Raw genomic sequence first — 57,671 nt, forward strand, 5'->3', positions numbered from 1 at the left:
AGGGTCTCCCAAGTTGCCGAGTGATTATTGGTATGCATGCCTGGCTCTTCGACCCCGGGGAAGCTCCGTCTAAACTCACCTTTTTTTCGCTTAGCGGAGTATTGCCTTCCAGCTTTTTGACACTGTCGGCCTTCCCGATTTCTGCATTTCGTGGCTCAATCACTTTCAGGCCTACATCCTATCTGTCTACGCTTAAACGAACCTGTTACCATGTTCGCTCCAAGACTCGTTATTGGTGGCGTGGTTAGTGCCTTTCCAAGCAGGGTTCACACCTGCTACCTCACTCGACCTATGCTTGGTCGCTCCAAAAGTGCAGCATTTTTCACTCAACCGCGGCGCACAATGAGATTCCTGCAAAAGTGCAGCATTTTTCCCCATTAATGCGCTTATTTGGTTTATACGCCCTGAATTGATGTATTTTTGCAGGAATTCTAACGAAATACCCTATTGGGGCGGATAAATAATGTAATTTTGCAGGATTCACTCCTCAGCACAAGAACAAGAAGCCGGCTCGCATCGCGGCCATTGCATCGTTCACCTTACACGCCTCCCACCTCCAGCGCAGCTTTCTGTGAAACTTTCGGTGCACCTTCATGCGCAGCTTAGTGTGCAGCTTCATGTTCAAGCTTCCCATACACCTTCATGCGCAGCTTCCCGTGCACCTTCATGCCAAGCTTCGTGCGCAGCTTCATGTTCAAACTTCCCATACAGCTTCATGTGCAACTTTCCGTACAGCTTCATGCGTAACTTCCCGTACACCTTCCTGTGAAACTTTCGGTGCACTTTCATGCTCTGCGCAGCTTTATGTGTGCAGCTTCATATGCAACTTCCCATGCACCTTCATGCGCAGCTTCGTGCGCAGCTTCATGTTCGAACCCCGTCCATCGTCCGGATATCGTCCATCACTTAACGCGGCCAACCCAAACCATGCTCTCCTTCCACCAATTGAACGGCTTACATCGACCATGCTCCCCCGGCTTCCTTTTACACAATCAACACAAAAAAAGGCCGTCCTCCTTACAGAGAACATCCCTTCTTCCTTGCGATGCGTCTTAATCTTCCTGCTCTACCTTCAGCACCTTGCCGGTCCGAGCATCGACTTCTACTTCATACACTTTGTTCTGATCCGTCATAATGATCACTTCGTATTTGATCTTCCCGTTGTCGGTGTCGAGATCAACATGAAGAACTCTTCCTTTCACCTGTTGAAGAGCAATCGACTTCGCCTCTTGCTCGCTAATGACTTGCTGCGTCGGCTGGTTTGCCTTATAGACGGCATGCGCTTCAGATGCCGCAGGAAATAGGGCGAGGGACGCCATGCCTGCATTGACTAAGGCGAGAACGCCAAGCACCGCTTTTTTCAACCTAAACACGCTCCTATGTACGGTTATCGTTGCGTCTATGTTTTGTACAAGAAGCTGAAATTATACGTCCGGAAATATAGTTCCGAAAAAACAAAAAAAGCCTTATCTGCAAGGCTTCTTCATTCGCTCTGTTATGGTGCGGTAGAGAGGACTCGAACCTCCACGGGCGTACGCCCACTACCCCCTCAAGATAGCGTGTCTGCCATTCCACCACTACCGCACATTGAATTCCTCAACAAAGAGGACAACAACAGTTACTATACCACCATTTGAGACGGATGTAAAGCGGAAGTATTATCCACTCCTCGTCCTTTATTTAAACCACCCCTTCTCCTTGAAGCGCGTAATCGCTTCAATTCGGTTGCTCACATCGAGTTTATCCAGAATAACGGAGATATAATTGCGGACAGTCCCCGTCGTAATAAATAGCTGTTCGGCGATTTCCTTCGTATTTTTACCGTCTGCGATAAGCACCAGCACTTCCTTTTCCCGCTCGGTCAGCGGATTCTCTTCGCCATACGCCTCGTCCACCAGCTCCGAAGCATAGATGCGACGCCCGGCCATAATGATGCGAATCGAGTCCGCCAGCTCTTCGCTGGGACTGTCCTTCAACAAGTAGCCGTGCGCCCCCGCCTTCACCGCACGTTCGAAATATCCGGCTCTGGCGAATGTGGTCAAGATGATGACCTTGCATCCCCAGCCCTTTATCTCTTCGGCTGCGTCCAAACCGCTCTTCCCCGGCATCTCAATATCCATGATGCAGATATCCGGTTGATGCTGACGAACCAATTGCACGGCTTCTTCTCCATTGGAGGCCCGGCCGACGACACTCATATCCTCTTCAAGATCAAGCAGGGACGCCAGTGCGCCCAACAGCATCCGCTGATCCTCTGCGATTACGATTCGAATCATGGCCCCGCCTCCTATTCTGACGCCTTGCACACGTTCGGCACTGTAATGATGACCGTTGTTCCCTTATCAGGAACGATGTCCATACTTCCATTCACGAACTCAAGCCGCTCCTTCATGCCCCGCAGTCCGTTGCCCCGTAAAACGGCTGAATCCGCCGCGATGCCGATTCCATTATCCTTCACCTTCACGCGCAGCTCGGTATCCATGGGCTCCAGGATGATCGAACAGGCGGAAGCATGGCTGTGCTTAACGATGTTGGTCACCGCTTCCTTCAGGCACATGCCAAGCACATTTTCGTTCAGCAGAGAGGTATTGGTCAGCTTCGGATCGGCTTCCAGGGTGAACTCGATCTCAGCAGCCTTCAAAATCTGCTTGATGCGAAACAGCTCATCCTCTAACCTCGTCCCGCGCATTTGAGTAACCATTTCCCGCACTTCCTTCAGGGCGCTTCTGGCCGTTTGCCGGACATCCTTGAGTTCGATTTGGGCTTGAGCGGGGTTATTGTTAATCAATTTATTGGCCAGATCGCTCTTCAAGCCGATCAGCGATAGCTTCTGTCCAAGCGTGTCGTGGAGATCGCGCGCAATTCGTTGCCGTTCTTCCAGCTTGACCAGCTCGGAGATCCGCTTATTCGCATCTTCCAATTGCCCCTCAAGCTTCTCCCGTTTATTGCGGTTATAAGTGGTGACGGGAAGGAGAATTACACCGATGAGACTGATAAGCACGAACGGAAGCTGGGAGATCAACACCGGATTTTTCGTGACAAAGCCGAAGTTGAGCGTTGCGATCGTACTGATGAGATGAATCGAGTACAGCGTAATAAATCCGATCCGATGTTGAATATTTCCAATAAAGAACGCTAAGAACAGGGCGAAATAGACATAGCCGAACAGCAAAGTCATCGTAATGGAAATCAATATTTGCAGGGAGGTCCAAAAGTACACTTGCCAACCTCTCATAACAAAAGAAAGAACGTAACAGACGAAAAACATCAAAATCATGACAATGCCGAAGACGACTTGGTACGTCGAAGACGAACGAAAGATGAAATAAAACGGGAGGATGTAAAAGACGACCCATACATAAGGACTAAGACCCGTGCTTTTGTAAAAAATCTGATACCACTTCTGCATGGCCGTCCTCCCTGAAAATCAATGTAATTGTATAGTAACACAAACGCCGCTCAAAGCGGTTATTTTCCCTGCATGCCTGGGGCGCTCCTTGGAATGCGGGCGGCCTCGCGGTTGGCCTTGGCAAGCAGATGCTTCACATCCTTGAACCCAACGAATGTTTTATTCTGTTCGTCCCACAGCCGGAAACGCAGCGACTTCAGGCTGGTCCCGAGCGTAATCGTCGTCGCTCTTTGAAGCGGCGGGGTTGCCTCATGCGCCTTCTCCAGATAATAGTTAGGCACCTTGGGACTCAAATGGTGAACGTGATGGAAGCCGATATTTCCGGTTATCCACTGCAATGCTTTGGGCAATTTATAATAAGAGCTTCCCTCTACAGCAGCCTTCACATAGCTCCACTCGTCCTCGTTCTCGAAGTAAGAATCCTCGAATTGATGCTGAACATAGAACAACCAGATGCCGAGCATGCCGGATACGTAAAAAACGGGAGCCTGAATGAGCACAAACGCCTGCCAGCCAATGGCCCAGCACAGAAGCCCATACAGAGCGGCGATGGACACATTGATTACGTAAGTGTTGATTCGCTCCTTCCGTCTCGCGCCTCTCCGGTTAAAGCGGTATGCAATCAGGAATATAAAAATCGGCCCCAGCCCCAGCATAACGATTGGATTGCGGTATATGCGGTAGGCAATTCGCTTCGTTAAGGGAGCCGCGGCATATTCATCCACGGTGAGCACCCACATATCTCCGGTTCCTCGCTTGTCGAGATTGCTGCTCGTCGCATGATGGATGGAATGGCTGTGCTTCCACTGCTGGTAGGGCACAAGCGTCAGGATCCCCGTAATGGTGCCTAGCGTATCGTTGGCCCTGCGGCTCTTGAAGAACGATTGATGACAGCAGTCGTGAAAAATAATAAACGTTCGGATAACGAATCCCGAAGTGATTATCGAGAAGAGAAGCGTAAGCCAGTACGAGACCGAAAGGCTTGCGTAAGCGGCATACCAAAGCAGCAGTAAAGGCCCCAAGGTGTTAATTATCTGCCGAATGCTGGACTTCGTATCGTTTTTTTCATATGGAGCGACGCTTTTCTTTAGATGGGACAGCTTGGAATGACTCATACTCATCTTATGTTTTCCTCCTAGGTATGACGCTTGGGAACATACCCTTATCAACGGCAGATTCCTGTCTTCAGTATAGAGATGACAACCCGCCCGTTGTAGTCATAAACGTCAAGTCGAGAGTATGATAAACGTCATATAAGCAGGATAAATATGTCATTTTCCTTCTTTTTAGCGCCTAAAAGAGCCATAGGCCCCGCCTATGACTCCTATGTCTCCTATGACTCTCTCCTTCTTTCATTTATCCGGCGGTTCTTTCCTCCGCCGCATGACCCGGAATAAGGCATAGCCGTTCCCAGCCGCGCTTGCTCCATCTTCGCAGCATGACGAGCGCCCTCACCCATTCATCCACGGCGAAGGCGAGCCAGATTCCCGCCAGCCCCAAGCCAAGTACGATCCCGAGCAGATAGGCCAAGGGCACGCTGATTCCCCACATCGAGACAAGACCGACAAGCACCGGGAACTTGACGTCCCCCGCCGCGTTCAACGAGCTGATAAGCACCATGTTACAGGCCCGGGCCGGCTCCAGCAGCACGGACAAGAGCATCAATTGCCGGCCAAGCTGGATAATCTGCGGGTCGGAGGTGAAGAGTCCGATCAGCGGCCCGGACAAGGCGTACAAGATCAGGGAGACGGCCAGCGTCACCCCGGCCCCAAGCTTCAAATGGCGAATGCCGGAACGATAGGCTTCCTCCTTGCGCATCGCCCCGATGTAATGGCCCGCTATGATTTGCGTGCCTTGGCCAATCGCCATCGAGAAGACGAAGACGAAGGACGTAATGTTCTGCGTATAAATTTTGGTCGTCAATGCCGCCGCCCCGAGCATGGCGACCAAATACGTAATGACAACCTGGGACAAATTATAGGAAACATGCTCCCCGGCCGACGGAATGCCCAGCTTGAAAATAAGGCGAAGATCAGCTCGTCGCATGCGCAGCGGATGCATCAGGCGGACAGGCTGGTCCAGCCGCCGGCTGCATACAATCCAGTACGCGATCATCGCGGCAGCCCGGCTGATCCAGGTCGATGCGGCCACGCCCTCCACTCCAAGCGAAGGCAGGCCGAACGGCTCCATCAGCACGATATAGTTGCCGACGATATGCAGCACGTTCACGCCGAACGAGATGACCATCATCTCCTTCACCAGGCCGCGGCACCGCAGCATCGTTCCGAGCGTCATGCTGAGAGCGATCAGGAAGACCGAGCTGCCGGTGATGGATAAATAAGCCCCGCCTTCCGCGAGCAGCCCCGGAGGCAGCTTGAACAGAAGCAGGAAGGCGTCGGCGCAGGCGCATAAAACGGCGCTGAGCAGGAGGCCGATCATCAGGTTCAACGTGAGCGCCGTTCTCCCCAGGTCCCCCGCCTCCTTCAGCTTCCCCGCGCCAAGCCATTGATTCAGGATAACGCTTGTCCCGACCGTGACGAAGCCGAACATAAGGCCGGCCACCGTCAAAATTTGATTGGCGACGCCCACGGCCGCCACGGCGCCGTCGGAATGGCTGCTCAGCATCATCGTATCGGCCATGCCGAGCAGCATCCCGAACAACGACTCCATGAAGATGGGCCAGGTCAAGGAAAGAATGCCGGTGCGGCGATTATTCGCGAGACTCATGGCTTACCTTGCTCCCGTCATCCAGCCGGATCCACGTCCGGAACAGTCGCTGCCCTTCCAGCAGGCGGATAACCCGTGCCCCCCGCTGCAGACCGCCGTAACCGCCGTATCCGGTCACTCGCCCGTACCCGAGCCGGATGCCATGCAAGCTGCCTGCATAATCATTGTCATGATCATGGCCGGCGAAGGCGCCGATCATAGCGCCGCTTTCCACCATCGCGGCGAACAGCCCGCTGTTCAGGCGGGGGCAGCATACGTCTTCCTGTCGAATGCCCGCGGCCTGGCCGGATTCCCAGGCCTCCTTGAACTCCGGCAGCGGAATATGGAAGAAGGCCAGACTCGGCAGAGCGCCGTGGCGCCGCCGCTGCTCGAGCGACTCCCGGCGGTACCAGTCCACTTGATCCGGATGAATCCAGGCATATCCGCCTACTGAAGCCGGAGCCATATCGCCGGAGTCAAATAGATACAGAAGGGCGGCCGGCCCCGCCTGAGCAGACGCTTTCACCGCGATAACATAATTGCCAACCCCATGGATGTCCGCGGGACCCGCTTCCGCCAGCGACATCCGGCAGGACGCCATTCCCTCCAGCAGCTCCTCGCGGGCAGCCCCGCCCTCCGCGTCATGATTGCCGAAAATAACGGCGAACGGCACCTCCCTCCGTTCCGCAACCTCGACAATGCGGCGAAGCGCGGCGACGGGCTCAACCGTTTCCTTCCCGTACAGCATATCCCCGGAGTAGATGACCAGATCGGGCCGCTCCGTCTCGATGATGCGTTCGGTTAAGGCGAAAGTGCGGGCATCCAGCTCCGACTTCCCTCCTCTAACATGCAGATCGGTGAATTGAACGATCGTAAACGTTCCGTCCGGACGGAACTGCAGCGGTATGCTCATCCCGCTCATTCCCCCTTGCTCAGGAACAGCGGCTGCGAGAACGCGCCGAAACCCCCTTCCAAATAAACGGCCAAACGCACATACTGCTCGTCCCCTTTGCATTCGTATACGAGCTGCTTGAACCGGCCCGTCTGCTCGTGAAGCACGCGGCCGTCCTTGCCGATGACCGTCGCGTATTTGTACATGCCGTCCAGATGAACGTCGGACAATAAGTCGGCGACGATGGCCGTCCCCTCGACGCGGATCGACTCGAAGCCGTAACCGGTGGAGACGTAGAAGCTGCCCTGACGGATGGCGCTGAGCACCGCCTTGCGGCTGTTCTCGCGGGCGTACACCATATTCCACGCCCGCCGCTCCTGGCCGTACGCGTGGAAATCGTCATTGCCGAAGCCCCACACTTGACGTCCGGAGGACAGCAGCGCGTCCCATTTGTCGAAGGCGATGTCATACTGCGGATGACCGTCGCCATTGATGATCTCGATGCCGGTATAAGCGGGCAGCCGCAGCATATCGCCGAATTTCCAATATTGGGAAAAATACCGGTTCGGATGAACGAGCACCGAGATGCCGCCGTTCTCCAGGCAGAGGGACGAGAGACGCCCGTAATTTTCGATCGTAAAAGCATTGGAATACTGTTCCATCAGCGTCTCCGGCGGCTGCACCAGCAGCATATGCGCCTGCGGGCTGCTCACCTCGATCGCCTCGAACAGCGTCGGGATGGGGCTGTCGGCCGCATGCGGCGTAATCTGATCATGATCGGAGATGCCCAGGAAGTCATAATCATGATACATCCGGTATACCGTCGCCAACGGGTGATGCCCGTCGCTGTTCGTCGTATGGTTGTGGAAGCTTCCCCGCAGCCATACCCCTTCTTGTGCATATGGATTTCGAATCTTCATCCAGCCGGCCTCCTGTCTGTTCGTAAGCATTGAAGCGGGTAAGACGTTGTATCGCTACTCTTTCATGGATCCAATCATGACGCCCTTGGCGAAATATTTTTGCAGAAACGGATAGACAATGACTATCGGCGTGATGACGATAATAATCGTAGCCATTTTCAGAGACGTGCCGGTCACCTGCATTTTGTCCAGCATATCCATCTGCAGCGATCCCGCCGTAGTCATCAGCGTCTCCGTCAACGCCTGCTGCTTCGTCAGCATCTCCTGCAGCACCGTCGACAACGGCTTCAAATTCGGATCGCGCACATAGAAGGTGCCCGTGAACCAGTCATTCCAGTGCCCGACCGCATTGAACAGCGAGATGGCGGCGATGACCGGCTTGCTCGTCGGCAAAATAATCCGGAAGAAGATGCCGAGATCGCCGCAGCCGTCAATCCGCGCCGCCTCCTCCAGCCCTTCCGGAACCTGCTGGAAGAAGGAGCGCATAATCATCATGTTCCAGACGCTGTACAGCGCAGGCACGATATACACCCAGATGCTGTTCGTCAGATGAAGCTCCTTCAGCACGATATAGTAAGGAATAAGCCCGCCGCTGAACAGCATCGTGAAGAACACGAAGAAGGTGATCTGCTTCTGCCCGGGCAGCGACTTGCTCTTGAGCGCATAGGCGGCCATCGCCGTCAGCAGCACGCTGAGGAAGGTGCCGACGATCGTGCGGAATACCGAGATGACGAAACTGTTCACAATGTTGGATTGGCTGAACACTTCCTTGAAATTATCGAGCGTGAATTGGCGCGGCCAAAAATAGATGCCGCCCTTCGCCGCATCCGTCCCCACGTTCAACGCCAGCGCCAGCACGTTCAAGGTCGGCAAAATAATGGACAGGCACAGCAATCCGAGCAGGGCGTAATTCACCCCGGTCAGAAGCCGCCCGAACGCAGCCGTCTTTCTCATCCTCGTTCCTCCCTCTATTTCCATGGATGGAGAGCCCCTCCGCTCCGGCGGAAAGGCCCTCTCCTCCCCTCTGCCGTTCGCTAGAACAGCAGCTTCGTCTTCGGATCCTGGTCCTTCTCTTCCAGCAGCTTGATGTACTCTTCCAATCCCGCCGTCTTGAGCAGCGCTGCCGCGCTGTCCAGAATCGCCTGCGCTTCGGTCATGTCTTTGGCATAGTAGGCGCGGATCAGACTCTCTTTGTATTTATCGAGCGCCATCGTGAGCTGCGTGCCTTTGCTGAACTCGCCGATGAATGCCAGCGCCGCATAGCCGTCCTTGATGTTCGCCTGCTGCTTTTTCTCGTCATAGTGCCAGTAGTCCGCAATCTCCAGCGGGCCCTTATTCATGTCCGGCTTGGCGGATTCGCCATAGCTCGCCTCGCCGAAGTCGGCCAAGTCGTTCAAATCCGTGCCGCCGAGATACCAGCCCCAGTCATTGCCCACGCCGGCAAAGCCAAGCTCCTTCGCCTTGACCGGATCCTTGTCCAGCAGATCGAGCACCTCCTGCTTCGGCACCGGGTTGCCCTTCGCGTCAAGCTCGTAGTCCCGGCCTTCCAAACCGTATTTCCACAGCAGCTTGCCTTCGCGGCTCGCCAGGAAATCGGCCAGCTTCACGATATCCTCCGGATTTTTCGTCGTTTTCGGGATCGACCAGGCGCCGTAACCGCCCTTAAAAGTCAAGTTCATCTGATAAGGGCCATTGACGGAATTCAACGGTCCGAGCGGAATGTAGCGGTTGTCCTTGTTCTCGATGACATAATTATGCATATCTCCGATGATGGCGAATGAATCGTTGAGCACGCCTTCTTTGGCGCGATTCTCTTCCATCGAATAATATTCGGGATGCATCAGCTTCTCGCGGAGGAGCTTCTGGACGAATTCGACGCGCTTCGTTCCATATTCGGTCTGGCTCTCATGCAAAATCTTGCCGTCCTTGTCCCGATTGAACCCTTCGCCGTTGAAGCCGGTCCACACCAGATCGTTGTACAGCGCATCGCGATCGATTCCTCCCCAGACCGTTGGCCCGATCGGGTACACCTCTTTGCCGTTCTTGTCCTTGAAGTGCCCTTCCTTAATCTTCTGGGCCAACTCATAGAGCTGCTCCGAGGTCGCAATCGTGCGCGGATCGACGCCGAGGGCATCGGCAATATCTTTGCGGATGTAAGGGCCCGGCACATATTTGCGCACCTCATAACCGCCCTCGCGCGGAATGTTCAAATGCATCGTATAAGCGGCGCCGTTGAATTCCGGCCGGAACACCACGCCATACCGCGTATCGAGCGGCAAATACCCTTCTTCCGTATACTTTTTATAGATCTTCGTATTTTGCAAAAACGGGGTCAAATCGTGGAACATCTCCTCGCGCGCGGCCTTATTGATCATCTCCATCTCCGGCCGTCCGCTATGATTCAAATAATAGCCGATGAAGTCCGGCAGATCGCCCGCGGCCAGACCGGCGGCCAAGGCCTTCTGCGATCCGTCATGCCCCACGGCCTGCAGCTCCAGCTCAATCCCGGTCAGTTCCTTGAGCTTCTTCGCAATCTCCGGGTTCATCCCTTCGGTGACGTCGCTGCCCATGAAGATGAGCCCTTTGATTTTGCGATCGGCAATCCAGGTCGCTGGCTTGCCGGCGGCAGCGTTATTCGCATCCGTTCCAGCCTCCTGGCCGGACTTCGTATCGCTTCCCCCGCCGCATGCGGTCAACAGGATGGAAAATACAAGCGTCAATGCCGTCAATTTGGACCAGAGCTGCATTCGATTCACTGTCATGTCTACTTCCTCTCCTCTGTATTGAATATGTGAACGGCTGCGGGCAGGATCTCCATCCCTCCGGCCTACCACAACGATGACTGGAACCATTTCTTGGCTACCCGGTTCACGGTCAGAACGAGTATCAAGCCGACAAGGCCCTGCATCATGCCGATGGCCGTGCCAAAGCCGAATTGGCCGCTCTCGAGCCCCATGTAGATGATGTACGTGTCCAAGATTTCCGAGACATTCATATTGCCCGGCGTCTTGAGCAGATAAATCTGGTCGAACCCGGCGGACAAAATATTGCCCAGCGACAAAATGAAGAGCACGATAATCGTCGGCCGGATGCCAGGGAGCGTAATATGCCAAATCTGGCGCCATTTGTTCGCCCCGTCCATCTTCGCCGCTTCATACAGCGAAGGGCTGATGCCTACGATAGCGGCATAATAGATAATCGAGCTCCAGCCGACATCCTTCCATATATAGCTCCAGAACATCGTCGGATAGAAGGCCTTTTCCTCCATCAGGAAAAAGGTGCTGCCATCGCCGCCGAACCAGGAAATAATCTGATTGACCAGCCCGGTATCCGGCGCGAGAATACGCTGCAGCATGCCGATAACGATGACCCAGGAGAAGAAATGGGGCAAGTACGCGATTCCTTGAAACAGATTGCGCAGCCTCGAATTCTTCACTTCATTGAACATCAGCGCGAGCACAATCGGGAACGGCATTGCCAGGAACACCTTCATCGCGCTAATGATGAGCGTATTCCGGATTAACTGGAGACTCTGCGGATCCTGAAAGAACATTTCGAAATAAGTGAAGCCAATCCAGGGACTGCCGAAAATTCCTTTGTTGAATTGATACTCCTTGAACGCGAGCACCAGCCCGGCCATCGGGATATAGGAAAAAATAATGAAGAACGCGATGCAGGGCAGCAGCAGCAAATATAACTGGTAATGGCGCCCCACCCGCTTCCATAACCGCGAGCGTTCGCCGGTTCCGGACCGGTGCCGCCGGCTCCATCCCGCCGCCTTCATCGCGGACGCTTCCTGTGACATCCGTCTCGCCCTCCCTTCGCATCGATGCGTTTATCCTTCATGGCGCTCATCCACCTTTCTCAGCCGGAGCAGCCGTTCCGGCCGCTTCGTCGTCATGCTGTCCACCTTCATCTCCATCAAGCTCCGCATCGCATCGGCCTCATCGACCGTGTAAACCGAGACGATTAGCCCGAGCGCATGCGCGCAAGCGACGAGGCCGGGACTGCACCGTTCAAAGGGGACATTGACGCCCCGATAGCCTTCCCGCTTGGCCCGCTCGCAGAAGGAACGGATGAATGCCTCTTCGGCAGCCGCATTCGCAGCCCCAGATGCAGCACCAGTCGCATTCGCAGCCCCAGGCGCAGCACCCGTCGCATTCGCAGCCGCATCGGCGCTCTCCGGCACATTCAGCAGCAGCGACATCCCCTCCGTATCGATCTCGATCCCTTCCGTACAGCCCGTAACGAAAACGAGCTGTTCCGCATGGAGCTCCTTAACGAGCCGCAAGGTCGGATTGACGCTCTCCGCGTTTTTGATATCGAGGTTCAGCATCAGGCCGCGGCGCTTCGCCTCTTCGAGCACATCGGCCAGCAGCACCAGCCCGTGCTCGCGGTGGGGCGGCCCGAGTCTCGCTCTGGCCGGCATCCGGTTCAACTCTCTCGCGTCATACAACTCCAGCAGGCGCGAATGATCATGGAGCAGCACGGGCTCATCCTTGCAGGTGACTCGGATATCCACCTCGGCGACATCCGCTCCCGTGGCCGCCGCTTCCATGAATGACGCCCACGTATTGGCAGGCGCTTCGCCACAGCCGGTATGGGCGGTGACGAGCAGGCGTTTTCCTCTCATCGGCATATGACTCCTCTCTCATCTGCGGCGCGAACCGGCGGGCGGCCGATTCGCGCCGGATGCGGTGACGACTTCAACGCTTGCTGCAGGTTCCTTTTGATTCCTTCTGATGTTGTGATATGTACACTATAAGGAGTGAATGTTTTCGTGAGATGAACGGGATATTAACGTTTTTTGAAGCCCGATCTTCTCCGGTACCCAGGAAGCCAGGACGATGAAGGCGAGGTTGGGTACGCGAAACGGGAGGTGCGTGTGGTTTGTTGTGGTATTTTTCCAGCGCCAGCGCAAAAAAGAACCGGACTCACGTCCGGTTCTTCAACACAAATACATCTCTATATATTCTTCCATCGTTTCCCGGCCAAAACGTCCGCAGCTCCGGTCATCCACTCCACTAAAGCTGCAGTATCTCCCGCCACTCTAGTCATCTGCTCCGCCAATACTGCAAGAATGCAGCAATTTCATGGAGACGAGGATGCGAAAATAGGATTGCTGCAAAAATACACTAATTACCCTACGGCAAGGCATAAATAGCATTCAAAATGGCCAAATAATGTAATTTTACAGGATTTTATCTAAATTTAACCTTTTGAGGGTAAAAATACTGCGCCTGTGCAGCATTTTCATGCAGGGACCAGCTTGCTTCATGCGCGGACCAACTTGCCCTAACCTAACCTGTTCTGCCTTCCCCGGCCCCGCCCATCCTAAGAAAATAACTATCGACGGGACTTGTCGACAGTCGGAAAGAACCGGACTCACGTCCGGTTCTTCGTCTCCCTGCCGCCATTCGCCACGATCCACGTAATGGCTTTGATCTCCAGCTCCTGCGTCCATGATGCCGGATGCTCCTGATCGCAGACAATCACATCGATTTGCTCGAGCGGCGCGATATGGCAGAAGGCCTGAATGCCGATCTTGCTGTAGTCGGCCAGCACGATGACCTCCTTCGCGTTCGCGGTCACCGTCCGGGAGATGACGGAATCATTCATGTCATAGTCGCTGATTCCGGTCATCACCGACATCCCGCCTACGGAGATGAAGGCTTTGTCGACATAGAAATTGCGCAGCATCTCTTGGCATAGATGCCCGCTCACCGACTGCTGCTCGGGCGAGATCTCCCCGCCGAGAATGATGACCCTGCCGCTGAACAAGCCCTGCGTCAGCGACTCGCGGAGCAGACTCGCCACCGCCAATGAATTGGTGATGACCGTCACCCGCTTCTTGCCCTTCACGGCCCGGGCCAGCTCGTGAATCGTCGTGCCCGTATCCATATAGACGGTATTCCCGTCCTGAATCAGCTCGGCGGCGCGGCGGCCAATCGCCTGCTTCGCTTCATGGTTGAGGACCTGCCGCTGCTTGTACGGAGGCTCGCCCTCCTCATACTGCACCTTGACCGCCCCGCCGTACACGCGGCGCAGCCGTCCCTCCTCCTCCAGCACCGCCAGATCGCGGCGGATCGTCTCGTTCGAGACATGCAGCCGTTCGGCGAGCGAGACGACGCGCACCTTCCCGACCGCATCAAGCTGCTCGATAATATACCCTTTGCGTTCTTCCGCCAAAAGCGACATCGGCATCGCCCCTCCCCTTTTTCCTGTAAAATCGCCTTACTCATTCCATCCCCTAGTCCCGCGGCGCGAAGCGCTCTTCGAATGACAGCGGAATGCAGAAGCATTCATGCGGCCCCGTCAGCAAGCGGTAATCCGGATAAGCCAGGTTATCCGCTCCGTTCAGGCTGGCCAAGCTATCCACCCATGGAGAAAAGGTACGAAACGTGATCCGGCCCGCCTCCTCATCGAATTCCGCCAGCCTAAGCCAGCCATTGCCGCCGCGGTAGCTGTCCTGATAGTTGATCAGCAGTTGGATGACTTCCTGCCCCTTCGCATTATGCCGAATCCGATGCGCCGTACCGTCATAATGCCCGTTCACCGTCATAAAGACTTGGGGACACGGCCAGACCAGCTCCTTCCAGATGAGCGTTCCGTTCTCCGAATCCCGGGCCATTCGGCGCCCGCCTTCATCCCGTTCCGCATACAGGATATCATGCGAGACGAGAACGGTCGGCAGCGTCCGATGCAGCTCCAGCATCTCCTTGCACCAAGCCATATCCTGCCGCAGTTGCTTCATATCCGCCATCAGCCAACCGTAATGGTAGCTCCCCGCTGCGATGACGGCGTACGAGCTGTACCCGGAAGGCGAGCAGCCCCGGACATAAGGCTTCGGGAGGAAGCGCTCCGGCCCGAAATGCCGCAAATAGGTCCCGGCCGCATCATAATCATGATTGCCCGCGGTCATCATGTACGGAACATTCGCGTTATCGAGAATGGCGACCGCCCGCGACGCCCGCTCCCATTCCTCCTCCGCTTCGCTATGGTCGACGACATCCCCCAGCAGAGCCGTCATGGCGATCCGGTCCCGGGCCTGGTGCTTGGCCAGCCACTCGGTCTGCGCCTCGAACATCTCGGGATTCAGATAGACCAGCTTCTGCGGATCGGGGACGAAAGCGAACTGATAGTTCTCCGCCCGTTCAAGTAAAGGAAAGGGAGCATTGGTGCCTTCCAACACCCGCTTCGGCTCGATCTCCATTAACCAAGCCGCCCGGTCCAGCGGCTCGCCCGCAATGCGGATCTCCCGTATCGTTCCGGAGAACAGCTTGTCGAGACGCCCTCCCCATTCGGATGCGCCGACATTCCAGCCCTTACCCTCGATGGCGGCGATGCCGGTAATGTTCCGCGCCGGACTGTTAAAGTCGCAAATGCCGTTCACGTACAGCAGCGTCCGATCCGAATCGTTGACGATAACGACATGATGCCACTCCTCTTCCTTCAAATAACGCGACCAGCATGTCGCCGGCATATCCCGGCTCCAAGAATGGCTGACCCATTGATACTCCATGCAGTTCGAGACGGATAGAGTGGCGAGCAGTTCATTTTCCCCTTGTCTGCCGAGATCGGCTTCGCGCCCCTGCCGGGTGAGCACTCCCATCCAGCTATGCTTCTCTTCCCGGAACGGATGAGGAAGATGGACAATGGCCTCGATCGTATAGCCCTGCTCGAAGCGTTCCCGGTTAATCGGCGCGTCCGCCGCCGTCCGGAAATAACAGCCGGAGAGGGCATCATCGTTCCGGAAGACGAGGCCGCCGTCCGCCCACGACAGCGGCAGGCTTGGCTGTGCCTCCGGCTCCTGCGGCGCGGCGTCCGGCCCCGGCTTCACCGCGACGGACTCCAGCCGGTTCCCGCGGCCGCTCAGGTCAGCCAGCACAAGCGCGCCCGCTTCAATCGAGCCGGATACGACCTGTCCGGGCTCGAATCGCCAATGCGCCAGCACGGGGACGGGCCGGCGCTGTTCCGCCAACGGCGTCACGCGTTCGCGCTGCATCGCAAGCCTCCCGCTGCAGCCGCTTCCTCGTTGCCCTGCAGCTTTTCCAGGAACCACGCCCCGGCTTCCAGCCATGAATCCACCCGCACGAACCCCTGCTCCCCCGCATTGTGCGAAGCGGAAAAAAGAATCCCTTGCCCCTGGAAGCGCCGGAGCTGATTCGCATTATCGTCGATCATATAATCGGCGCGAACGATGCTCTTGTCCCCGCAGAAGACGAAGTTCATATCGGACAAAAAGCCAAAATGCTCCTGCAGCCACTCGTACTTGCCCCGGAACGAGGCCGGAACCTCCATCGCCGCGGTGGTGATGAAAATCTCATAATGGCGGCTGAGCTCGCGGATCACCTCCTGGCTATGTTCCATCACCTTCAACTGACGAAAGAAATCCTCGCGCCCGAAGTAGCTGTCAATCTCCCGCTTTCGCTCGGGCCTGACCTGCGCCAATGTCCTTCCCTGCAGCTCGGCGGCCGTAACCGCGTCGCCATAATCCCGGTTGTACCATTCCCGGTGCGTGCCGGCCGTATCGGCCATCACCTCATCCATATCGATTGCAATGCGCTCCATCGCGATTCCTCCTCTGTAAAGACTTACCGTATGCAACCAAGCAACAATACAGGCAAAACGCAATCAAACAAACCGGATACCACAATCATAGACGGGTAATGTTTTCCTCAGTTCAATCCATTGTAAAGGTATTGTAAAAAGTATCATTTTTCCAACAACTTGTTCATTCATATTGATGCACCGCGATTCAAATCCATTCATCGGGTATGCAGATCATGCATCCGCTGCCCCTCTTTTAAATGAAAAGCGAACCGGCTTTATGCATTTATGCATAAAAAATCTGCATAAAAGCAACCCACCCCCGTGGCGAAATGCTTAATTTTTAAGCTTTTTCCATGAAAAACGCCGGATCCCGCCCGCAACTTCCTTCCGAAGCTCCCGTAATATATAGAGCTTAAGCCTGATTGTTCCATTACATCCTGAATCCTCCTTCATAAAATTGTGAACGCTTACATTCCCAAGAGAGGAGTCTGCTTATGGACCGTAATCTGATTGCATTGCTGCGCGTTCCCTACGGCAATGGAGGCGCGCGGCCGGGAGCGGATCAAGGACCGGATGCGCTGCTGGAGGCCGGGCTTGTCCGGCATTTGTCGCAGTTGGGCTTGCAGACGGCCGATGAGGGCGCCGTCCTGCCTCCCGCCGCGGCTGCCGGAAGCACGCAAGCGTCCGGTACGAAGCTGAAGCATCTGGAGGAAATCGCCGCTCTCAATAGCGAGCTGGCCGACCGCGTTGCCGATATCGCCTCCGGCGGCCGGTTTCCGCTCATACTCGGCGGCGATCACAGCATCGCCATCGGCACGATCGCAGGACTAACGAGGCATTACCGCAATCTTGGCGTCCTCTGGTTCGACGCCCACGGCGATCTGAATACCGAGGACACGAGCCCGAGCGGCAATATTCACGGCATGTCGCTGGCCGTCAATCTTGGACAGGGCCACCCGCTGCTGATGCAGATCAGGCGGCAGTCGTCCCGCATCGATCCGGCGAAGGTCGTCATTATCGGGGCGAGATCGCTGGATGAGGGCGAGCGGGCGTACATCCGCCAAGCCGGCATTACCTGCTTCACGATGCATGATATCGACCGCAAGGGCATGCCTTATGTGATGGAGCAGGCCTTGCGCATCCTCGGCGACGGAACCGACGGCGTCCATCTCAGCTTCGACATCGACAGCCTCGATCCCGCCGAGGCTCCGGGCACAGGGACGCCGATTCCGGGCGGAGTCAGTTACCGCGAAGCGCATCTTGCGCTCGAAATGATGTATGAATCCGGCCTGATCACGTCCGCCGAATTCGTGGAGGTCAGCCCGCCGCTGGACAGCCAAAAGCGCACGGTCCGCTTGGCCATCGGCCTGATCGGCTCGCTGCTGGGCGAACGGATTTTGTAATGACCGCACTTTGAAAAAAGGAGGAGACAAGAGTGAATCAATCGATGCGAATTATCGACCAGACGGAGCAATACGGGGCACGGAACTATCATCCGCTGCCGATCGTCATCTCGAAGGCCGAGGGCGTCTGGGTCGAGGATCCGGAGGGGCGCCGCTATATGGATATGCTGAGCGCCTACTCCGCCCTGAACCATGGCCACCGTCACCCGGCCATTATCCAGGCGCTCAAGGACCAGGCCGAAAAAGTGACGCTCACCTCAAGAGCGTTCCATAACGATCAGCTCGGCCCCTTCTACGAGCGCCTCTCCAACCTGACGCGCAAGGCGATGATTTTGCCGATGAATACGGGAGCCGAGGCGGTGGAGACGGCCATCAAGGCGGTGCGCCGCTGGGGCTACGAGCGAAAGGGCATCCCGGACAATCAGGCCGAGATCATCGTCTGCGACGGCAACTTCCACGGCCGGACGGTCACGATCACGTCCTTCTCGTCGGAAGAGGAATACAAGGCAGGCTTCGGCCCGTTCACGCCCGGGTTCAAGCTCATCCCGTACGGCGATATCGGCGCGCTCGAGCGGGCGATCACCCCGCATACGGCCGCCTTTCTGGTGGAGCCGATTCAGGGCGAAGCCGGCATCATCGTACCGGAGCCGGGCTTCCTGAAGGCGGCCCGCGCGTTGTGCAGCCGGCACAACGTCCTGTTCGTCGCCGACGAGATCCAGACCGGGCTCGGCCGCACCGGCAAAATGTTCGCCTGCGACTGGGAAGAGGTCGTGCCCGATATGTACATCCTCGGCAAGGCGCTGGGCGGCGGCGTCATTCCGGTATCCGCCGTCGCGGCCGATGCCGAGGTACTCGGCACGTTCACGCCCGGGTCGCACGGCTCCACCTTCGGCGGCAACCCGCTCGGCTGCGCCGTCGCCAACGCCGCGCTGGAGACGCTCGTCCGCGAGCGGCTGGCCGACCGGGCGCGGGAGCTTGGCGAATACTTCATGGCCGGACTCGCCAAGCTCCAATCGCCGCGCATCAAGGAACTGCGCGGCCGCGGCCTGCTGATCGGGCTCGAGCTGACGGAGCCCGCCCGCCCTTACTGCGAGCAGCTCCAGAAGGTCGGCCTGCTTGCCAAGGAAACCCACGACCATACGATCCGCTTCGCCCCGCCGCTCGTCATAACGAAGGAAGAGCTGGACTGGGCGCTGGATCGGATTCGGGAAGTGCTGCCGGCGTAAATCCGGTTCAAGCCAGGCAGCGGGCCGCTGGGCCGCTCGAACGATCATCGCCCGAGACCGGGCACAAAAGAAAAGGCACAGGATGCATGTTCTTGCACCTGTGCCTCTTTATTAGCACTTTAGTCCTGCTTCGTTAAAATAAGCGGGCCGTCGGCCGTAATCGCGAGCGTATGCTCATACTGCGCGGACAAGCCGCCATCCTTCGTTCTTGCCGTCCAGCCGTCCGGATCGCGCTTGCTCTGCCAGACCCCGGTATTCAGCATCGGCTCGATCGTGATCACCATGCCTTCCTTCAGGCGCATGCCCTTGCCGGCAGGCCCGTAATGGAGCACCTGCGGCTCCTCGTGCATATCCTGCCCGATCCCGTGGCCGACGAATTCACGCACGACCGAGAAGCCTTCGGCCTCGGCCAGCGTCTGAATCGCATGCGCGATATCGCCGAGGCGGTTGCCGATGACCGCTTGCTCGATGCCCTTGTACAGCGACTCTTCCGTCGTCTTCAGCAGATGGGCGGCCTCGTCCGAGATATTGCCCACCGCGTAGGACCAGGCGGAATCGGCCAGCCAGCCGTTCAGATTCACGACCATATCAATGGTGACGATATCCCCGTCCTTCAGCTCGGTCTCGCTCGGAAAGCCGTGGCAGATGACATCGTTGACGGAAGCGCATGTCGCGTAAGGATAGCCCATATAGCCTTTTTGCTCCGGTGTCGCGTGATGCTCCTTCAAAAAGCGCTCGACAAAGCGATCGATCTCCATCGTCGTGATGCCCGGACGGATCATTTTCGCGATCTCCTTGTGGCAGGCCGCCAATATTTTGCCCGCTTCGTGCATTTTGGCAATTTGTTCTTTCGTCTTGATAATAATCATAGTCCACACCTCTTGGTTAACCGCCGGGTCAGATTCGGAACGTTCCTTCGCTCCGTCCGGCGCTTGGAAATGGTTGCGAGGTTCAAGTTCAATGCGATATCCCGGTAAAAACAAAAAAAGCCTTGTATGCCAAGACTTCGCTCATTCGTCATGAATATTATGGTGCGGTAGAGAGGACTCGAACCTCCACGGGCGTACGCCCACTACCCCCTCAAGATAGCGTGTCTGCCATTCCACCACTACCGCACGTATGTTGGGAACGATGCTTCCGCATTGCAACCGCAAAAAGAAAACTGGTGAGCCATGAAGGACTCGAACCTTCGACACCCTGATTAAAAGTCAGGTGCTCTACCAACTGAGCTAATGGCTCGTGCTGACTGAACATTGCTGTCCGCCATATCATCCATAAGAAAAGATGGTGACCCGTACGGGATTCGAACCCGTGTTACCGCCGTGAAAGGGCGGTGTCTTAACCGCTTGACCAACGGGCCATGACTTCAAAAACTTCATCACCTCGCGGCGACAATTAAGAGTATAACAAACGACATGGCCGTTGACAAGCTTTTTTTTCGGTATTTTTTCAATGTGCTTTTCAGGGCCCTTTTCCGGGCGGATTCATGCAGGACGGTCCATCCGCAGCGCCAGTCTCCATTAATCCGAAAAAATCCAAAAATTCGGAATTGCCCCGGACAAAGAGCAGACTCATCAGGCTGACGATAGTCGAAGTCGCAGGTGTGTCCTCATTTTGTGGAAAATATACAGAAATGTCTTTCAAATAGTGAACACTTTTCTGTGAAGGAGATAGGTTCTTTTTCGACATTCACCCCGCTAGATATAGAACAAACAACCCAATGTACACCCTATATATAGATTTTCCTCCTTAAGCGAAGCATATCCCTTCTTGTCCGCCTTCGTATGGACATTTTCGAAATTTGTCCGCCGAAAGAGTACAATCTTCGCGACAGTTCCCACCAACCGCATCATGAATCTCATCTCCTGCCCAGCTCCTCCGGCGCGGGATTCCGCAACGCAGTTTAACTCGACGCAGCTTAACACAACTCAACCTGACGCACCCAACTTAACACAACGCAACTCAATTTGCTGCAACTCACCTACCGCACTGAAAACTTAACCCAACTCAATTTAATGCAACTCAACCTAATGCACTGAAAACTTAACACAACTCAATTTGCTGCAACTCACCTAACGCACTGATAACTTAACATCGCTCAACTTTAATGCAACGCAGCTTAAACACAAGGTCACCTTTTGGAAACAAATACCGCAGTCAGCAGCACGATTCTCAGAGGATATAGGACAAGAATAGTGTCGCCGTTCCGAAATAAACCGTAAGCGAGAAGATATCGTTCAGCGTCGTAATGAGCGGGCCGGACGCCACCGCCGGGTCGGCATTCAAGCGGTACAGAATAAGCGGGATGACGGTCCCTGCCATCGTGCCGATAATGACGGTCAGGAACAGGGAGCTGCCGACGACCAGCCCGAGCGGAAGGCTGGACTGCCAGAAGCCCGCGACGAGGGCGACCGCGAGGCCGCAGACGGTGCCGATGATGAGCCCGACGACCAGTTCGCGTCCGAGCAGCCGGCTGACGGAGCCCTTGTCCAGCTTCTCCGACGCCAGGCCGCGGATGACGACCGCCAGCGATTGCGTGCCCGTGTTCCCCGTCATGCCGGCGATCATCGGCATGAAGAAGGTCAAGGCGACGACCTGCTGCAGCGTCTCTTCGAAGCGGCTGATGATGCTGCCCGACACCAGGCCGAGGAACAGCAGCATAATCAGCCAGGGCAGACGCCGCCGCGCCGCCGTGAACGGATTCGTGCGGAAATCGATCGTCTTGTCCGTAGCCGAGTATTTATTGAAATCCTCATGCGCCTCTTCCCGCAGGACGTCGATGACGTCATCGACCGTCACGATCCCGATCAGCCGGTTATTGTCGTCCACGACCGGCATCGAGAGGAAGTCATACTGCTCGAACAAACGGGCGACTTCTTCTTGATCCGTGTCGGCCGTAACCGAGATGACCTTCTCGTTCATCAAAGCTTGAATCGTCTCCGTCTCCTGGGCCAGGACCAACTCGCGGTACGAGAGCGTGCCAACCAGACGCTTTTCTTCATTTACGACATAAAAATAATGCACATGCTTCGTCAATTCGGCGAAAGCTTTCACCTTCTCGACGGCTTCACGCACCGTATAACGCTCATAGAACCAGACATAGCGGTTCGTCATCAGACCGCCGGCCGTCTCCGGCTCGTAGGTCAAGAGCTGACGTACCGTATCACTCTCTTCCCGCTTCATCAGGGATAGCAGGAATTCCTTCGCTTCCACGCTGACGGCCGCCATCGTGTCGGCCAAGTCGTCGTTATCCATGCGGTTCAATACTTCCGCAGCCCGCTCGCGCCCGAGCATCTGAAATGACTCCAGTTGCAGCGCCGGATCCAGCTCGCGCATGATGCCCGTAAGCTGATCGACGTCGAGCACCTCCAGCAAGCGGGTGCGGTGCGTCATCTTCGCGTCCCGGTAGACGAGAGCGAGGTCATACGGATGCCAGTACCGGAAGGCATGCCGAATCGATTCGTTGTCTCCCTCCAGAATCTGAACCGCCTCCGCCACGATATCTTCCGGCTCTCTGCCTCCGCTGCCCGCATCGTTCGAGTCATTGGTTTGTTGTCTGCCCACTCCGCCACCTCCTTCATGATGTTCCGCAGGACTTCTCCCTATGCTGTCCATGCGCCGCGATAAGGCCAATCGCTTCATCATATGATTAACACATTCCATCGGTACCGACACTTCGTGCGGCTTGCGAACTTTACCTATTAAATCTTTCATATTATATGAAAAAAAGCAAGGATTAACCGCATTCCATCGCTGCGGCCGATCCTTGCCCTTCTTGCTTCCTATTCCAACCCGCTTATGCCTTATTCCCCGGCCGCATAGGCGGCCAAGCTCCGAATATGCGGGACTGCCGCTTCCTCCGTCACGCGGATCCGGATGCGGGCCGTCCGCGTCGGCTCGATGCGGTCGATCTTTTTGTGGCCGATGGCGCTGCCCGCTGCGACCGGCTTCCACTCGCCGCCGACCTCTGCCTCGATCGTGTAGGCGCGCACCCGTTCCCCGTAGGCGATATCCTCCATCGTCACGATATGATCGATGAGGGCTTCTCCATCCAGCGCCAGTTCAAGCCCGTACCCTGTGCCGGAAGGGGAGCCCAGCGGCTGTCCGAACCGGCGGCGGATCTCCGCTCCGAATTCGAGCACGCGCTTGGCGTCGGGTTCCGGCAGCAGGCCGCGGTTGTCCGGAGAGACATTCAACAGCAGCGTCGTGCCATGTCCGACCGATCGGTAGTACAAGTCCATTAAATGATCGAGGGAGTGCAGGCTGTGCTCATCGTTCGGATGCCAGAACCAATGCCGCTTCCGGATCGGCACGTCGCATTCCGCGGGCACCCATCCCGGCGTCTCTTCCATCCATGTATTCATATCGCTCGTGAACATGCTGACCCGGGCGCTTTCGGCTGTATTCCAGCACGGATACGGGGCGACGCCGTCCTCATTCCCGACCCAGCGGATCGTCGGAGCGCCCATATTGAAGATCATCGCGTCCGGCTGATGCCGCTTCACGAGGCCGATAATGCGCTTCCAATCGTATTCGCGCCCTTCGGAGCCCGCCCCGTCGAACCAGACCTCGACGAGAGGCCCGTATCCGGTCAGCAGCTCGGTCAGCTGCCCCGCATAGAAATCGTCATAGGCCGCCGGATCGGCATAGCATGGCGCGTTCCGATCCCACGGCGACACGTATAGGCCGAACTTCATCCCTTCCTCCCGGCAGGCGTCCGCGACCTCGCGCACGACATCGCCCTGCCCGTTCCTCCACGGGCTTGACCGGACCGAGTAATCCGTCGTCTTGGTCGGCCACAGACAGAATCCGTCATGATGCTTCGCCGTCAGAATGACATACTTGAAGCCGGCTTCCTTCGCGGTCCGGATCCACTGCCGCGCATCCAGCTCCGCCGGGTTGAACAATTCCGGGGAGTCCGTCCCGTCTCCCCATTCCTGATCGCAATACGTATTGATGCCGAAGTGAAAAAACATGCCCAGTTCCAAGTCCTGCCACGCCATTTGCTGCGGCGTGGGCACCGCCAGCCTTTGACTCATCCGGCAGCCGCTCCTCTCTAACGTTAGATTGGTCGTTCGCCGCTCTCCAGGCGACGAGAAGGCTGCCGTCCGGAATCCGCTCCCTAGCGCTTCGGACGGCAGCCTGCCCCTTATTTTTTCAACGCCTTGCTATAAATTTCAAGATACTTCGATAAATGCAGCCCGTCAAACCCTTTTACATAAGCGTCCCAATCCTTGTCTACATCTTTGCTGCCGGTAATGAATTGCGCCATGTTCGATTCGACGTAATCATTGATCGACGTCTGGAGCTGCGCGGCCAGGGAAGCATCCTCCGCCGCAATGAAGATATCGGACGGGAAGGCGATCTCCGGCTTCGCGAACGGCTCGTATTTCTTGGATTCGGTGCGCAGCCGCAGCCCGTAGCCGTCTTCCGAATACATATCCTCCGGCACGGCGAAGGAATCCCGCAGCTCATTCGTCATTTTCATGATGCCGAGCTCCTGCCATGTTCCGTTCTGCACCTGGGCCACGTTCGGCTTCGGCGTCTGCTTGAAGCGCGCCGGCGTTCCGTCCGCTGTCTTCTCGCCCTCCTTGGCCTTACGGTATCCATCTCCTTCTCTGCCCATGCTGCTGAACAGGGTCGCTTCCTCCGAGTAGAGATAGTCCGCGAACCGGATCGCCGCAATCTGCTGTTCGGCCGTCGCCTTGTTCGTAATCGCGAACTGGCCGTTGCCGGCGCCGACGAAATAGCCTGCAAGCCGCACGCCTTCCGGCCCCTTGAGCGGCGGAACCGTGACATAATCCTTGTGGCGCGGGGTCAGCTCATTCGGCGAATACACATAGCTGATCAGCGCGATGGCGACCGCTCCCATCACATTGTCCGGCCGGTTCCCGACCTGCTTCACGGCGTCCGCGTTCTGGGTGAAGGACGATTTGTCGATCAGCCCTTCCGCATACAGCTTGTGGATATAGCGCAGCCCTTCCCGCCATGCCTCCTGATTCGGCGAGAACTTCAATTCCCCGTTGTCCAGATACATATAGGTCGTGGCATCATTATAGATGAACGCATTCATCAAAAACGCGTCCAGACCTCCGCCCCACATTTCCTTTTTCCCGGCGGTCGTGAGCGGAATCTCGTCCGGCTTGCCGTTGCCGTTCGGGTCTTTCTCCTTGAACGCCTTCAAGGTCTCATAAAACTCATCCGTCGTCGCCGGCATCTTCAGGCCGAGCTTATCCAGCCACGTTTGGTTGATCCACATTTTCGAGGCGTAGGTGCAGTGGTAGCACTCGTTCACCTTCGGGATCGCGTAAATATTGCCGTCCGGCGTCGTCATCGCGTCCTTCAAGTACGGGATCTCCGCCATCGCCTGCTTTATGTTCGGCGCATACTTCTCAATCAGATCATTCAGCGGGATGAAAACGCCCTGTTGGCCGTACTTCATTTGATCCGCCTTGCTGAAGGAGCCTGCCAGAATCACTTCCGGGTAGTCGCCGCTGGCCATCATAAGCTGCTTCTTCTCCTCCAGCGCGCCTTCCGGCACGACATCCCATTTGATCTGGATATTGGTTTTCTCCTCCAGGAACTTCGTGAACTCGTTCGTCTCCAGATTCTCGATCGCCGCAGATTGGGGAGCGAACATTTTCAGCGTCATCGGCTCCTTCGCGATCGGGAAGTCCCCAACCGGGTTGAAAAGCTCCTCCGCCTTGGCCTCATCGGCCGGATCGGTTGCTGCCGCTCCCTGCTTCGCGCTCCCTCCTCCGGAGCATGCCGCCAGCAGCAGCGAGATGCTCAACAGCATGGCGAGCAAGACAGATCCTTTTTGTCTCATGGTTAGACCCTCCTTGAAAATGTCATCTCATAGCGAAATGCATAAGGCATGCCGTGTCACCCTTTTAATGACCCGATCAAGACGCCCTTCACAAAATGCTTCTGGACGAACGGATAAATCATCAGCACGGGCGCGCTGGCCACCACGATGAGCGAATACTTCAGCAGCTCGGCGATGCCTTGAAGCTGCAGCATGTCATCCACATTGGCCATCATGGTCGGGTCCACGGAATTGAGAATCAAAATGTTGCGCAGCACGATTTGCAGCGGGAACATATCAGGCGATTTCAAATAAATGAGCGCCCCGAAATACGAATTCCAATGCCCGACCGCATACATCAGCGTCATGACGGCCAGAATCGGCTTGGACAGCGGCAGCACGACGCTCGTCATGAAGCGGACATCGCTGCAGCCGTCCATCTCCGCCGCCTCCGACAGTTCCTCCGGGATGGAAGATTGGAAGAAGGTGCGGGCGATAATGACCTGGAATACGGCCAAGGCGCCCGGAATAATCATCGCCCAGCGCGTATCAATCAGACCGAGCGACTTCACGACCATATAGTTCGGAATGAGGCCGCCGTCGAACAGCATCGTGAAGACGAGCAGCATCATGAGCAGATGCCGTCCGTAGAACGTCTTGCGCGACAGCGGGTAGGCGATAAGCACCGTCATGACGACATTGACCAACGTGCCGAAGACGGCGTAGAAGATTGAGTTCGCGTAGCCCGTCAATATATTGGAGTTGGCGAAGACGGCCTTGTAGCCGGCAAGCGTCAACTCGACGGGAAAGATCCAGACCCGCCCCGAATTGACCGCCTGCGGCGAGCTGAACGAAGCGCTCAAAACATGAAGCAGCGGAAATAAAATAATGACCAGAATCAACGTTAAAAACATGTACACGCCCGCGAGGAACAAACGGTCGGGCAGCGATTCCCGAATCGTCGTTGTGCGCATGGAACAAGGCCCCCTTTACCACAGACTCGACTCGGACAGCCGGCGCGCAATCGCGTTAACCGTCACGATCAAGATCAGATTGATGACGGAGTTGAAGAGTCCGATCGCCGTGGAGAAGCTGAAGTTCGCATTCAACAGCCCCACCTTGTACACATAGGTCGAGATAATTTCCGACGACTCCAGATTGAGCGGGTTCTGCATCAGATACATTTTCTCGAAGCCGACGCTCATCATGCTCCCGACATTCAGAATAAGCAGAATCACCATTACCGGAAAAATGCTCGGCAAATCGATGTTCCATATTTTCTGAAAGCGCGTCGCGCCGTCGACCTTGGCCGCTTCATACAGCTCCGGATTGACGCCGGCCAGCGCGGCAATATAAATAATCGCGCCGTACCCCGTATATTGCCATACATCGGACCAGACATAAATCGATTTGAACAGCTCCGGCCGCCCCATGAAGTCGATGCCTTCCAGCCCGAAGAGCCGCAGCACATTGTTCACCATGCCGACGTTCGGGGACAGGGCGACGATAACGATAGACACCATAATGACGGTCGAAATGAAATAGGGCGCATACGTCACCATTTGCACGGTCTTTTTGAACCAGCCGTTCCGAATCTCATTCAGCAGCAAGGCCAACAGGATGGGAGCCGGGAACCCGACCGCTAGGCCGTACAGGCTGACGACGATCGTATTGCGGATGTAATTCCAGAAGTAGGGGGATTCGAGGAACTGCTCGAAATATTTCAGTCCGACCCACGGGCTGTCCCAGATGCCCTGCACGACGTTATATTCTTTGAACGCAATCAGCACGCCGCCCATAGGCACATATTTGAAAATAATCAGGTAGGCGACGGGCAGCAGGACCAGCAGGTAGAACTGCCAATGCTTCTTGATCCGCTTGCCGGCGCCTGGGGCAAACGCGAAACGCGATGTCAGGCGGCGGGGAGCGGATCCGGGCGTGACGTTTGCCATGGGGCATTCCTCCTTTGTCAAACGCATAAATGCAAATTGTTGCCGTTTTCAAGTCTGCATGTCCCCTGGCCGGCTCATCCTCTTAGAACGAAGCGCATGGCGCAGCAGCGAAGCGATGGCTTTCGGCTTCCGGCAATCCGGTCCGAAAGCCTCCCGGGTTGAGTCTGATTATAGGCGACGGAATTCCGCCGGCACAATCAACCATTTTCCCGGGGAAGAACCATTTTCTCCCGCAGCGATCCCCCTTGCGGCAAACGGTCAATTGACCGTTTTCCCTTCGCTTGACAACTTTCGCCCGCTGCTTTGGCGGGAATGTCCGTGTGTTCAGAACACCGTCAGCTCACCAATACCTACCTGGGCCGGAGCACACGATTTTCGGATTCTCGCGCGCGTGTCCTCCGCAAAAACTGTAAAAGTACATCTTTTTCAGCAGCACCGGGGCGTGGAATAGTAAAACCTGCAAATATACAGGAATTCTCCCCGTTATCGCTCGGTTCGGGACCGTTTCGGGCAAAAAACTGCACAGCTGCAGCTTTTTAAGGCAGTTCCCGTTCCGCTGGCGATCAATTCCTGCACTTTTACAGGCTTTCGCACTCCCCGTGAACGCCAAAAGGGCGACGTCCATGCACGTCGCCCCATTTATTTATTGCGCCATATCCGCCGAAGCGGCGGCGCTATGACTGCTCCGGTATTCTCCCGGAGAGATGCCTTCCATTCGTTTGAATACCCGGCTGAAGGAGACGGCCCCTCCATACCCGATCCGCTCCGCAATCGCCTGCACCGGAAGGTCGGTCTGCCGCAGCAGCCGCTTCGCTTCTTCCAGCCGGAGACCGATCAGAACATCGATGAATTTCTCGCCCGTCACTTCCTTGAAGCTTTTGCTCAGCAGCTTCGGCGCGATATCGAACGTCTCGCTCAGCAGATTCAGCGACATTTGCGGGTTCGCATAATGCTCCTGCACATAGGCCTGCACGCGGCCGATAAGCCGGGCGTTGCGCTCCTGATCGGCGCAGGCCAGACGCTCGGCCGCCCGCTCCAGCCCGTCCCGCAGCGTCCGCTCCAGCTCCTCCAGCGTCAGGCATGCATCCAGCCGCTCAATCCAGACCGCTTCCGGCGCTTCTTCCCCCGCGCTCTTCAAGCGGCGCGCCACATCCGGCACCCATTGGCGGCAGGCATGGCGAACCTCCTCCCGGGTCAGCCGCCCGGCGCGGAGCAGCTCCACCCATCCGGTCAGGCGGGCCTCTCGTTCCGCGGCCGTTACCGTCAGGCTGTGGGCGAGCGTGCGCGCCAACGGCTGCAAATCCGGCGGATCCCGGCGCAGCTCCTCCTCGATCAAAACCTGATTCGAGCCGCAGGTCATCTTCCGGCTCAAGGCGCGCAGCGCTTGATCGAGCGCATGCGGAATCGCCCGGATCGACGGCGCCGTGCCGCCGATGCCTGCCGTTGCCGTCCACTTCAGATAGCCGTTAATCCACGTCAGCATATCGTGCATCATGGCCCCCAGCCGCCGCTCGGCTTCTGCGCATGCAGCCGGCTCCCCTTCGCCTCGCTCCGGCGGCTGCCACAGCATTGCCAGCCGCTCTCCTGTCAGCCAGTCCGCCCACAGGGACCAGCCGTGCTGAACGGCCGTCTCCTGGCATGCGGACTTGGCCGCATACTGGAGGAGGAACCGGTCCCGCTTCGAATACGCCTCGACGAAGGCGGCGTAGTTGTCAAGCTCCAGCACGGCGACAAGACATGGCCGATCGGACGCGAGCGGCACATCGATATGCTGGGCCGTTCCGAGCGGATGATCCTCGTACGTCCCGTCCAGCCATTGACGGAACGTATAATTGCGCAGGAAGACCGCATCCTTCTTCCCCCGCTCGACAGACTCATCCCGTTCCGCGAACATGCGGTCCAGCGCGGATTCGATGACCGCGAATTCATCCCAGCGGCCCGTGTCCGAGCGCTTCGAGGCCGGAGTCGCGGCAATCTCGTTCACGCGGTTCACCAGCTTCGCGATCGGCTGATAATGGCGGTGCGTCACGTAGACGATCCAGGCCGCCGCAGCAAGCAGAAGCGCCATCCCCCCGATCATCCACACGTTGAACCACCGATCGGCGGACAGCACCGTCTTGACCTGGCGGAAGCCGCTCTCATATACCCAACCGGTATAGGGAGACATGTAATTCGAGACGACCTTGAAGCTTTTGCCCGAAGGGTTACCGGTATCATCGAACAGCAGATCATTCTCTTCCCCATCTATAATGCGGATGCTGTTCAATTCGGATCCGTACCAGTCCTTGACCATCGAGGCAACCGATGCGGCAGCGACATTGACGACGACCATCCCGCCGCTTCCGACCGAGTTCGGCACGCTGCGGACAAGCGAGATGACGCGCTTCGGTTCCTGAAAATCGAATTCCTTGAACGGCCGCGCTCCAATCCAGGGAGAGTCGGTGCTCTTCAGATTCCGGTTCTTCTCAATGAATTCCCGGTCCCGATACTGCTCCAGTCTCCATTCCTTGCTGCTGCTGAGCACTTTGCCGTCCTGGAAGCGGACAAGGTAGATCGAATCGATAAGCGGGTAGCTGGCGCTCATTCGCCGCATCAGCTTCATGATTCGCATATGGAGCGGAACGTCGTCATCCGCCGTTAGTTGAAAAAATTGGGCAAGTTCCGGCGAGTTCACCACTTCGGAGACCAGCGTCTGATCGATGGCTTTCAGCGAGGCATCGGTCGCGCGCAGCGTCTGCAGCAGAAGCGAGGCATTGGTGCGCATGGCGTCATTCCGGCTCTGTTCGCTCAGCGTCTGGAAAAAGACGAAGAACAAGAAGCTGACGACGATGATGAACACAGGCATATACGAGAGCAGCAGACGGTAGAACCATCGCTTGGCATTCATCATAAGGGCCTCCCTTGCTTGAACCATCGTAAGTAAACGCTTACATCGAAGATAACAAAAAAAATCCCTTGCGGGACTTGTTGTTGAAATCATAAGTGGCGGAGAGAGAGGGATTCGAACCCTCGCGGCTGTTACACCCTAACGCTTTAGCAAAGCGCCCCCTTCGGCCTCTTGGGTACCTCTCCGTATGAAAATGGCTCCCCGAACAGGACTCGAACCTGTGACAACTCGGTTAACAGCCGAGTGCTCTACCGACTGAGCTATCGGGGAATGACAAGTATTAATGTATCACAGGATAGAACAGATGTCAAGCAGGGGGAGATGAATTTCGTGTTCCCAGTCATCTCCCTCCCATGGCCTACTCCCCGCTCTCCTTCCCGAAATGCTTGGCCAGCTCCACGATAAGCGCGCCCATCCGCTCTTCTTCGGGGACAATGATCCGCTTGACCCCTTCCTCAACGATGGCTGCCGCCGTTACTTTGCCGACCGCGGCCATCCATGTCCGGCTGGCGAACACCTCCAGGAGCCGCTCCGTCAATCCGTTCCGCTTCGCATACTCGAACAGGAAGCGCGCCTGCGGAGCGCTGGTCACCGCGACGGCGTCCACTTCCCCGGCGAGCAGCTCGGCCGCGAGCCGGCGCAGCACGTCCTCCGGCGGCGGGGTATGGCGATACGGCATCAGCTCCATCGTATCGGCGCCCGCTTGCTTGAAATACGCAACCAGCGCCGGGGCCGGATCGCCGTGCAGTTGGAGCGAGACGAGCCGCCCGGCCAAGTCGGTCCCGCTCGCGTCGAGCGAGCGCAGCAGCCCGGCTGTCGAGCCGTCGTCATCCCGGACGGCGGGCGCGATGCCGATTCGCTTCAGCGCATTCACCGTCTTGTATCCGCGCGCCGCGTGCTTCATCTCCGCCATCTTGCGAAGGAATGCCTGCTCCTTCCCTGCTTCGCGGGCCGCTTCCAGCAGCCTGTCCAAGCCCATCCCCGTCGTCCAGACGGCCAGCGACACCGGCGCCTCCAGCAGCCGGTCGACTTCCGCCTCCAGCCGCTCGAACCCCTCAAGCATCGTTCCCTGCGCCGGCCTTACCAAGGGCGTACCGCCCTGCTTGCGCACGAGCGCGGACATTTCTTCCGCCTTGCGAGGTCCCGTGATAACAATCGTTTTCCCTTCCAGCTTAGCCATGATCCTTCCTCCCCGTCTCTGTGCGGACCGGAACGAGCCGGAGCTTGCCGCGGCAGCGGCCGCACACATATTTCGTCACATCCACTCTCCGCTTGCGGAGATAGGTGCGGCGGCAATCGACGCATTCCAAGCGATAGCGGTAAGGCAGCCTGCGCTTGCCCTCCGCGCCGGGCAAGGAACGGCAGTAGCGCGAGCCCCCCACGGCCTGGAGCAGTTCCTTGAATTCGCGGTCGCGGTGCCGATAGCCTCTTCCTTCCAGATGAAGATGGTAATGACACAGCTCGTGCTTGATGATCCGTTCGACTTCCTCCTCGCCGAAGGCCTCCAACTGCTTCGGGTTGATCTCGATATGATGCGTGGCTAGCAGATAGCGGCCTCCCGTCGACTTGAGCCGCCCGTTATAGCGGGCCTGATGCCGGAACGGCTTGCCGAAGTCCCGCAAGGACACCGCCTCTACCCATTGCTGCAGCGATTGGTTCGTATAGGTCATCTGTATCACCCTGCTTCCCTACTTGAATTTGTACTGGAAGTCCAGTACACTGTCAAGAGTAGAATTGCGGATGAAGAGAGGGATTGCCGGATGGCGAAGATGCGCTATATTCTGTTTCAACTGGGAAGCGACTGGGAATTCGTCGAGATGCCTGCCGAATATGCCTACCAACTGAGCGCGCTGAATCTGCGCTTGCATAAGGAAATCAGTAAGCTGACAGCGGAACGGGTGCCGAAGCTGCCCGTGGCGATCGCGGAATGCGAGCAGTTGGAACTGCTGCAGGAGGAGGCGCGCACGGTCAGCGGACTCGAATATATGAACCGGCTGGAACAGGCCTTCGCCGGGATTCAAGAGGAGCATTATCCCCTCATCGCGCTGCTGACGGAGATACGGGCGCTGCAGGCCCAGATGGAGCAATGGTACGAGGATGAGGCCGAAACGGCCGGCATCCAATAGCGGAATGTCAGGATGTACAAGCCGCAAGCGATGAATCGAATAAACGACTACGGATCATAACCGGAACGAAGCCCGCCGCCTCGTTCCGGTTTTTTGCGTCGGACCTGCACCAAATGCGGCGGCAGCCCATAAGATAGCGTTACAACGAAGAATCTTCGTCCCCGGGCTGAAGGAGGGATACTCATGCCGCAATGGTTATGCAACCAGTTGATGCGCGCCTTCCACAAGAAGGACCGCCGCCAGATTAAGCTGTTGAATGAGTGCTGGTTTTTTTATCGTTCGAAGCAGCGCGTTCATCCGTAAATGCAAGCGCTATTTCCACAAGTCCAAGGCGCCTGAGGACATGTCCGAACGGCAGCCGTAACCCCGATCGAATGAAGCCCCCGCGGCGCCCGTCTATGCGAACGGACGGCCAGCGGGGGCTTATTAGCTTTTCGAGCAGGTAAGCGCGCGGCGTCCTTATTGCAGGTTCTCGACGCTCGAGCGCTTCATCGTCAAGCCGACGCGCCCTTTTTTCACATCGACGGACAGCACCCATACCGTGACATTGTCCCCGACGGACACCACATCGAGCGGATGCTTCACATACCGATCGCTAAGCTGCGAGATATGCACCAGGCCGTCGTTTTTGATGCCGATGTCGACGAAGGCGCCGAAATCAATCACATTGCGGACCGTTCCCTTCAGTTCCATGCCCGGCTTCAAATCTTCAATCTGCAGCACGTCCGTACGGAACACGACCGGAGGCAGCTCCTCCCGCGGGTCGCGGCCCGGACGGAGCAAGCTGTCGATAATATCCTTCAAGGTCGGCACGCCCACTTCCAGCCGTTCCGCATAGCCGTTCACGTCCACCTTGCGCAGCTTCCCGGCCAGCTCTGGCGTGCCGATCTGGTCGGGACTGACCCCAAGCTCGGCGAACAGCCGGTCGACCACCGGATACGATTCCGGGTGAATCGGCGTATTGTCCAGCGGATGCGCCCCGTCCGGTATGCGAAGAAATCCGACGCATTGCTGGAACGCCTTCGGCCCGAGGCGGGCAACCTTGGACAGTTGCTTGCGCTCGGTGAATTTTCCGTTCTCCTCGCGGTGCTTGACGATATTTTTGGCCAGCGTCGCATTGATGCCCGATACATAGGACAACAGCGACGGGGAAGCCGTATTGACGTCGACCCCGACGTGGTTGACCGCCGATTCCACGACGGCGCCCAGACTCTCTTCCAGGCGCTTCTGCGCGACATCGTGCTGGTATTGCCCGACGCCGATCGCCTTCGGGTCGATCTTTACCAGCTCGGCGAGCGGATCCTGGAGCCGGCGGGCGATCGACACGGCGCTCCGCTCCGCGACATCAAGGCTCGGGAACTCCTCGGCCGCCAGCTTCGAAGCCGAGTAGACGCTCGCCCCCGCCTCGCTGACAATCGCGTAATGAAGCTTCAGGTCCGGACGGGATTGAATCCAGTCGGCGACGAATTGCTCGGTCTCGCGCGAGGCCGTGCCGTTGCCGATGACGACCAGTCCGACGCCGTAATGATCCGCAAGCCGGTTGAACGTCTTGACGGCTTCCGCCGTCTTGTGATGCGGGGCGGTCGGATACGTGACCGCTACCTCCAGCAGCTTGCCCGTCTCGTCGACCACCGCCAGCTTGCAGCCGGTCCGGAAGGCCGGATCGACGCCAAGCACGGTTTGCCCCCGCACCGGCGGCTGCAGCAGCAGGCTGCGCAAATTTTGCGCAAAGACTTGAATGGCCTGCTCCTCCGCCTTCTCCGTCAGTTCCCCGCGCACTTCCCGCTCGATCGAAGGCGCGATCAGACGCTTATAAGCATCCTCGATCGTCGCTTCAAGCAGAGCGTTCACGACCGATGCGCCCCGGATGGTGCGCTTGCCCATAAAGGACAGAATCTTGTCCACGGGAACATCGAGCGCAACCTTCAGGACATCTTCTCTCTCCCCCCGGTTAATGGCCAGAATGCGGTGGGACGGCAGCCGCTTGACGGGCTCCGAATACTCATAGTACATCTCGTAAACCGATTCCTGCTCTTTATCCTTCGCTTCGGTGCGAATGACGCCCTGATCCATCGTATACCGGCGTACCCAGGCGCGTATATCCGGATCGTCGCCCAGCATCTCCGCGATAATATCTTGAGCGCCCTGCAGCGCATTCTCGGCGGCAGGAACGCCTTTCTCTTCATTTACATAAGCGGACGCCTCCTGCAGCGGATCGCCCTGCTTCGGCAAAGAGAGAATCCACTGCGCCAACGGCTCGAGCCCGCGTTCCTTCGCCACGCTGGCGCGCGTCTTGCGCTTCTGCCGGTAAGGGCGGTACAAATCCTCCACTTCCTGCAGCTTCGCGGCCTGGACAATCGAATCCAGCAGCGGCTCCGTCAGCTTCCCCTGCTCGTTGATGAGCCGGAGCACCTCGCGCTTGCGCTCCTCCAGGCCCCGCAAATAACCGAGCCGCTCCTCCAGCGTCCGGAGTTGCGTCTCATCCAGCTCCCCCGTCATCTCCTTGCGGTACCGGGCGATGAACGGGATCGTGTTCCCTTCATCCAACAGCTCGATCGTCCGTTGGACTTGTCCGCGTCCAAGAGACAACTCCGAGGCAAGCTGATGGAGAAGACGTTCCGGCTCGTTCGTTGTCATCTGTTCAATTGCCGCGTCCAGCGCTTGGACTTCCATCGTTTCGTCACGTACGGTCATGTATGACTTCCTTTCCATACCTGTTTCTGCAACCCTTTACAGCCTACTCATTATTGTCGCAAAAACAAGCCGTAAAATCCACACTCATCTTCATTGCAATGCGGCATGCCCGTATGAAGGACAACAGGCCCGGCGCATTAGAGATATCCGCGCCGGACTTGATTCGACATGCCGCGTCTCCGTTCCTGGCGTCCATCGGCGGCTCGCGTCGAATTCGAAGGGAACATGAAGCCTTCCAAGGGCAGAGTCAAGGCTTTTCGAACTAGGGCCATGACGTTAGGAGCATTTTAGGCAAATCATGGTCCGCATGATTGTCAAGATTGTTGCGGTTATGTACAATATGGTACACAACTAGAGCACTATAATGAACAGCCTGCGGAATATCCTCTATATGAACCCTGTGAAGAACCGGCTTGGCAAAAACAAGGTGATTTCGGCAGTGAACCGATCGGCTATCCTTTTCCCAAAACGATAAGAGATAAGGAGTGTTCGAATGTTGAACAAAAAGCTATCCCGTATCAGCGCGATCTGCTCAATGACTCTTGCTTTATCCCTGCTGCAGCCTGTCCACTATATTCATGCCGAGCCTGCCTCGTCAGCGCAGCAGTCCCCTTCTTCCCCAGCCGCATCCGTCCCCTCTTACTCCCAACATGATCTCGAGGTGCTCAGCCGCGATCTTGCCGGGATTCCTCTCGACGGCAATTCCTATAACGGCGGCGTGGCCGCATTCGGGGAGCATGCCTTCGCCGTCGCTGCCGATCCGCGCTCAACCTCGATTATGACCGCAGCCCGCTACGGCCAGGGCCGCATCGCCGCAATTGGCGGGGAAGCATACTTCAAGCTCACCGAGCCCGATGCGAGCGGCAATGCGATCGTCGCCCGCAACATTTTGAACTGGCTTACGGAAGATTTGCCGCTCAGCTATGAGCAAGCGCGCGCGGGGCAGGGCCGCATCTCCATCATTACGAAGACTTCAGACTTCGCCGCACATGCGGATCTGCCAATCGATATTACCCATGTCGACCGATGGACGGCCACAGATGAACAAGGCAAGGCTATCCTTAATCCAGCCTCACATCCGATCGCCTTTATTGACTACACCTATGTGGAGGAAGAGGAAGTGCAGCCGCTGCTGGACTACATACGGGAAGGCGGCCGCCTCGTCTTCGCCGCCAAGGGCTGGGTCTTCGAGCAGTACCCATCCGTGTCGAAAGAGACAGGCCAAGCCACCGCATCGCTCGCATCCGATTATCCGCTGCAGCGTCTCCTGAATACGGCGGGCTTGTCGCTTATGAACAACCAGGCCACGACATGGGATGGATCGGCGCCGTTCCTGAATCTGACCCAAGCCGCTCACTATGACGCGAACCACATTATGGCCGAAGCCAAAGCGATCGAAGCCGGTGCGAAAACGATCGGCGAAGCCGCTATCGGGTTCCCCGATTCCGACGACAAGGCCAAAATGAATATCATCACCTCGACATTAGGCTCGACACTTGGCTCCCTGTCTCCGGCAAGCCCGGTGTATGCCCAGGTTCATGAAGATGCGGCCAAGCTGGGCGGCATTACGCTGCCTGTCGAGCCAGCCTCCAAGCCCTACAGCGCATCTCTGCTGCCAGCGCTGATGGAGCGCCTTCTCCGCGATCCTTCCGGCGCCAAGTCGCCCTTCGCGGATGCGTTCCCGGGCCAAGCCGAGAACGGCGCTCCGGCCGTAACCGACAAACGCATCTGGGTTGATTTCGACTATTCCACCTACTCTTATCTGCGTCAATTCTACGTTCCTCAGAACTGGATCAGCACCGGCGTGTACGCGGAAGCGGGCAAGCCTATCACGATCGATGTCCCGAAAGGGACCACCAATCTCGATGTCCAGATCGGCGCTCATACCGACAACCTGAGCAGCTTGCCGCTGGACAACTGGAAGCGCGCCCCGGTGATTACGAAGCGGGAAACATTGTCTCCGGGAAGAAATACGATCACAAGCCCTTACGGCGGCCTGGTCTATCTGATTCCGACAAAGCCGAAGCCGGGAACTGCCGTCACGGTCAACCTGAACGGCGGGGTTCAGGCCCCCCATTACATCAAAGGGACGACAAAGCTGAAGGATTGGCAGGATACTGTTCGCCATTATGGTGCGCCTTGGGCCGAGCTTCAGACCGATCGGGTGATATTGACCGTGCCTTCGGAGTACGTCCGCAATCTCGATCATCCGGATGAAGTGCTGAAGCTGTGGGACGAAATGCTGACCGAATATGACAAGCTCGTCGGCACGGCGCCGAACCGAAGCCTCCCTCATCGAAGCATTTCCCTGCCTTACCGTTACGTGGGAGATATCCAGATCAGCGCCGGCTTCATGCATGCCGGGTACCCGATCATGTTCTTCAACGAACCGTCCGCCATCGATGCGGTAACCGTGGATGGCATCAAGACCCTGGACGGATGGGGCTGGTGGCATGAGACGGGCCATGAATACCAGCAAAATGCCTGGACGTGGGGCAAAGTGACGGAAGTAACCGTCAATATCTTCTCCCTGTACATTCAGGACCGCTTCGGCAATCCGTCTCGTCTGCTGCAAAAGCGGTCCGACGGCACGACCATCTATGACACCGCCTTCAAATATATCGAGGCAACCAATGCGGATAAAAACTTCAACGATGACAACCAAGCCGACGTGTGGACGCGACTTGTCATGTTCCGCCAGCTCCAGCTCGCTTACGGCTGGGATCTGTACACGAAGCTGAACCATGACGTTCGCGAGCTGCCTGCCGATATGCTGCCGAAGACGGATCAAGAACGCATCGACTTCTTCGTTACGAAAGCGTCGGAGCTGAGCGGAAATAACCTGCTGGAGTTTTTCGACAAATGGGGCCTGAAATATTCCGCGGCCGCCAAGAACAAGGTCGAGGGGATGAAATTGCCGAAGCTGAAGACTCCGATATGGACATTGAAGGACAAGGAAAAGTGAGTGGGCCAAGCGGATTATTCCGTTTCCTTAAGCCGCGAATAAAGGGATGGCGGGCCGCCGCTATCCCTTTAATTTTATGCCTTTTGTGGCCTCATATGGTCGTCGGGGCCCTGCCTTCACACTCCTTTTAACCAGTCTCCCGACGGCTCAGAATGAAATCAATGAAGCAATCGGAAGCGTGTATGGTTGTTGGTTGGCCGGTTAGTCGGTTGGTCGTATTTATTTTTTCCTCATTATGCAATCCTTTTGCTCGTTCTCCCTTTCGTTCAGGAAAAATATCCTCCAATGAGCCTTATGTGGAATCTCCCCTCCGCTCAGGATTCAATATCCGCTGTGCCTGAATCGGTGGTGTAAGCAGGTTAATTGGCTGGCAGTCCTAATCTTGATTCTGCTGAGCTACGCAATATTGTCCGTAAAAAGCGCAGGTTGCTGGTCTAGCTTTCCTCGGCTTCCCTGAGCCAATGGGATGTTCGCCGAAAGAGGCACAAATAGCTCCCTTGGCTTGCCTTGCGTGCTCTGACTCATTGGGATATTGGTCGCAAGAGCACATAGGGCTTCGGTTGCGCTGGCCTTGGCTCTCTGAGCCGTTGGGATATCGAACATAAGAGCCCAAAGAGGCTCGAATGCGGTTGTTGAGGCTGAATCTGACTCAAGGGGATATCGAACATAAGCGGCACATAGCCCCACCCTCCGCCTCTCGCACAGGCAACAAAAAAAGGCGGGGACAGCCCCACCCGTAGGTTCGAATGTTCTCACGCGGCAACAAAAAAACGAGGCAGGCCTCGTTCAGTCGGTCGCAATCGGTTTTTAAAAATCAATCAATCCGAGGCTGATAAGCAGCCCGTCATCGACCTTGTGCATCGTCTCTTCATCTAAGTGTGTTATTTTGTCGGTGAGCCGTTGTTTGTCGATGGTGCGGATCTGTTCCAGCAAAATGACGGAGTCGCGGTCGAAGCCATGCGTCTTCGCGTCAATCTCAACATGAGTCGGCAATTTGGCCTTCTGGATCTGGGCCGTAATTGCCGCCACGATGACGGTTGGGCTGAACCGGTTCCCGATATCATTCTGAATGACGAGAACGGGACGCACCCCTCCTTGCTCTGAACCTACGACGGGCGATAAATCCGCAAAAAAAACGTCGCCGCGCTTTACAATCAATGTCTACACCCCGCTAACCAAGCGGTCGAGCGTGCCATCCGCTTCGACTTCTGCGTAAAAAGCCTCGGATGCCATCGTCAAGTTAATCTTGGCCATTTCCATATAGCCGCGCTGCATCGATTCACGGATATGACGCTTCTTGCGCTCTTGCAAATACAACTTCATCGCTTGGCGAATGAACTCGCTTCGATTCGATTTTTCCATAGCAACGATACCGTCCACTTCTTGCAATAGTTGGTCGGGCAAGCTGACCATAATTCGTTTGGTGTTCTGAATATTAGCCACCTGTCCTCGCACCCCCAAAGCCTTTGCTGCCTAGTACCCATTATGTCGATTCTGTAGAAAAATTATACAACAGCATATATATGCTTCATCCATATCGAGTATGTTGCAGACCTTCTGCCTGCAGACAATCCCTGATACTTATTCTCTCTTCAACGTGAAAATCCTGCCGAAAATGTAAAAATGATTTCGGTAAAAGGTGCCATTCCCCTAAATTCCGTCAATTTATTGCACCTTCGGCGTGAGCCCCCGGTCGCAGCAGCGGGTTAACCACTTTCACGGGCTTCCCGCTCTCGAGATAGAGGCGCGGCATACGATGGGCAACCATGCAGACGACTTCATAGTGAATCGTCCCAAGATGCTCGGCGATCTCCTCCGCCGTAATGCGCTCTTCGCCCTGTTCGCCCAGGAGCACTACTTCTTCTCCCGGCCCTGGCAGCGGCCCTTCTTCGCCTAGCGGCTCCAACGAGACCATGCACTGATCCATGCAGATGCGCCCCAGCACCGGTACGCGCCGGCCTCGGATCAGCATGTGCGCTTTCCCGCTCAGCATGCGGGAATAGCCGTCCGCATATCCGACGGGAATGGTCGCAATGCGCTCCTCCCCGCTCGTATAGTAATGCATGCCGTAGCTAATCGCCTCGCCGGCGGGGACCGTCTTCACATGGACGATGGCCGTCTTCAGACTCAGCACCGGCCGCAATTGGATTCGCTGGCGGTTCACATCGGCGGACGGATACAACCCGTAAGCGCTGATGCCTACCCGCACCATATCAAATGCGGACTCCGGCAACTCCATTGCCGCCGCGCTGTTGCTCGCATGTATCAATGGTACGGTAAGCGCCTGCCTCTTCAGCTCGTCAATGACCGCCTGGAACCGTTGCTGCTGCAGGCGGCTGTAGGATTGATCCTTCTCATCCGCACCCGCGAAATGGGTAAACACCCCTTCGACCCGTACGCCGGCAATCGACTGCAGGCGGCGGACACAGCGGGCCGTATCCTCCGGCGTGCGGTGACCCAGCCGTCCCATGCCCGTATCCGTCTTGACATGCACCTTGAGAAGGCGCCCGCCGTACCGGGCCGACAGCTCAGGCCCCTCTTCCTCCAACTTGCGGATACACTCCTCCGTAAAAACCGTCAAGGATATATCATGCTCGAAGGCGGCTTCAATCCCGGCAGGCGGCGTATAGCCCAATACCAATATCGGCACCTGTACGCCGGCCCGGCGCAATTGTACGGCTTCATCCAGGAACGCCACGTTCACATAATCCGCTCCGAACCGTTCCGCGGCGCGCGCGATCTCCTCCGCCCCATGTCCGTAAGCATTTGCCTTTACACAGATGCTCAACTTCGTGGCAGACGGAAGCGCGGCGCGAAAAGCTTCCATATTGTGATGCAGCGCATCCAGCGAAATCTCCGCTCGCGTGGGACGATAATACGCCTCCATGGTCAGTCACCTTCTTCATGTCTGTTCATCCCGTTCCATGTAACAAACCTATGTTAATGCCCATGGCGGAGACTGTCAACCAAGGAGAGATGGAAATAACCAACCATTACTAAGGAAAATTCCGCTGCTCGCGGTCGGCTGTTTGCAAGAGGCGCAATGATTCGCGCTGCTCGCCGATAGCGAGAAGGCCCGTATCCCGTGGAGCGCCACGGAATACGGACCGGAGAACTGTGCTGCAGCCGTTATTTTCCAGGCTGATCCACGAGCGATTGTGCAATTTTCACCATTTCTTGCTCCGGCAGATCGCCGCTCAGCATCCGGTACTTCACTCCTTCATAAGTCCAGGTGAGCGTCTTCTGCTCCTCACCTGTCATTTGCCCATAGGTGAAGCCAAGATCTACCGCCTTCGAGCCTTCGACCTGAAGCCCGACTTCCATATCCTTCGGCCGGGATTCGATCAGCGTAAACGAATACGTGCCCGTATACCGCATCATGACCGGATGATCTCCGCTGTTCGGAAGCTCTTGCTCATCGAGCTTGGCCACGCCCTCCGGCAGATAGGACGGCTCGATGAAGCCGAACGGCCCCATATCCTCTTCCACCTGCGCGGTGTCAGGCTCCTGCCCTGCCGCATCCGTACCTTCCGCTCCGTCCCCAGGGGCAAGCGTCTCCCGGGATGGCGGCTGTCCGTTCTCATCCAGCTCGCCGTTCGGAATCATCGCATGATTCATGCCCGTCATATTGCGCTGCATGTCGAAGGAATCTTTATCGAATTTCTTGCCGAATTCGAATTGATTGAACTTCATCTCGACGACAACCTGCGCCTCCGAATCGGTGACCTGCACCTGCTTCGGCGTGTAGTCGCTCTTGTGCAGCCAGATCTTCTGGCGGACGAGCGAGTCCGTCTGATAATCGGCTGCCACATCGAATACGTAGCTGTCGCCATCCTCGGTGAATTGGCGGCCCTCATCCGAGAGAATGCTGCGGACCAGAGTCTGGTAGAGGTAGACCTGCCCTTGATTTTCCGGCCACTCGCTCTGGAAGCGGAAGATCTTCTTCAGGCTCGGCGTCAGCACGAACACGCCCTCTTCATTGCGAAGCACGATCTGCTTGATGTCCTTCTTCTCGTTCGTCAGCTCAATCCGATAATAGGTCGGATCCTGATACCACACCTCCACGCGATACTGCAGCGGCTGAGTACCGGAATGCAGCGTCATCGTGCCGATGCCGGCATAGCTTTCCAATTTGCTCATTACTTGATCCAGGTCATGGACCACATCGGTTGCGTCCTTCTTTCCGCATCCGGCGACCAGGATCGCCACACTCATCACGATGGCCAACATCCACGTGAGTCGACGCATGTAATCATCCCCTCTGACATGAGTATTCTTCGATTCGGTGTACTCCGCATCACTGATAACATGTCTATGAGGGAACTTGGCCGATTATGCGGACTAGTTTGACGAGCCTTCCGCGGTCTCAAAGCCGCGGGCACGGCCGCTGGAACGGCTTCTTTCACGGCAACCAGGGGGGACTCAGCGGGTCGAAAAAGAAAGTCTTCCGATCACGATGCAGCTATCGGAACAGGCGGCAGCCTTATTTTGATTTGGCCCGTAATTTGGTCAAGACAACGGCGGCTTCCCCGTCTTCTTGAAAATAGCCGCTTGGATGCTTTCCGCGCGCCCATTTCTTGAGCTTGACCGCAATTCCTTGGTCGGTCCCAATCGCGACCGATATTGTTACAGGCTGGTTCGTCCACGTATCCGGCGAACGCGTCAATGTCAACCGGGGAGGCTGCCTATAAATATTCGCGATCGTAATCGTCGCGACGGCTTCGTTCCCGGCCTGATCCTTGGCATAAACGGTATAGACTCCATTGTCGGAGACGTTGAAGCTGTCTCCCGCGAGCGCGTTTCCTCCAGTGAATCCGATATTCCCCGTTTGAGGGATTTTTGACGTATTCGAGCGCACGGATCAACAAAAAAAGCTCTCCGAAGAGAGCGTTTTTCGCTTGAGCTGATACATGATTGGACGTGTCCAGTCAAGACGGTTGCTTGCGGCCACGCGACAGAAGGATCGCGAATGACGGCCGGACTTCACGGATACACTACTCGAAAAAGGAAGGCAGGTGCTCCCATTGATGGATCCATCGGATCGCGAGACCGAACATAACCATTCTGACGTGTCAACGGTGCAATCGCAGCGCAATGATTTGACGGCCGAGGAGTTCCCGGAAGGGCCGTACGGCGCGAGCATCGAATCGGAATCGCTTGGCAAAAGCACGCCGTGGCGCAAGGGGCAGCATGGCCCGCGCCCGTACGGCAATGAAAATCTGCACTTGCATCAAGGGTTGAAGCGGAACTATCCCGACGAAGACCTGATGGCAGAGGATTCGCAGCGGGAACGGATTGAAGATGAATAGACCCGGCGGGGGGACGGCGTCGCTTTATCCTTTTATCGATCCGGCCAGCAAGCCGCGAATAAAATACCTGCCCAGGAAAATATAGACGAGCAGCGTCGGCAGGGCCGCGAGCAGCGCCCCGGCCATCTGGACGTTCCATTGCACAATCTGGCTGCCGGACAAATTTTGCAGCGCGACCATAATCGGCTGCTGCTTCTGCGTTGTCATCGTCACCGCGAACAGAAACTCATTCCAGATGTTCGTGAATTGCCAGATGCCGACGACGACGAAGCCCGTCACGGAGAGCGGCACCATCATGTTTTTGTAGATGCCGAAAAAGCCGCAGCCGTCGATTTTGGCCGCTTCCAGCATTTCATTCGGTACCGCCACGTAGAAATTCCGGAACATGAGCGTGCAGACCGGCAAGCCATATACGACATGAATGAGGATGAGCCCCGAAATCGAATTGTACAGATGGATGCGCTGCATGAACTGAATCAAGGGAATCAATATGCTCTGATACGGGATGAACATCCCGAACAGCATCAGGGCGAACAGCGCGTTCGAGCCTTTGAACCGCCATTTGGACAAGACATAGCCGTTCATCGACCCGAGCAGTGCCGATAATAAGGTGGCGGGAATCGCGAGCAGAAAGCTGTTGCTCAAATGCGGATACAGCTTGGACAAAGCTTCGCGGTACCCGGACCAATCGAGGCTCTTCGGCAGCGCCCACATCCGCTCCAACGTAATCTCGTCCACCCCTTTGAAGCTCGTGACAAGAAGTACATATACCGGCACGAGAAAGAGCAAGGCCAAGCACGTCAAGCCGGCGTACAGCGTGATTCGGTGCACCCCCTTTTTCGTCATCTATCCCTCCTCCTTCCTCATGCTCAACAGAAGATACGGGACGATCAAGAGCGAGATAAGCCCAAGCATGACCATCGAGATCGCGGCCCCCTGCGCGTAATGATTGCCCCGGAACGTCGTCTCGAACATGTAGACCCCGGGCATATCCGTGACGAACATCGCTCCCGGACCGGTCATGGCGTAGATGAGATCGAATATTTTCAGTGAAATATGCGTCAGCATGATGACGAGACTAACCGTAATCGGGCGCAGCTGCGGGATCAGAATGCGCCGGAATATCGTCCATTCGCCGGCCCCGTCCACTCGGGCCGCTTCCTTCCATTCCTCGGGGATGCCGCGCAGACCCGCCAGATACATGGCCATCGCAAAGCCCGAGAGCTGCCAGACGGCGGCGATCACCACCGCAATCAGGGCGACGGGCAGCCCGAGCTCAATCTGCCCGAAGCGGAAGCCCGGGATAATATCGGTGCTGACATACCATTTGGGCACATCCGTCATCCCGAGCGCCTTCAGAATCAAGTTCACCCCTGTCGACGGGTTGAGAATCCACTGCCAGACGACGCCGGTCACGATGAAGGACAGCGCCATCGGGAAAATAAAAATGTTGCGGAAGAACGAATCGGCGCGAATTTTCCGATCGAGAAGCACCGCCAACAGCAGGCCGAAGCTAATCGTCACGGCAATAAAGAGCACCGTGAATACGAAGGTATTGCGCAAATCCGATTGGAACCGGAAATCTTGAAAGAGAAACAGATAATTCTTCCAGCCGGCAAAGTCCAAATTGCGGGCTAACGTGTTCCAGTCGGTGAAGGATATATATCCGCTCCATCCGATAAAGCCATATACAAATATCGCAATCGCGACAAGAGAGGGCAGCACCATCAATATCGGCACGACGTTGACCCTCTTCCGCCGCCGCGCCTTCCGCTCAGGCGGCATGGATGGGGGCATCGTCTCTCCGCCTATGCCAGCGGCATTCATATTTATCCCTCCTGACCCCGGCAGCCGGCAGCGGAATCCCGCCGCCGGCCCCGCTTGCAATGTTCGTCAGGGCCGGCCAAGGGCCGCCCCAATCAGCCGCCTACTTGGCGATGCCGCTGGCCAACTGGGCGTCGCGAAGCGAGCGGGCCGCTTGCTCTACGTCCCCGTTCGTCACGAAGATCGTCATCACCTGATTGACCTGGGTCACGAAGCCTTCGGGAGCCGCGGAGCCATGCGCCAGACTCGGAACGAGGCTGCTTTTCTTGAAATCCTCGATTGTGGCTTGGCCGTAGGCGTCGTATTTGCTCGCATCGGCATCGATGCGCGCCGGAATCGACCCTTTGAGCGGATTGAACACATCCTGTCCCTCCACGGAGCCAAGCACCTTCAGCCATTCCCTCACCGAATCGGCATCCTTGACGTTCTGAGGCAGGCCGAACGTATCCGTAATGACCATGAAGCTGTTCCCTGAATTCGGGGTCGCAATCCATCCGAAATCGACATTCGCCTGCATTTTCAAATCGGTCGTAAAGTAGCCTTTGGCCCAATCGCCCATAATGTTCATCGCCGCCTGGCCGTTAGCGACCAACTGCGCTGCGTCCTGCCAGTTGCGCGCCGCATGATCGTCGTTAATATAGCTGAACATTTTCTTCGTCTTCTCCAGCGCGTCCTTCACTCTCGCATCGTCGAACGCGATTTCGCCCGTGTACAGCTTTTTGAAGTCTTCCGGGCCAAGCACGCCAAGAAGCGCCGCTTCGAATACCATGGTAGCGGTCCAAGGCTCCTTGTCTCCGAGCGCCAGCGGAGTTATGCCTTTCTCCTTCAGCGCATCGGCCGCTTGGAAGAAGTCCTCGAAGGTGGCCGGAGGAGTCAATCCATTATCGTCAAAAACTTTCTTATTGTAGAAAATGACATTGCCGCGATGGATATTGACGGGGACGGAGTAGATCGTCCCGCCCTCGCTCACCATCTCGATTAAATCTTTCGGGAATTTATCCATCCAGCCTTCGCTCTCGAACAGATCATTCAAGCCCTCCATCTTGCCTGCCGCGACCCAACCCGTGTTCAGCTCGGCCCCGCCATGCACCTGGAACGTTCCCGGCGGATCCCCGCCCTGCATCCGGCTGGCCAGCACCGCCTTGGCGTTCGTGCCCGCGCCTCCGGCCACGGCGGCATTGATGACTTCGATATCGGGATGCTTCTCGTTGAACAGCTTGATCAGGCCTAATAATCCTGCCTCTTCTCCCGCTCCCGTCCACCAGCTAAAAATCTCAACCGACTTCTTGTCTCCGGAAGACGGCCTGTCAGCGTCATTCTGTGTTCCTTCGCCCTGTCCGGCCGCTGCCGGCTTGGCCGCCTCCGGAGGCTTCGCATCCGAACCGGAGCCGCAAGCCGCCAGGAACAAGCTCATGATACAGATAACAGACAGCATCAACAGCATGTGTTTCCTCATGTCATATCCCCCTTCGCGCTCGGATTTTCCATTGCGGATTTCATCATCGCTATCATGAAATCGCTTACATTCACAGTAACACAACTCTCTCCCCTGCATGGGCGCGAAGACCTGCACTCGTTTGTCATTCATCTGGATGGATTTAAGGAGGGAAAAAAAGACGGAAGCGTAAGCTGAAGAACTAGCACTGATTTGCCGCGTTCCGCTTGCATAAGACAATTCCGTCCAGGCAAGGAACGGAAGAGGGCGCTGCGATGCGGGGGCGGGCCGGCCTCTCCGTACGAATCTGTGTGATTTACCCCTTCGCCGGCCCATTCACGAGCTCGCCGCCTAATCAATCCCCGCGATGACGGCTGCGGTATTCGGTCGGGGCTATGCCTGTCACCTTTTTGAACACGCGGCTGAAATAATTCGGATCCCGGTACCCCACCTGGTAACAGATTTCCTTCAATGACAGCTTATTTTGCTCAATATATTGGCATGCCCGGGCTATGCGGAGCTGCGTAATATAGTCGGTGAACGTCGCTCCGGCCTGCTGCTTGAACAACTTGCTGAAATAATAAGGACTCAGATGAACCATACCTGCCACTTCCTCCATCGCCAGCGGAAGATGGAACCGCTCGTGGATAATCGCCCGGGCCCGCTCGATAACGGCATGCGTTTCCCGTTCACGGCTCGCCTGCACTTGATGGATGGCTGCTTGAAGCGTCTCTTCCGTCCCGGTTCCGTGCCGGATCGCTTGAAGCTGTGCCGGGCGGGAAAAGGCTCCGGATCGGACCGGAACCTGATCGAAATGAACGACCGGGACAGAAGCTTCATCCCGGGCGTATGCCGCCGCGCAAGCCGCCTCCACGTACGATTGGCGCAGCTTGTCGATGCCGAGCTTCAAGCGCCCGATTCCGATATGGACGGTTCCCTCCATCGCTTGCCGCAGCACAGGAACAAGCTCCTGTCCCATCGCCAGCACATCCTCCTTCGCATATTGCGTGCCGTCCTTCAAGCGGACGAAGGCCGTCATCTGTTCGCCGATAATCGGGCTGACGATACAGGACAAGCGGCCGGCGAGTTCCTGCCTGACGGCGGTGTATGCCTTCTCCAGCCGCAAGCGCCGGCTCTCGGCCCCGGAAGCCTCGTCCGTTCCGGGAGCGGCCACGGCGACGACCAGGGCATACCCCACCTGCAGCGGGAACTGCGCCAGTTCCGCCATCTGCTGCACATTCCAGTCCTGGATCCGATCGTCCATCAGCATCATGGCCAGCTCGTTCTCCACCAGCGGCATCAACCGCGAGACGGTGTCCCGCAAGGCCAGCTCGCTGTCGCGCTTGCTTCGCTCCTGCTCCAGCTCCTGGACCAGCCGCTGCAATATGCCGATGATCTGTTCCTTCTTCGCGGGCTTCACGATGTAGTCTTTCACTCCCAAGGCAATGGCCTGCTTCGCATAGGCGAAATGATCATATGCCGTCACCAGCACCATCTTCACCCGGCTGTGAATCGCCTGGATGTCCTGCAGCGCTTCCAGCCCCTGAATGCCCGGCATCTTCACGTCCATCATCACAATGTCCGGTCGATGCCGCTCCGCGAGTTCTATCGCCCGGCGCCCGTTGGGCGCATGAAGCACCTCGAAAATACCCGGCATGGCGCGGGTAATAATCAGCTCCAGCCCTTCCCGCTCCAACGCTTCGTCATCCGCAATTAGCAGACGGTACATCCGCTTCCACCTCCTCATAAATGGGCAGCCGCAGCCTTACCGTGGTGCCTCTCCCGATCTCGCTCTCCAGTTCCACGACATCCTGACGTCCATAGAAGAGCTGCAGCCGCTTGAATACGTTCTGCAAGCCGAGCCCGGTCGATCGATGCGCTTCGCCGCGGGTGCGGGCGTCCGCTTCCGGCGCACCCTCGCCCAACAGCGAGGCCCGGGTCGCCTCATCCATCCCCGCTCCGTTATCCGCGACGGTCACGGTCACTTCCGTATCCGAGCGGGCAATCGACAAGCGCACGGCCGCGCCTTCTTCCATGCCCTCGACGCCGTGGATGAACGCATTTTCGACGATGGGCTGCAGCGACAGGCACGGGATGTACTGCGCCAGCGCCCGCTCATCGATGCTCATCTCGCAGCGGATGCGCTCGCGGAATCGCGCCTGCTGAATCGAGAAATATTCCGCGGTATTGTTCACTTCCTCGCGCAGCGTTACCGGGGTATCCAGCTTGCGCAAATTGTAGCGGAGCAGATTCGAGACGGATACGGTCAAGTCGCTCGTCCGGTCGGCCCCCTCGATCAGGGCCAGCTTCGACAACACATTGAGCGTATTGAACAGAAAATGCGGGTTGATCTGGCTCTGCAGCGCCCGCAGCTCCAGCTCCTTCACGAGGCGCTCCCGCTCCAGATGCTCCATATCCTTGGCAATCAGCTTGCGGATATTGGCCAGCATATGCCGGAACGCCTCCGACAAAATCCGGAATTCATCATCTTGCCGGAATACGGGAGGGGCAATCTGCAGATTGCCCTTCGCGATCTGCTTCGCGGTTCGGACCAGCATATGAATCGGGCGGCTGATGCTCCGCGACAGCCAGATGACGAAGACGATGCTGAGCAGCAGGCTGACCCCGAACAAGGCGAGGCCGATCTTGTTCATCTGCTGCGTATTTCGCAGGATTTGCCGGTAATACGGCTGATAGCTGCTCAGCTCCAGATCGACGAGCGACTGGCCTTCATCCCGGATGAATCCCGCGATTTTTTCCGTATCCTCGTACAGGACGACATACGAACGCAAGCCGCGCACATCGGTCGCTCCCAGCACTTCTTCCACTTTTTCGAGGAAAGAGTCCAGCATATGGTCATAATTCCGAACGGAGGTCTCGTTGCTGTCCGTCTCCGCCTGCCTTGCCAGGTTCCGCTTCAAAGCGAGCAGCTCCTCCTGCTGCGCCGTCAGCTCGTGGTATGTCGCTTCCTTCTGGTCGATTAAGTAACGGCTGAGCGTGCGAAGATGCCGCTCCGTCTGCTGGGCAATCTGCTTGTACAACAGAATGCGCTCCATCATCAGATTGTAGCTTTCCTGCATCGTCCGGCTGCTGAAATAAATAAAATAAGTGACGGCGCTGACAAGGATGACAAGAAGAGGAATAAATACAAATAACTTCGTGCGGATATTCAACGTACGTCACTCCAATCGGACTCCATCCTTCGTCAGTATCTCCGTATCCATCAGATGATGGGGCGGAGCGCTTCTTCCCTCCAGCACGTCATGAATGATCGAGACGCTGTCATAGCCCATCCGGTACGGCTTCTGAATGATGCTCGCCGCGATCTCGCCGCGGGCAATCGCCTGCTTCGTCTCCTCGATGTCATCGAACCCGAAGATGAGCACATCGTCCCGGCCCGAGCTCTTGGCGGCCTGCAAGATGCCCGCTCCATCCAGCGCGCTCATCCCGACGATAATGGCAATGTCCGGATGCAAATACAGCATCTCCGACGCTTTCTGCGCCGCTTCAATCCGTGAAATATTCGAAACCCGGACATCGACGATTTGCAGCGAGCGGTGCCGGCTGATGACCGAGCGGAATCCGTCCAGCCGCAGCGTCTGATTTTCGGCCAGATTGCTGCCGATGAGAACGCCGATTTTGGTCGCCGGACGCTCGGAGAAGGCGCGGCCGGCTTCGGCCACGATCTCGCCCAGTCTCCGTCCCGACTCATAATTGTCCGTCCCGACATAGCTGAGCCGCTTGCTGTCCGGCGCATCGGCATCCACGGTAAGGACCGGGATTCCCTGGGCCACCGCTTGGTCAATCAGCCGGGTATAAGCGATGCTGTGGATGCCCTGCAGGAGAATCGCATCCACCTTCGCGGCGATGGCTTTCTCCAGCAGCATCGTCTGCTCCTCCGGATTGATGCGGAGGGGGCCGACATATTCCAAGGCAATGCCCAGCCGGTTCGCCGCATCTCTCGCCCCCTGCTCGATCATCCGCCAGTACGGATTGTCCAGCTCCTGCGAGATAAGCATGACGTGAGGCTTGCCGGACGCCCCGGCCTCCGCCTCGCTCCATTGGCGAATCAACGCCTGGTTGCGGTAGGTGGATGACATGAACTGAAAGAGCAGATAAAGAAAGGACAGGAGCAGCACGCCGAGGACAGCCGCCCATTTTTTATCCGACAAGGATCATCCCTCCCAACAAAAATTGAACGCGCTTACAATGTTGAAGATAGTGATATGCATGCCGCTGACCAACTTGCGACCCGCTCCATGCCCGCTAAAGATCTAAAAAAGATGACTCCTCGCTGGAAGAAGTCATCTTGCGCCCGCTTACCGGGATGAACTCATTTATCGTGTTATGCGAATGAAGGCTTTCTTCGATCGACTTCGCCGCTGAGCACCTTCACATATTCTTCGTCCGATCCTTCGACAGAAGGGCCGATATAGACAATATCTGCCGCGTTATGCTGACCGCTTCCACGAATGCCTTTCTTCCTGGAACGGCCAAACGGACCTCTTGCCTGGCGGTTAAGCTTGTTGATTCCGGCGCTTCCCTTATGCAAGTGAATCGAATGATCGCCCGTCATGCGGAATCACCTCCAATTAAGTGGTCAATGGTTCGCAGCAAATCATTGTTCAGCTGTACAATCGCGGCCAATTCGGCTTCATCGAGCAGCTTCTGCCCGGCGAAATGCACGGACAGCACGTGTTCTCTACCAAGAGGATAGCATAGCACATAAACCAGCGCAAGCTCCTCGCGCTTGAAAAAAGACCATTTTCCGTTAAGGAAGACATCTATCACGTAAATTTGATGATCCTTGTCCTGACGGCGCTCCGCCGCGCTGAACGAGAAAAACTGCCCTCTCCCTACATTACCCGCCACCTGCTCGATGCCATCATGGCCTTGCTTGCGCCATAGCGCCGCCCCCGTAACGCGAAATCCTTGCGGAGGCATGATGGAGTTGCGGACCGCCTCATACAGCGCTTCATACTTCTCCTGCGCATTGACGCTCATCAGATTGCGAGTGTATTCCCAAAAAAAGTGAAGCAAGCTTTGCTTCTGGAGCAGTTCCGTTTCTTTGGCAGCCAGCAAGCTGCGCGGGTTTTGAAAAAAGCCCTCCTCCTTGATCTTGCGGATCAGCTGCTGGCAGGCGACCGACACGGCCGCCTCATGCTTGTTATCCGTCCGCAGCTCATAGCTCAGCAGCGTAAGGCCCTGCAGATCGGAGAGCACGTGAAATTCATGTATCGTCTTCCCTTCTATCAGATCGCTGCGTTCCCGGACCTCGCCGGGAATGATGGCGAACACTCTGCCTCGCCCCAGCTTTCCCCAAAAAAGCCCCATCTCGAACAACGTATTATCTCGTGGAACAAACACATATTTCCCCCGATGCAATGCCACATCATCCGGCGCGAAAACGAAAATACCAAAATCATGCTGCTCAAGTTCTCTCTCCAGTGTCTCCATCGTATATTCATTTCCGCCAAATGCCCCGGCGTACCAAGGGGAAACTTGGCCGTAGTAGTTGAGTTGCGAATGAACGGCGTTCGCGATGTCAATCGCTTCCCTCGATGAGCCGATAAATATGTTCGGTTTCGCAGAAATGGACACAAGCGCAGCTCCTTTTTGAACTTGATAGCCTTAATTATACTATGATTTTCCAATTCTGTGTGAGGATAAAGCTTTGAAATCGTTTTTCATAGGATCCGCTTCAATCGGTCAACGTGTAGAAAATCTTTCCTTGATCTATACTTATGCTGTTGCCATAATTTATAACTCATCAAAGGAGACGACACAATGAACACTAGCAACCGCTTTGCCCGGCCTCATCTTGCCGATTGCGTGCCCGACCTGGTCGCGACGGCGAGAGGGGACAAAAAGGCAACCCTCGTCATTCAGCGCGCGAAGCTCGTCAATGTATGCTCCGGGGAGATTCAGGACGATATGTCCATCGGCGTGCAGGGCTCGCGCATTGCCTTTGTCGGCAAAGATGCCAATCACATGATCGGCGCGGACACGAAGGTTATCGATGCGGGCGGCCGCTATGTCGCGCCCGGACTGCTCGACGGCCACTGCCATATCGAGAGCAGCCAGATCACGCCGTCGCAATTCGCGCGGGCCGTGCTCGTCAAAGGCACGACCGGCGGCTTCTTCGATGCCCACGAGATTACCAATGTTCTCGGCCTGCCCGGCCTCCGCCTGATGCTCGACGAAGCGAGAACGACGCCGCTCGCGGCCTATATGCAGGTCGCTTCCTGCGTGCCTTCGACAGGACCGGAGCTGGAGACCAGCGGCGCGTCGATTGGCCCGGACGAAGTGGCGGAAGCCTTCACCTGGGGGCCGGATATGATCGCCTTGGGCGAGGTGATGAACTTCCCGGGCGTCGTGTTCAGCGATGAGAAAATGATCGGCGAAATCCAGGCGGCCTTGCACGCGGGCCGGGTCGCGGACGGGCACTATACGTGGCCGGTCGACGACTGGAGAATCTCCGCGTATGCCGCGAGCGGCATTACCGGATGCCACGAGAGCGTCAAGGCCGAGGATGTCATCGAGCGGGTGCGCCGCGGCATGTACGCGAAGATGAGACGCGGCTCGGCATGGCATGACGTCGCCGAATCGATCAAGGCGCATACCGACTACGGCATCGATACGCGCCGCATGATTCTCGTCACCGATGACCGCAGCCCGGAATCGCTAGTGGATGAAGGGCATATGGACTTCGTCGTCCGCCACGCCATCGCGCAGGGCGTCCGTCCGGTTACCGCCTTCCAGATGGCGACCATCAACACGGCGGAGCGCTTCGGCGTCGCCCGCGATGTCGGCACGATCACGCCGGCCTCGTTCGCCGACATCATTATCCTCGACGGCAACCTGGCCGACGTCAACGTCGCCATAACGATCGCCGCCGGTCAAGTCGTGGCCGAGAACGGGCGCATGGTCGTGGATCTGCCGGAGTTCAGCTATCCGGAGGAAGCCATTCGTTCGGTGCATCTGACGCGGGAAGTGCGAGCGGACGACTTCGTCATTGCCGCCTCCGGGGCATCCGGCGAGCGGAAGGCAAGAGCGATTCAAGTGCGGGAGAATCATGTCGATACGAAGGAGCAAATTGTATCCGTCCGCATCGAGGACGGCCGCGTGGCGCTGCGCGTAGAGGATGGCCTGTGCAAAATCGCCGTCATCGAGCGCCATAAAGGAAGCGGCAACCGGGCGCTCGGCCTCGTGTCCGGCGTCGGCTTCCAGGTTCCGGCCGCCATCGCGACCACCGTCGCCCATGATTGCCACAACCTGATGGCAATCGGCAACTCGGACACGCTGATGGCCAAGGCGGCCAATACCGTGGCCGACATGCATGGGGGGATCGCCGTCGTGACGGAGGATGCCGTCGTCAAGCTGCCGCTGCCGGTGGCCGGCCTGATGTCCAACGCGCCGTTCGAGGAAGTAGCCGAGCAATCGCGCGCCATCAGCAAGGCGCTGTACGATGCGGGCTGCACGATGAACTACGCGTTCATGACCCTGTCGCTGCTGGCGCTGATCGTCGTGCCGGAGCTGCGCCTGTCCGATATCGGCCTGATCAAGACGACGGAGCAAGGCTTCATTGAAGCTCCTTTGTTCGTGGAAGAATAATTGGACCTGAAAACAGGCAGCCGTCCCGCGGGATGGCTGCCTGCTTCTATTACGCGCGAACCTCGGGGCGATGCTCCGGCTGTTGCCCGACGGTATGACCGTCGCTCTCGCGAATCCATGTCTCGAAGCCGCGTTCCCCGGCTTTCAACTGAATGACGCGCGGGCCGTCACGTCTCCCGCGATGACAATCAGATCGGGCCGCTCGGCTTCGATAATCCGATCCATCCCGGCCCGCGTCATATCATCGATATTTTGGGGTTCCTCCAAGTTGAATTCACTTTCCACGCAGAACTCCGTATCCGAGAACTGGACAATCTTGAATGTTCCATCGCCGCGGAACGCCAACGTCTGACTCATTACCGGCAGCCTCCTTCTATCGGATCCCGCGCACCCGAATCGGGATCCCGCGTTATGGCCGGAAGTATACCATGGTCCCCCTGCCTGCTCAATATACGATAATCCCCGGGCAAGCATTTTTCGCGAAGCGGCGCGCTAATCCAAAATTCGGGCCGTCACCATCGCCTTGATTACGCGCTGCCCCTCAACGAATATTTCCACTTCGATCTTGCAGAACCTGCGGCTCAGTTCAATGACCGTCGGAATCATTTCCACGATGTTTTCGATTTCAATCGGGGCCAAATAATAAACGGAGGTGTGGTCGATAAGCAGATCCTTCTTCTTGTGCTGCTTAATCGTGCGGGTGACGGCAAGGGTGATCATGCTGCCCAGGATGCCCTCGGAGATATAGCCCATCTGATTGATCATCGAGGTATGAACGGGGCCCCGGAAATAAAGCCTGCCGTCGTCGTCCCGAACCTCCTCGAACGCCGACCAGATCTGATCCTCAAGCGTCTCTCCCTGTTGAGGCTGGGAATGAACCGACTGCATCGCTTTCAATATATCCTTGCGGCTAATCACGCCAATCAGCTTCTTGTCTCCGTCAACGACCGGAATCAGCTCAATGCCTTCCCACACCATCATATGGCCCGCCGTCGCAATCGAGGTGTGAGGCATGACCGTGATCGGATTGGGGCTCATTAAATGCTCGATCGGTTCACTGTCGGAAGCGCCGATAATGTCCTTGGCGATAATCATGCCCACCGGCTTGTTCGCATCATCCACCACGGGAAAACGGTTGTGATCGGTTTCCTCGATCAGCTTTTTCAAATGCCCGACCGTGCTCGACTGGTGAATCGAGGTCAGCGGAATGTCTTTCCGAATGATATCGCCGACCAAAATGATCTGCTTCTTGATCATCCGTTCGGATAAGGCGCGGTTCAGGAGCGCAGCCACCGTAAAGGTGTCGTATTTGCAGCTGATGACCGGAAGCGCCAGCTCGTCCGCCAGCTCGCGAACCTCCGCCGGGGTATCGAAGCCTCCCGTAATCAGCACCCCTGCGCCCAAGGTCAGCGCGCTGTGATGAGCCTTGTTCCGGTTCCCGACAATGAGCAGATTCCCCGGTTCAATGTACCGGATCATCGCTTCGAGCTGCATGGCCCCGATCACGAACTTGTTCAGCGTCTTGTCAAGGCCCGCTTTGCCGCCCAGCACCTCTCCGTCCACCAGGCTTCGAATTTCTTCGAAGGTCAGTTTGTCGATATGCTGCGGCTCTTTCTTCTCGATCCGTACGGTGCCCGTGCGCTCTCTCGTGCTGACGATGCCCCGGCCCTCCGCTTCCTTGATGGCGCGGTAAGCCGTCCCCTCGCTCACGTTCAAGGCCTGCGCGATTTTGCGCACCGAAATGCGCGTCCCGATTTCAAGCTCCTCAATGTATTGAATAATCTGCCCGTGCTTCGTCGTCATTTCTTGAGAATTCATAAGCTATCCCCTCTGTTATATAGCGGAATACTTCTATTATATAGCATGGGGAAAATATTGAAACGGAAGCGGAAAAAGAAAATCTCCAACAGGCCCGTTCTTCCCTCGAACAGGCTCTGTTGGAGAGCAGCTTGCGATCAATTACTTAATCATTGCGGTAGCAATAATAATTGGTAATGAAATAGTGCGACAGCGGCAAGGAGGACTGCTGAACTTCCTCGCTGCTCGAATGATAATACAAATCCAAAAATACGGGTGACAGCGGATAAAACGCCGTGTGCTCCATCGTCTCGTCTGTCTCGTGTTCGACCTTGTTCATCGCCATATGCGTGAACCTCCTTTTGCGAAATTAGGATAAGTGCGTATAACCCGGTTGGGTCAAAAACGGCTCAAACGTATCGGCAACCGTCATCTCGCGGAACAAAGAGGCGGCCAGCGTCAGCCGGGAACCGGGAACTTGCTCTTCGCCCAGGCGAAGGCGGAGATTCTCCAGCTCTTCCTGAAAGATTCGATCGAAGAGCTCAACCGTCACTTTGCGCCCATCGTCGAGCACGCCCCGCGGATGATGAATCCACTGCCAGAGCTGGGCTCTCGAAATCTCGGCGGTCGCGGCATCCTCCATCAGATGGTTGATCGGCACCGCGCCCATTCCCCGCAGCCACGCCTCCAAATATTGAATGCCGACCGACACGTTCATTCTCACGCCGGCCTCGGTAATCGGTCCTTGAGGAACCTCCAGCAAATCCGCCGCGGCGATCTCGCGCTCCGGCAGCTTCCCGATCTGGTTCGGCCCCGGCATATGGGCATCGAATACCTCCATGGCGATCGGCACGAGACCGGGATGCGCCACCCATGTGCCGTCATGGCCGTTCCGCGCTTCCCGCAGCTTATCCTTCCGCACCTTCTCCAGCGCCGCTTCGTTGGCCGCCGGATTATTCTTGATCGGAATCTGGGCTGCCATGCCCCCGATGCAGTAGGCTTGGCGACGATGGCACGTCTGGATGGCCAGCAGCGAATAGGCCGTCATAAATGGCGATTCCATCGTCACGATGGCCCTGTCGGGCAAAATGACGTCCGGCTTGCTCCGGAGCTTCTTGATATAGCTGAAAATGTAGTCCCAGCGCCCGCAA

At 56.9% G+C, this 57,671-nt stretch carries 48 protein-coding genes and 6 tRNA genes (1 of these 54 running past the window's edge); 7 read left to right on the forward strand and 47 right to left on the reverse strand.

Annotated elements, in window-relative coordinates; translation table 11 throughout:
• Nucleotides 1–1,052 precede the first annotated feature (1,052 nt).
• The 15 genes from ABD76_RS13540 to ABD76_RS13610 form a co-directional block, all read right to left on the reverse strand.
• Complete coding sequence (locus ABD76_RS13540; protein ID WP_197257636.1) at nucleotides 1,053–1,364, reverse strand: PepSY domain-containing protein; 312 nt, start codon at nucleotides 1,362–1,364, stop codon at nucleotides 1,053–1,055.
• Nucleotides 1,365–1,498: 134 nt separating this feature from the next.
• Nucleotides 1,499–1,584 (reverse strand) — tRNA-Leu (locus ABD76_RS13545).
• A gap of 92 nt (nucleotides 1,585–1,676) precedes the next feature.
• Entirely contained in the window at nucleotides 1,677–2,276 is a 600-nt protein-coding gene (locus ABD76_RS13550; RefSeq protein WP_197257638.1) for a response regulator transcription factor, read from the reverse strand.
• Between the two features lie 11 nt (nucleotides 2,277–2,287).
• Entirely contained in the window at nucleotides 2,288–3,409 is a 1,122-nt protein-coding gene (locus ABD76_RS13555) for a sensor histidine kinase (RefSeq protein ID WP_197257640.1), read from the reverse strand.
• A gap of 59 nt (nucleotides 3,410–3,468) precedes the next feature.
• On the reverse strand, nucleotides 3,469–4,524 hold the full coding sequence (gene desA, locus ABD76_RS13560; RefSeq protein WP_197257732.1) for a Delta(5) desaturase DesA: 1,056 nt from the start codon (nucleotides 4,522–4,524) through the stop codon (nucleotides 3,469–3,471).
• 241 nt (nucleotides 4,525–4,765) lie between these two features.
• The gene (locus ABD76_RS13565; protein ID WP_197257642.1) at nucleotides 4,766–6,136 is read right to left on the reverse strand and encodes an MATE family efflux transporter; all 1,371 of its coding nucleotides are present in this window, start codon (nucleotides 6,134–6,136) and stop codon (nucleotides 4,766–4,768) included.
• Nucleotides 6,120–7,028 (reverse strand): metallophosphoesterase family protein, encoded by a 909-nt coding sequence (locus tag ABD76_RS13570; protein WP_197257644.1) that lies wholly within the window; start codon nucleotides 7,026–7,028, stop codon nucleotides 6,120–6,122. The genes ABD76_RS13565 and ABD76_RS13570 overlap by 17 nt, the downstream gene beginning before the upstream one ends.
• Before the next feature lie 5 nt (nucleotides 7,029–7,033).
• Entirely contained in the window at nucleotides 7,034–7,927 is an 894-nt protein-coding gene (locus tag ABD76_RS13575) for a CehA/McbA family metallohydrolase (RefSeq protein ID WP_197257646.1), read from the reverse strand.
• 54 nt (nucleotides 7,928–7,981) lie between these two features.
• Nucleotides 7,982–8,881: a carbohydrate ABC transporter permease gene (locus tag ABD76_RS13580; RefSeq protein WP_197257648.1), complete on the reverse strand. Its 900-nt coding sequence runs from the start codon at nucleotides 8,879–8,881 to the stop codon at nucleotides 7,982–7,984.
• Between the two features lie 80 nt (nucleotides 8,882–8,961).
• Nucleotides 8,962–10,689, reverse strand: coding sequence for an extracellular solute-binding protein (locus tag ABD76_RS13585; RefSeq protein WP_197257657.1), 1,728 nt, complete (start codon nucleotides 10,687–10,689; stop codon nucleotides 8,962–8,964).
• 65 nt (nucleotides 10,690–10,754) lie between these two features.
• Nucleotides 10,755–11,711, reverse strand: a complete 957-nt coding sequence (locus tag ABD76_RS13590; protein ID WP_197257734.1) for an ABC transporter permease — start codon at nucleotides 11,709–11,711, stop codon at nucleotides 10,755–10,757.
• Between the two features lie 51 nt (nucleotides 11,712–11,762).
• Nucleotides 11,763–12,560 carry a glycerophosphodiester phosphodiesterase gene (locus ABD76_RS13595; protein WP_197257659.1) on the reverse strand — a complete coding sequence of 266 codons (798 nt, stop codon included), beginning with the start codon at nucleotides 12,558–12,560 and terminating at the stop codon, nucleotides 11,763–11,765.
• A 752-nt stretch (nucleotides 12,561–13,312) separates the two neighbouring features.
• Entirely contained in the window at nucleotides 13,313–14,125 is an 813-nt protein-coding gene (locus tag ABD76_RS13600) for a DeoR/GlpR family DNA-binding transcription regulator (protein ID WP_197257661.1), read from the reverse strand.
• Between the two features lie 52 nt (nucleotides 14,126–14,177).
• Nucleotides 14,178–15,932, reverse strand: a complete 1,755-nt coding sequence (locus tag ABD76_RS13605) for a LamG-like jellyroll fold domain-containing protein (protein WP_197257663.1) — start codon at nucleotides 15,930–15,932, stop codon at nucleotides 14,178–14,180.
• Complete coding sequence (locus tag ABD76_RS13610) at nucleotides 15,914–16,498, reverse strand: 5' nucleotidase, NT5C type (RefSeq protein ID WP_197257665.1); 585 nt, start codon at nucleotides 16,496–16,498, stop codon at nucleotides 15,914–15,916. The genes ABD76_RS13605 and ABD76_RS13610 overlap by 19 nt, the downstream gene beginning before the upstream one ends.
• A 476-nt stretch (nucleotides 16,499–16,974) precedes the next feature.
• Here ABD76_RS13610 and rocF point away from each other — a divergent pair, with 476 nt between their 5' ends.
• Complete coding sequence (gene rocF, locus ABD76_RS13615; RefSeq protein ID WP_197257667.1) at nucleotides 16,975–17,883, forward strand: arginase; 909 nt, start codon at nucleotides 16,975–16,977, stop codon at nucleotides 17,881–17,883.
• A gap of 44 nt (nucleotides 17,884–17,927) precedes the next feature.
• Nucleotides 17,928–19,109: an ornithine--oxo-acid transaminase gene (locus tag ABD76_RS13620; RefSeq protein ID WP_206765652.1), complete on the forward strand. Its 1,182-nt coding sequence runs from the start codon at nucleotides 17,928–17,930 to the stop codon at nucleotides 19,107–19,109.
• A gap of 119 nt (nucleotides 19,110–19,228) precedes the next feature.
• On the opposite strand, the gene map is transcribed toward ABD76_RS13620, so the two are convergent.
• From map to ABD76_RS13690, 14 genes are all read right to left on the reverse strand, one after another.
• Entirely contained in the window at nucleotides 19,229–19,978 is a 750-nt protein-coding gene (gene map, locus ABD76_RS13625) for a type I methionyl aminopeptidase (protein WP_168178237.1), read from the reverse strand.
• A gap of 160 nt (nucleotides 19,979–20,138) precedes the next feature.
• Nucleotides 20,139–20,224 (reverse strand) — tRNA-Leu (locus ABD76_RS13630).
• Between the two features lie 48 nt (nucleotides 20,225–20,272).
• Nucleotides 20,273–20,348 (reverse strand) — tRNA-Lys (locus tag ABD76_RS13635).
• Nucleotides 20,349–20,394: 46 nt separating this feature from the next.
• Nucleotides 20,395–20,469: transfer RNA gene (locus ABD76_RS13640), tRNA-Glu, on the reverse strand.
• An 812-nt stretch (nucleotides 20,470–21,281) separates the two neighbouring features.
• Nucleotides 21,282–22,673 carry a magnesium transporter gene (gene mgtE, locus ABD76_RS13645; RefSeq protein WP_197257671.1) on the reverse strand — a complete coding sequence of 464 codons (1,392 nt, stop codon included), beginning with the start codon at nucleotides 22,671–22,673 and terminating at the stop codon, nucleotides 21,282–21,284.
• 239 nt (nucleotides 22,674–22,912) lie between these two features.
• Nucleotides 22,913–24,148 carry an alpha-L-fucosidase gene (locus ABD76_RS13650; RefSeq protein ID WP_197257673.1) on the reverse strand — a complete coding sequence of 412 codons (1,236 nt, stop codon included), beginning with the start codon at nucleotides 24,146–24,148 and terminating at the stop codon, nucleotides 22,913–22,915.
• A gap of 110 nt (nucleotides 24,149–24,258) precedes the next feature.
• Nucleotides 24,259–25,938, reverse strand: a complete 1,680-nt coding sequence (locus tag ABD76_RS13655; RefSeq protein ID WP_197257675.1) for an ABC transporter substrate-binding protein — start codon at nucleotides 25,936–25,938, stop codon at nucleotides 24,259–24,261.
• Nucleotides 25,939–25,994: 56 nt separating this feature from the next.
• Nucleotides 25,995–26,891: a carbohydrate ABC transporter permease gene (locus ABD76_RS13660; protein WP_197257677.1), complete on the reverse strand. Its 897-nt coding sequence runs from the start codon at nucleotides 26,889–26,891 to the stop codon at nucleotides 25,995–25,997.
• 15 nt (nucleotides 26,892–26,906) lie between these two features.
• The gene (locus ABD76_RS13665) at nucleotides 26,907–27,869 is read right to left on the reverse strand and encodes an ABC transporter permease (protein ID WP_197257679.1); all 963 of its coding nucleotides are present in this window, start codon (nucleotides 27,867–27,869) and stop codon (nucleotides 26,907–26,909) included.
• A 643-nt stretch (nucleotides 27,870–28,512) separates the two neighbouring features.
• Entirely contained in the window at nucleotides 28,513–30,756 is a 2,244-nt protein-coding gene (locus ABD76_RS13670; RefSeq protein WP_197257681.1) for a helix-turn-helix domain-containing protein, read from the reverse strand.
• A 96-nt stretch (nucleotides 30,757–30,852) separates the two neighbouring features.
• Nucleotides 30,853–30,941, reverse strand: a tRNA-Ser gene (locus ABD76_RS13675).
• A 9-nt stretch (nucleotides 30,942–30,950) separates the two neighbouring features.
• Nucleotides 30,951–31,026 (reverse strand) — tRNA-Asn (locus ABD76_RS13680).
• 88 nt (nucleotides 31,027–31,114) lie between these two features.
• Nucleotides 31,115–31,936 carry a uroporphyrinogen-III synthase gene (locus ABD76_RS13685; protein ID WP_197257683.1) on the reverse strand — a complete coding sequence of 274 codons (822 nt, stop codon included), beginning with the start codon at nucleotides 31,934–31,936 and terminating at the stop codon, nucleotides 31,115–31,117.
• The gene (locus ABD76_RS13690; RefSeq protein WP_197257685.1) at nucleotides 31,929–32,426 is read right to left on the reverse strand and encodes a SprT family protein; all 498 of its coding nucleotides are present in this window, start codon (nucleotides 32,424–32,426) and stop codon (nucleotides 31,929–31,931) included. Before ABD76_RS13690 ends, ABD76_RS13685 begins: the two co-directional genes overlap by 8 nt.
• 90 nt (nucleotides 32,427–32,516) lie before the next feature.
• Here ABD76_RS13690 and ABD76_RS13695 point away from each other — a divergent pair, with 90 nt between their 5' ends.
• Together ABD76_RS13695 and cmpA are read left to right on the forward strand one after the other, a co-directional pair.
• Nucleotides 32,517–32,882 (forward strand): hydrolase/acyltransferase, encoded by a 366-nt coding sequence (locus ABD76_RS13695; RefSeq protein ID WP_197257687.1) that lies wholly within the window; start codon nucleotides 32,517–32,519, stop codon nucleotides 32,880–32,882.
• Between the two features lie 183 nt (nucleotides 32,883–33,065).
• Nucleotides 33,066–33,185, forward strand: coding sequence for a cortex morphogenetic protein CmpA (cmpA, locus tag ABD76_RS13700; RefSeq protein WP_006677697.1), 120 nt, complete (start codon nucleotides 33,066–33,068; stop codon nucleotides 33,183–33,185).
• Nucleotides 33,186–33,341: 156 nt separating this feature from the next.
• Here cmpA and ABD76_RS13705 read toward each other — a convergent pair whose 3' ends face one another.
• On the reverse strand, nucleotides 33,342–35,576 hold the full coding sequence (locus ABD76_RS13705; RefSeq protein ID WP_197257688.1) for a Tex family protein: 2,235 nt from the start codon (nucleotides 35,574–35,576) through the stop codon (nucleotides 33,342–33,344).
• Nucleotides 35,577–36,069: 493 nt separating this feature from the next.
• On the opposite strand from ABD76_RS13705, the gene ABD76_RS13710 reads away from it, so the two are divergent.
• A complete protein-coding gene (locus ABD76_RS13710) occupies nucleotides 36,070–38,541 on the forward strand; it encodes a M60 family metallopeptidase (RefSeq protein WP_197257690.1) in 2,472 nt (823 codons plus the stop codon).
• A gap of 807 nt (nucleotides 38,542–39,348) precedes the next feature.
• Here the strand turns inward: ABD76_RS13710 and ABD76_RS13715 are convergent.
• The 5 genes from ABD76_RS13715 to ABD76_RS13735 form a co-directional block, all read right to left on the reverse strand.
• Entirely contained in the window at nucleotides 39,349–39,699 is a 351-nt protein-coding gene (locus ABD76_RS13715; RefSeq protein ID WP_006677694.1) for a type II toxin-antitoxin system PemK/MazF family toxin, read from the reverse strand.
• 3 nt (nucleotides 39,700–39,702) lie between these two features.
• The gene (locus tag ABD76_RS13720; protein WP_338125122.1) at nucleotides 39,703–39,984 is read right to left on the reverse strand and encodes a CopG family ribbon-helix-helix protein; all 282 of its coding nucleotides are present in this window, start codon (nucleotides 39,982–39,984) and stop codon (nucleotides 39,703–39,705) included.
• Between the two features lie 217 nt (nucleotides 39,985–40,201).
• Complete coding sequence (gene alr, locus ABD76_RS13725; protein ID WP_197257692.1) at nucleotides 40,202–41,428, reverse strand: alanine racemase; 1,227 nt, start codon at nucleotides 41,426–41,428, stop codon at nucleotides 40,202–40,204.
• Between the two features lie 242 nt (nucleotides 41,429–41,670).
• Entirely contained in the window at nucleotides 41,671–42,789 is a 1,119-nt protein-coding gene (locus ABD76_RS13730; RefSeq protein ID WP_197257694.1) for a DUF4367 domain-containing protein, read from the reverse strand.
• A 235-nt stretch (nucleotides 42,790–43,024) separates the two neighbouring features.
• Entirely contained in the window at nucleotides 43,025–43,399 is a 375-nt protein-coding gene (locus ABD76_RS13735) for a hypothetical protein (protein WP_197257695.1), read from the reverse strand.
• 169 nt (nucleotides 43,400–43,568) lie between these two features.
• On the opposite strand from ABD76_RS13735, the gene ABD76_RS13740 reads away from it, so the two are divergent.
• Complete coding sequence (locus ABD76_RS13740; RefSeq protein WP_197257697.1) at nucleotides 43,569–43,850, forward strand: hypothetical protein; 282 nt, start codon at nucleotides 43,569–43,571, stop codon at nucleotides 43,848–43,850.
• Between the two features lie 24 nt (nucleotides 43,851–43,874).
• Here the strand turns inward: ABD76_RS13740 and ABD76_RS13745 are convergent, their stop codons facing one another.
• The 8 genes from ABD76_RS13745 to ABD76_RS13780 form a co-directional block, all read right to left on the reverse strand.
• On the reverse strand, nucleotides 43,875–44,696 hold the full coding sequence (locus tag ABD76_RS13745; RefSeq protein ID WP_197257699.1) for a carbohydrate ABC transporter permease: 822 nt from the start codon (nucleotides 44,694–44,696) through the stop codon (nucleotides 43,875–43,877).
• Nucleotides 44,697–45,677, reverse strand: a complete 981-nt coding sequence (locus ABD76_RS13750) for a carbohydrate ABC transporter permease (RefSeq protein WP_420901945.1) — start codon at nucleotides 45,675–45,677, stop codon at nucleotides 44,697–44,699.
• Nucleotides 45,678–45,777: 100 nt separating this feature from the next.
• Nucleotides 45,778–47,130 (reverse strand): ABC transporter substrate-binding protein, encoded by a 1,353-nt coding sequence (locus tag ABD76_RS13755; RefSeq protein ID WP_197257700.1) that lies wholly within the window; start codon nucleotides 47,128–47,130, stop codon nucleotides 45,778–45,780.
• 334 nt (nucleotides 47,131–47,464) lie between these two features.
• Entirely contained in the window at nucleotides 47,465–48,838 is a 1,374-nt protein-coding gene (locus ABD76_RS13760; RefSeq protein WP_197257702.1) for a response regulator, read from the reverse strand.
• The gene (locus ABD76_RS13765) at nucleotides 48,813–50,282 is read right to left on the reverse strand and encodes a sensor histidine kinase (protein WP_197257704.1); all 1,470 of its coding nucleotides are present in this window, start codon (nucleotides 50,280–50,282) and stop codon (nucleotides 48,813–48,815) included. The genes ABD76_RS13760 and ABD76_RS13765 overlap by 26 nt, the downstream gene beginning before the upstream one ends.
• A 6-nt stretch (nucleotides 50,283–50,288) precedes the next feature.
• A complete protein-coding gene (locus tag ABD76_RS13770) occupies nucleotides 50,289–51,281 on the reverse strand; it encodes a substrate-binding domain-containing protein (protein ID WP_197257706.1) in 993 nt (330 codons plus the stop codon).
• A gap of 173 nt (nucleotides 51,282–51,454) precedes the next feature.
• Entirely contained in the window at nucleotides 51,455–51,685 is a 231-nt protein-coding gene (locus ABD76_RS13775; protein ID WP_197257708.1) for a hypothetical protein, read from the reverse strand.
• On the reverse strand, nucleotides 51,682–52,710 hold the full coding sequence (locus tag ABD76_RS13780) for a TIR domain-containing protein (protein ID WP_197257710.1): 1,029 nt from the start codon (nucleotides 52,708–52,710) through the stop codon (nucleotides 51,682–51,684). Before ABD76_RS13780 ends, ABD76_RS13775 begins: the two co-directional genes overlap by 4 nt.
• Before the next feature lie 186 nt (nucleotides 52,711–52,896).
• Here ABD76_RS13780 and ABD76_RS13785 point away from each other — a divergent pair, with 186 nt between their 5' ends.
• Entirely contained in the window at nucleotides 52,897–54,723 is a 1,827-nt protein-coding gene (locus tag ABD76_RS13785; protein ID WP_197257712.1) for an adenine deaminase, read from the forward strand.
• A 144-nt stretch (nucleotides 54,724–54,867) separates the two neighbouring features.
• On the opposite strand, the gene ABD76_RS13790 is transcribed toward ABD76_RS13785, so the two are convergent.
• The 4 genes from ABD76_RS13790 to aceB form a co-directional block, all read right to left on the reverse strand.
• A complete protein-coding gene (locus ABD76_RS13790) occupies nucleotides 54,868–55,080 on the reverse strand; it encodes a metallophosphoesterase family protein (protein WP_197257714.1) in 213 nt (70 codons plus the stop codon).
• A gap of 135 nt (nucleotides 55,081–55,215) precedes the next feature.
• The gene (locus ABD76_RS13795; protein WP_197257722.1) at nucleotides 55,216–56,541 is read right to left on the reverse strand and encodes a DRTGG domain-containing protein; all 1,326 of its coding nucleotides are present in this window, start codon (nucleotides 56,539–56,541) and stop codon (nucleotides 55,216–55,218) included.
• A gap of 145 nt (nucleotides 56,542–56,686) precedes the next feature.
• The gene (locus ABD76_RS13800; protein ID WP_168180524.1) at nucleotides 56,687–56,866 is read right to left on the reverse strand and encodes a hypothetical protein; all 180 of its coding nucleotides are present in this window, start codon (nucleotides 56,864–56,866) and stop codon (nucleotides 56,687–56,689) included.
• 24 nt (nucleotides 56,867–56,890) lie between these two features.
• Nucleotides 56,891–57,671, reverse strand: the final stretch of a protein-coding gene (aceB, locus tag ABD76_RS13805) for a malate synthase A (protein ID WP_197257724.1). Its footprint extends 818 nt past the window's final position; only the last 781 of its 1,599 coding nucleotides appear in the window; its start codon lies beyond the right edge, outside the window; its stop codon occupies nucleotides 56,891–56,893.

Source organism: Paenibacillus dendritiformis (genome assembly GCF_015845845.1).
GTDB classification, from domain to species: Bacteria; Bacillota; Bacilli; order Paenibacillales; family Paenibacillaceae; genus Paenibacillus_B; species Paenibacillus_B dendritiformis_C.

What these genes read in the sequence shown, in the direction of transcription:
- cmpA (WP_006677697.1), top strand. Translation starts at nt 33,066, where the DNA reads ATGCCGCAATGGTTATGCAACCAGTTGATGCGCGCCTTCCACAAGAAG.
- map (WP_168178237.1), bottom strand. Translation starts at nt 19,978, where the DNA reads ATGATTATTATCAAGACGAAAGAACAAATTGCCAAAATGCACGAAGCG.
- ABD76_RS13585 (WP_197257657.1), bottom strand. Translation starts at nt 10,689, where the DNA reads ATGACAGTGAATCGAATGCAGCTCTGGTCCAAATTGACGGCATTGACG.
- ABD76_RS13610 (WP_197257665.1), bottom strand. Translation starts at nt 16,498, where the DNA reads ATGGAGCGCATTGCAATCGATATGGATGAGGTGATGGCCGATACGGCC.
- ABD76_RS13755 (WP_197257700.1), bottom strand. Translation starts at nt 47,130, where the DNA reads ATGAGGAAACACATGCTGTTGATGCTGTCTGTTATCTGTATCATGAGC.
- ABD76_RS13655 (WP_197257675.1), bottom strand. Translation starts at nt 25,938, where the DNA reads ATGAGACAAAAAGGATCTGTCTTGCTCGCCATGCTGTTGAGCATCTCG.
- ABD76_RS13710 (WP_197257690.1), top strand. Translation starts at nt 36,070, where the DNA reads ATGTTGAACAAAAAGCTATCCCGTATCAGCGCGATCTGCTCAATGACT.
- ABD76_RS13620 (WP_206765652.1), top strand. Translation starts at nt 17,928, where the DNA reads ATGCGAATTATCGACCAGACGGAGCAATACGGGGCACGGAACTATCAT.
- ABD76_RS13670 (WP_197257681.1), bottom strand. Translation starts at nt 30,756, where the DNA reads ATGAATGCCAAGCGATGGTTCTACCGTCTGCTGCTCTCGTATATGCCT.
- ABD76_RS13570 (WP_197257644.1), bottom strand. Translation starts at nt 7,028, where the DNA reads ATGAGCATACCGCTGCAGTTCCGTCCGGACGGAACGTTTACGATCGTT.
- ABD76_RS13685 (WP_197257683.1), bottom strand. Translation starts at nt 31,936, where the DNA reads ATGGCTAAGCTGGAAGGGAAAACGATTGTTATCACGGGACCTCGCAAG.
- ABD76_RS13690 (WP_197257685.1), bottom strand. Translation starts at nt 32,426, where the DNA reads ATGACCTATACGAACCAATCGCTGCAGCAATGGGTAGAGGCGGTGTCC.
- ABD76_RS13555 (WP_197257640.1), bottom strand. Translation starts at nt 3,409, where the DNA reads ATGCAGAAGTGGTATCAGATTTTTTACAAAAGCACGGGTCTTAGTCCT.
- ABD76_RS13750 (WP_420901945.1), bottom strand. Translation starts at nt 45,677, where the DNA reads ATGAATGCCGCTGGCATAGGCGGAGAGACGATGCCCCCATCCATGCCG.
- ABD76_RS13550 (WP_197257638.1), bottom strand. Translation starts at nt 2,276, where the DNA reads ATGATTCGAATCGTAATCGCAGAGGATCAGCGGATGCTGTTGGGCGCA.
- ABD76_RS13600 (WP_197257661.1), bottom strand. Translation starts at nt 14,125, where the DNA reads ATGTCGCTTTTGGCGGAAGAACGCAAAGGGTATATTATCGAGCAGCTT.
- ABD76_RS13745 (WP_197257699.1), bottom strand. Translation starts at nt 44,696, where the DNA reads ATGACGAAAAAGGGGGTGCACCGAATCACGCTGTACGCCGGCTTGACG.
- ABD76_RS13790 (WP_197257714.1), bottom strand. Translation starts at nt 55,080, where the DNA reads ATGAGTCAGACGTTGGCGTTCCGCGGCGATGGAACATTCAAGATTGTC.
- ABD76_RS13595 (WP_197257659.1), bottom strand. Translation starts at nt 12,560, where the DNA reads ATGAGAGGAAAACGCCTGCTCGTCACCGCCCATACCGGCTGTGGCGAA.
- ABD76_RS13705 (WP_197257688.1), bottom strand. Translation starts at nt 35,576, where the DNA reads ATGACCGTACGTGACGAAACGATGGAAGTCCAAGCGCTGGACGCGGCA.
- ABD76_RS13590 (WP_197257734.1), bottom strand. Translation starts at nt 11,711, where the DNA reads ATGAAGGCGGCGGGATGGAGCCGGCGGCACCGGTCCGGAACCGGCGAA.
- ABD76_RS13650 (WP_197257673.1), bottom strand. Translation starts at nt 24,148, where the DNA reads ATGAGTCAAAGGCTGGCGGTGCCCACGCCGCAGCAAATGGCGTGGCAG.
- ABD76_RS13565 (WP_197257642.1), bottom strand. Translation starts at nt 6,136, where the DNA reads ATGAGTCTCGCGAATAATCGCCGCACCGGCATTCTTTCCTTGACCTGG.
- ABD76_RS13740 (WP_197257697.1), top strand. Translation starts at nt 43,569, where the DNA reads ATGGATCCATCGGATCGCGAGACCGAACATAACCATTCTGACGTGTCA.
- ABD76_RS13660 (WP_197257677.1), bottom strand. Translation starts at nt 26,891, where the DNA reads ATGCGCACAACGACGATTCGGGAATCGCTGCCCGACCGTTTGTTCCTC.
- ABD76_RS13800 (WP_168180524.1), bottom strand. Translation starts at nt 56,866, where the DNA reads ATGGCGATGAACAAGGTCGAACACGAGACAGACGAGACGATGGAGCAC.
- ABD76_RS13580 (WP_197257648.1), bottom strand. Translation starts at nt 8,881, where the DNA reads ATGAGAAAGACGGCTGCGTTCGGGCGGCTTCTGACCGGGGTGAATTAC.
- ABD76_RS13760 (WP_197257702.1), bottom strand. Translation starts at nt 48,838, where the DNA reads ATGTACCGTCTGCTAATTGCGGATGACGAAGCGTTGGAGCGGGAAGGG.
- ABD76_RS13775 (WP_197257708.1), bottom strand. Translation starts at nt 51,685, where the DNA reads ATGACGGGCGATCATTCGATTCACTTGCATAAGGGAAGCGCCGGAATC.
- ABD76_RS13695 (WP_197257687.1), top strand. Translation starts at nt 32,517, where the DNA reads ATGGCGAAGATGCGCTATATTCTGTTTCAACTGGGAAGCGACTGGGAA.
- desA (WP_197257732.1), bottom strand. Translation starts at nt 4,524, where the DNA reads ATGAGTCATTCCAAGCTGTCCCATCTAAAGAAAAGCGTCGCTCCATAT.
- rocF (WP_197257667.1), top strand. Translation starts at nt 16,975, where the DNA reads ATGGACCGTAATCTGATTGCATTGCTGCGCGTTCCCTACGGCAATGGA.
- ABD76_RS13575 (WP_197257646.1), bottom strand. Translation starts at nt 7,927, where the DNA reads ATGAAGATTCGAAATCCATATGCACAAGAAGGGGTATGGCTGCGGGGA.
- ABD76_RS13795 (WP_197257722.1), bottom strand. Translation starts at nt 56,541, where the DNA reads ATGAATTCTCAAGAAATGACGACGAAGCACGGGCAGATTATTCAATAC.
- ABD76_RS13785 (WP_197257712.1), top strand. Translation starts at nt 52,897, where the DNA reads ATGAACACTAGCAACCGCTTTGCCCGGCCTCATCTTGCCGATTGCGTG.
- ABD76_RS13665 (WP_197257679.1), bottom strand. Translation starts at nt 27,869, where the DNA reads ATGGCAAACGTCACGCCCGGATCCGCTCCCCGCCGCCTGACATCGCGT.
- ABD76_RS13730 (WP_197257694.1), bottom strand. Translation starts at nt 42,789, where the DNA reads ATGCGTCGACTCACGTGGATGTTGGCCATCGTGATGAGTGTGGCGATC.
- ABD76_RS13605 (WP_197257663.1), bottom strand. Translation starts at nt 15,932, where the DNA reads ATGCAGCGCGAACGCGTGACGCCGTTGGCGGAACAGCGCCGGCCCGTC.
- alr (WP_197257692.1), bottom strand. Translation starts at nt 41,428, where the DNA reads ATGGAGGCGTATTATCGTCCCACGCGAGCGGAGATTTCGCTGGATGCG.